This window comes from Priestia sp. BR_2, from assembly GCF_041954005.1.
Lineage (GTDB): Bacteria > Bacillota > Bacilli > Paenibacillales > Paenibacillaceae > Paenibacillus_AQ > Paenibacillus_AQ lautus_A.
This window is the reverse complement of record NZ_JAVFHM010000351.1, coordinates 1-57,671: the sequence shown is the minus strand read 5'-3', so window position 1 is coordinate 57,671 and position 57,671 is coordinate 1. Positions and strand designations below refer to the sequence as shown.

The following is a 57,671-nucleotide window of genomic DNA, read 5'->3' as shown; positions in this document are numbered from 1 at the left end:
CTTTAACCGCATGCTCCTGCAGATCCGCAAGCTGATGAAGCTGAGCGAGCTGCGGGAGAGGCAGAAGCGCGAAGCGGAGCTGCGCAGCCTGCAGGCGCATATTAAGCCGCATTTTCTGTACAACACGCTGGATACGATCCATTGGATGGCCCGCAAGAAAGGGGCGGATGACGTATCGGATCTGGTAGAATCCTTGTCGCGGCTGTTTCGGATCGGGCTCAGCAAAGGCGATGATATCATTCCCATGTCCGACGAATGGACGCATATCAGCAGTTACCTGCAGATCCAGAAGACGCGTTACCGCGACCGGCTGCAGGTTGAGATGGAGCTATCCCCTGAAGCCGAGAGATTGCACGTCCTGAAACTTATCCTCCAGCCGATGGTGGAGAACGCGATATACCACGGCATTAAGGCCCGGAGAGGCCCGGGGCGAATCTGGATCCAAGCACAAGTTGAGGATAATGCGCTGGTGCTTGCCGTACGTGATGACGGGGCAGGTATGCCTGCGGAGCGGCTGGAGGCGCTTCGCAGGCAGCTTGCCGATCCGGTAACGGCCATGGAGGCGCCTCCCGAAGAAGGGCCGGGTGCAAGCCGAAGCTACGGTATGCTGAATGTGCAGGCCCGTATCAAGTTAACGTTCGGGGAGACGTACGGAATTATGATTGACAGTATAGAGAACGAGGGAACCACGGTACGGATTACGCATCCGCTGCTGCATGCCGTTCCTTCGTCCTCCGATCATGATGGGAGAGACTCACGATGAAGAAAGCGTATCAAGTCTTGATTGCCGACGATGAGCCGATTATCCGCGAAGGGATTCGGGATGCGGTCGACTGGGGGGCACTCGGCATGGAAGTGGCTGCCGAAGCGGAGGATGGCGAGGAAGCGCTGGAGCTTGCGCTCAGCCAGCCGATTGACATTATGCTGGTCGATATGAATATGCCGTTCCTGGACGGCATCGGGCTCATGAAGCGAATGAAGGAAGAACGCCCCGCATGCCGGTTCGTCATTATTACCGGCCATGACGAATTTGCTTATGCGCAGGAAGCGATCCGGCTCGGGGTAAAGGATTATATTTTGAAGCCGGTGAATGCTGAGCATCTGATCCAGGTGCTCAGCAGCGTTCGGGATGAGCTGAACGACCATCAAATCCAGGAAAGCTACCTGAAGAAGGCGTCGGAGCAAATCGAGAAGAACATTCCGCTGCTTCGGGAACGGTTCTGCCTCGAATGGATGCATGGCCTGCTGGATGAGGAGGAGGCGATCGAGCAGCTGGAGTTCCTGGGACTGCCGCCTTGCCGTCCCACCCGGATCGGCATCGCCAGATGGCCGGAGATGACGGCTCCGCAGCCGTTGATGAAGGAAAGCGACCGCCAGCTGTATCTGTTCGCGATGGAAAATATAATCGCCGAGCTGTTTCATCCCGCACCCTGCGTTTTGTTCCGGGACCATACCGGCTGGATCGGCATTTGCTGCTGGGGAGAAGCGGATACGGAGATTGCGGCCGATGCCGAGCAGTTGATCCAGAAGTACTTGAAGCTGGCCGTGAACATACATCTGGAGCCGGTTTCTGAAGGGGCGGACGGCGCGGTTGCGGCCGCCTACGAGGCTTGCCGGGAAGGGGTATTCAAGGAGGCGCAGCTGTCTCCGCTGGTACGGCGTGCCCGTCAGCTCATCCAGGAACAGTATGCCGTTCGGGAGCTGACGCTGGAATCTTTCGCCCAGGCCCTGCAGGTATCGCCGGTCTATCTGAGCCGGACGCTAAAGAAAGAGCTGGGCACGTCCTTTATCACGCTCATGACCCAGACGAGGATTCAGAAAGCGATCCAGCTGCTCAACGCCACCGAGCTGAGCATCCTGGACATCGCGGAGCGGGTGGGGTATGACAGCCAGCATTATTTCAGCACGGCCTTTAAGAAGGTGATGGGGGTGTCGCCGAACCGGTACCGCAAAGGGGCGGCGGTTCTGGAAGAATAGACGAAACGAAGAGCGGAGCCCACGGTAGGTAGCGATAAGAAGCGTTAGAAGCGGTGATTGCGTTCCATGGCAATCCCCGCTTTTTTTCTTGCAATCCGAGGGGGACTCATTCGAGATAAATTTTTTGTCGAATCGTTAACGTTTGTTAATTATTATTGACATCCTTTTTTGCTAGAATGGCGGTCAGGACCGTGGAATCATGGACAACATGCACCAGAGTCTCTATTCCTTGCTATTTACTTACTATTTATTTCAAGAAGGGGGGATTCCATTGCGCAGATTGAAAAAAATCGCGATGCTTCTGCTCGCATTCCTGATGATCATGCCGAATCTGCCGCAGCCGGCGCATGCCGCATCCGCGGCCCCCGCCGGCATCAAAGGAATCGGAGCGGGATACCTTCATTCCTTGCTGATTGCCGGAGACGGCACGGTTTGGACGATGGGGGACAACAGTGCGGGAGCACTGGGCAACGGCACAACGGATAATGCATTCCGACCCGTACCGGTGACCAAATTCGACGGTACGCCGCTGGGAAACGCGAAGTTCGTGACGGGCGGAGGCTATTTCTCGGTCGCGCTGCTGAATGACGGCACCGTATGGGCCTGGGGCAGGGGAGTCTATGGGACGCTCGGCAACGGTGCATCGGATAATCAGCATCGTGCCGTGCAGGTAACGGAGTCCGGCGGCGGGCCGCTAACGAATGTACGCAGCATCGCCGCGGCTTACAACCATGTTCTGGCCATCAAGGAAGACGGATCGGCTTGGGGGTGGGGATCCAATTCGAGCGGCACGCTTACCGATTATTATGACGTCATCAATCCCCGGGCCGTACGCATCAAGGCGTCAAGCGGATCTTATCTCAACGACGTGAAGGCCATAGGGGCGGGCGAATATCATTCCGTTGCGCTGCTGAACGACGGAACGGTATGGGCCTGGGGCTACGGAGGCTTCGGAGCGCTGGGCAACGGATCAACGGCCGACTCCGACTATCCGGTACAGGTGATCGATTCTGCCGGACAGCCTTTAACCGGCATTGACGATATCCAAGGCAATCGATTGGGCGGCATGGCTCTGAAGGGAGACGGAACCGTCTGGGCTTGGGGATACAATGAGAATTTTAACCTGGGCAACCCGGGACTGACCTCTTCCAACACGGCGATTCAGGTTCAGCAGGCAGGTTCCTTGCCGCTTACGAATGTAGTCCGGATATCCGGCGGCGGCCGCATGAGCATGGCTCTGAAAAGCGACGGAACCCTGTGGTGGTGGGGCATGCAGAACCGGAACCTCCAAGTCGCGACAAAGCTGCTCGGCGACGCAGATCTATTCGCTGCCGGCGACAATCATGCCCTTGCGATTAAAGCGGACGGTACCGTATGGGGCGCAGGCTGGACCAGCAGGGGAGAACTGGGCATATCGGATGCCAGCCCTTTGGTATATTACACGTCTGCGCTGCAAGTATATCCGGCCCGGACGCAAATCAGCGCCAGTCCCGCTTCCATCGACGCGGACGGGACCAGCAAGACGACGGTCACCGTAACGCTCAAGGAAGGAAGCAACTATAACATCGGCAGGAGCGAAGGGACCGTTCAGCTTAACACGACAGCGGGCACGCTCGGTCCGGTCACCGGTCACGGGGACGGGACGTATACGGCTGAACTGACGTCGTCCAAGACGACCGGAACCGCAACGATTACGGGCATCATTAACGGTTATCCCATGAGCGCCAGCGGCACGGTGAAGTTCAATCCGCTTGGCGCTTCGACCGTCACTTCAACGGTCACCGCGAGCCCGGCATCGATTCCGGCGGACGGCAGCAGTATCTCCACCGTGACGGTGCAGCTGAAGGATAGCAAAGGAAATCCGTTGACGACGAGCGGCGGTGCCGTGCAAATGAAGACGACCGCCGGTACGCTGTCCGGCGTGACGGACCGGAAGAACGGGACGTACACGGCACAGCTGAAAGCGCCCGTTTCCGTCGGTACGGCAACCGTAACGGCGGAGCTGGGCGGAACGCCGATCGCGCAGAAGGCAGCGGTCACGTTCGTCCCGGGAGCCGCATCGGCTTCGGCATCCACGATCAGCCTGGGGCAGAACACGCTCACGGCCGGAAGCGGAAGCACGGCGGTGACCGTCCGCTTAAAGGATGCGCACGGCAATCCGCTGGTGTCCGGAGGCGACGCGGTAACGATCCAGTCCTCGCACGGCACGGCCGGGAGGGTAACCGACCATGGGGACGGGACCTATACGGCTGTGCTGACGGCAGGCACGGCCGCCGGCAGCGGGACCGTCAGTGCCGCGGTGAACGGGGCGACGATGCAGCAGAAGGCCGCGATTCAGATTCTTCCCGCGGGAGCGTCCACGCAAACCTCGGAACTGTCAGCGGCTCCCGTCTCGATCGTTGCGGACGGCAGCAGTAAAACGATGCTGACGGTACGGCTCCGGGATGCCTACGGCAACGCGTTGACGGCTTCAGCAGGTACCGTGTCCATGAGCACAAGCGGCGGCACCATCGGGGCCGTGTCCGACAAAGGCAACGGCACCTATACCGCGACGCTGACCTCGGCCTCTATGACCGGAACCGCTGAAGTATCGGCCAGTTTGAACGGTTCTTTGATCAAACAAACGGCCGTGGTCTCGTTCGTCCCGGGGGCCGCCTCCGCAGACAAGTCCAGCCTTGACTCTGCTTCAGGCAGTCTCCAGGCCGGATCGGGGACCACGACGTTAACCGTAAAATTGAAGGATGCGCGAGGCAATGATCTCGTGACAGGCGGCGATGCCGTGACGATGCAGGCCAGCCTCGGCTCCATCGGTTCCGTCGCGGATCAAGGCAACGGAACGTATACCGCGACGCTGACGGCGCCGACGGCAACGGGCATGTCGGTCGTATCGGCATCGGTTAATGGCGTGAGGCTTGCACAAACGACGAACGTAAGCATCGTGCCCGGCCCCGTGTCTCTGTCGGCATCCACGATCAGCGCCGCGAACGCAAGCGTACCGGCTAACGGAACCGGCACGACCAGGGTTACCGTGGAGCTGAAGGATACGCATGGCAATCGTTTGACTGCTTCGGGCGGTACCGTAACCTTGTCGGCTACGGCAGGCAGCCTGAGTGCGGTAACGGATCACGGCGACGGGACGTACAGCGCGACCTGGACGGCGCCCACGACCGCCGGAACCGCAACGGTGTCGGGTTTTGTCAACGGCTCGGCACTTGCCGGCAAGGCCGTCGTCCGGGCCGAGCTGAACGGCAAGACCGTCACGCAGACGGCGGACATCGCGTATGTTCCGGGCGCCGCTTCCCCGGCAACATCGCTCCTCACAGCGGGGGCGTCCGCGCTCCCGGCTGACGGGTCAAGCGCAACGGCGCTGACCGTGCAGCTGAAGGACGTCCACGGCAACAACCTGACGTCCGGCGGCGACAGGGTGAGCCTGAGCGCGACCGCCGGCTCGATCGGAGCGGTAACGGATCATGGGGACGGCACATACTCGGCCGTGCTTACGGCACCGACGGTTGCCGGTCCGGCAACGATCACCGCGACGGTGAACGGTGCGAAGCTATTGCAGACCGCGTCCGCTGATTTTGAGCCCGGAGCGGCTTCGGCGCGCGAATCGCTGCTGACGGCAGCATCCCCGGCGATGCCGGCTGACGGCGCCAGCACAACAACCGTGACGCTGCAGCTGAAGGATGCCTTCGGCAACGAATTGAAGACGGGCGGTGATACGGTCGTGTTAACCACGACGGCCGGAACGTTGGGCAGCGTTCAAGACCATGGCGACGGCACGTATTCAGCCATGCTGACGGCCGGTACGGTTTCCGGTTCAGCCGTCGTATCGGGTGCCGTAAACGGCGTGCCGTTGGAGCACCCCGTATCGGTGGATCTTCTCGCCGGGGCGGCATCCGCGGCCGAATCGATCATCGAGACGGACAGCAAAGCAATCACCGTGGGCGGCAGCACGTCAACGGTTGTCACGATTCGGCTGAAGGATGCCTTCGGCAATGCGTTGACCGCAGGAGGCGACAAGGTCCTGCTGGAGACGACGGCCGGAACGCTGGGATTGATGACGGATCATCATGACGGTACGTACACGTCCATATTGACGGCCGGCACGGCGGCAGGCGAGGCCGTCATCACGGGAAGTATCAACGATTTGCCGCTGGCGCACACGGCGTCGGTGCAGTTCATGCCTGGCCCGGCTTCGGCGGACCAAACGATATTGTCAGCCGACCGGGCAGTCGTCACCGCTGACGGGCTAAGCCGTTCAATCGTGACGGTACAGCTGAAGGACGCTTACGGAAACGAGCTCCGCTCCGATGCCGGATCGCTCCAGCTTAAGCTGGCGTCGACGCTTGGCCTGCTGACGGAGCCGAAGTACGAAGCGGATGGCCGTTACACGGCCGGCGTTTCATCGAATAGGGCCGGAACAGCCGTCATTGCCGGAACCTTGGACGGCATTCGGATCGCCTCGGCAGTGACGGTATCCTTCGAGCCGGGCGAGCCTTCGGCGCTTCGCTCGACGGTGGATGCGGACCGGACCGGGCTGACGGCCGACGGCAAGCAATCCGCGCGGATTACGGTGCAGCTGAAGGACGCCGCGGGCAATACGGTTCCGGATGACGGCGGGCCCGCGGACATTCGGATTCATTCCTCGATCGGCACCGTTTCCGCGGCCGTATACGAGGCCGAGGGGCGGTACACGGCATCGCTGATCTCAACCGAGGCCGGCATTGCCGTCATTACGGCATCCGTGGACGATAGCGAGCTCGCAGACACGGCGGAGGTCGAATTTCTGCCGGGTCCCGCTTCGGCCGCTGCATCGGAGCTGTCCGCCGACAGCGGGGCAATCCCGGCTAACGGCTCTGCTGCCTCGACGATTACCATCTCGGTGAGGGATGCCTTTGGCAACAACACGGGGAGCGGGGCCGATATCCGGCTTGAAACAACGCTTGGCACCGTGACGGAAGCCACGTACCGCGAGAACGGCGTGTATACGGCGGAAGTCCGTTCAACCGAGCCGGGAGTGGCCGACATTCGCGCCTGGATCGGCGGCGAGCCGATTCGGGATGGCGTGCAGGTGACCTTTGCCGACGGCATATGGTTTACGCCGCCCTCGTACCGACTTCAAATCGGCGAATCGGTGCGCACGGTCGTCGAGGTGACTTACGGGGATGCTACCTCGGACGTAACCGCAGATGCCCGCTTTCAATATGATGATGGGCTGATTCGGGTGGCGCGGGCCGAGGACGGTTCCTGGTATGTCACAGGTCTTCGTACCGGGCGTACCGTCATGCAGGCCGTTTATGAGGCTGATGCCGGAAGGCTGACAGCCGCCGCCCCCGTCACGGTTTATGCCGTGCCGACCGGATTGACCCTGGATGCTTCCCGGTATGAAGTGAGGGAGGGCGAATATCGCCAGCTCCGGGTAACTGCACATTACTCGGACGGCACGTCCTCCGATGTGACCGCGGAAGCTGCATACCGTCTTGCAGACAGAGGCTATGCATCCCTGAATGCAGCGGGCCGGCTGCACGGCATCCGGTCAGGGAAATCGTCCATGACCGTGACCTACGAAGGTTTAAGCACCACGGCCGAGGTTGCCGTTTTGCCGCCGGCTCACTCAGGCGGTGATCCTGGTTCCGGCGGAAGCCCGGGCAACGCCGTCGGCCTGCCGGGCAATGCCGGCGGGGTGAAACCGCCCGCAGGGGAAGATCGCGGTCTCACCGTCGATCTGGTGCTCGACGGGGAATCCGGCCGGACGATCACGCTCGAGCACGAACAACTGAGTTCAGGCCGCATCGTGATTGAAACGAGGGGCGGAACGAAGGAATGGTCGCTGCTCATGAAGCCTGCCGTCGTGGAGCGGCTGCAGGAGCTTGTCAGCGGCGCGGTGTTGGAGTGGCGCACGCCGCAGGGCGTATTAGTCTTCTCACTGGCTGAACTTGGCGAGCTGCCATCGGATTTATCTGCGGCTTTCATCGGGCTCACGATCAGAACGGCCGATGACGAGACGGAGACGAGACTCGTGGAGCTCTCGCGAAAAACGGGAGCGAGTATGCGGCTTAAGCCGTTCTCCGTGTCGCTGAACGCGTGGAAGCCGGACGGAACGGCGCAGCCGCTGGCAGATGGCCGATTATCCGCAACCTTCGCGCCTTCAGAGCGAATTTTGGCCGACGGCCGGTATTTGACGGCAGCTTACCTCGATGAAGCCGCCGGACAATGGAAACACGTTCCGGCCCGTTTCGCTTCGGCCGAGAATGCCCTTCTCACTTTGAAGGCATCGGGAACCTATACCGTTCTGGAGAGGCGCCGCGCATTCACCGACATGAGCGGGCATTGGGCTAAAGCCGACGCCGAACTGCTCGCGAACAAACTCATCGTGCAGGGGACGGAGGGCGGCCGTTTTGAGCCCGGCCGCTCCATCACGCGGGCGGAGCTTGCCGCCATGCTGGTCAGGATGCTGGGGATCCATCCGAGCGGAGCGGCCGCGGTTCCTGCTTCGTTCAACGACGTGGCGGGCCGATGGTTTGCAGCCGACGTTAAAGCCGCCTATAAGGCGGAATTGATCCAAGGGTATGCGGACGGCAGCTTCCGTCCGGATGCGGCCGTGACCCGTCAGGAAATGATCGTCATGATCGCAAGGGCGATGGAAGCGACCGGACTTGGCAAGGAGGCCGAGGGAGCGCCGCTGCAATATGCCGACGATGTCAAGCTTGCAGCATGGGCTCGCGGGGCAGTCAACCGGCTTTCGCAGGCAGGACTGTTGACGGGCGACCAAGCGAACATGCTGGCGCCGGAGCGGGCGGCTACGCGCGCGGAAACGGCGGCCATCCTGGCAAGAATGCTGCAATCGGGCATGTGATCGCAGTATGGTCGGCGGGCGTTAGTGCCCGCCGGCCTTTTTAATTCCATGGACGCATGGAAAGAGAACATCTGGTTGCGTGCGGATATACGCAGCATGGAGAGAGCCTCCGGTTCGTTGGCAAACAACAAACCGGGGGCTCTTTTTGACGACGATAAAGTCATTCGGGCCGGTTCCCATGGAGCATATTGTGCACATCTCGCAAGAATGCCGAACAACAAAAGTATGAAAATTATAAAAAAGGTTGTTTTCGTGGAAAGACCCCTCCACCCGAACGGAGGTATCCTTTTTAGTACAGAGAGGCTTTTCGAACCTTCGGTTGTAAGCGCTCTCGATTTCATTTTTCGGAAAGGGGAACTACCGATGAAGAGAGGATTGCCAGGATTGCTGATCGCGGTGCTGCTCTTGGCCCTGACGGCCTGCAACCTCGCCGAAAGCCAAACCGGCGATGCTGAGAAGGGTTACGTCGGCCTTGCGATGCCCACCAAATCATCCGAACGCTGGGTGGCTGACGGGAAGAACATGGAGCGGCTGTTTCAGGAAAAAGGGTATAAAACCGACCTTCAATTCGCCGAGGACGTGATTGAAAACCAGATTTCCCAAATCGAGAACATGATTACGAAAGGGGTCGACGTGATCGTCATCGCTTCGATCGACGGCAATACGCTGACCGACGTGATCAAGAAGGCCCATGATCAGGGAATCAAGGTCATCGCCTACGACCGGTTGATCCGCAACACCGAGCATTTGAGTTATTATGCCACCTTCGACAATTTCCAGGTCGGCGTTCAGCAAGCCTCCTATATTGAAGAGAAGCTTGGCCTGAAGGAAGGGAAGGGGCCGTTCAATATCGAGCTGTTCGGCGGATCGCCGGACGATAACAATGCTTACTTCTTCTATGACGGCGCGATGTCCGTGCTCAAGCCTTACATGGATTCGGGCAAGCTTGTCGTTCGGAGCAAACAGACCACGATGGCCCAGATTGCAACCCTGCGCTGGGACGGCGCCCTGGCGCAGTCGCGGATGGATAACCTGATCAGCGCCAACTATTCCAGCGAGAATCTGGACGCGGTGCTGTCGCCCTACGACGGGATCAGCATCGGCATCATCTCCTCGCTCAAGGGCGTAGGCTACGGGACGGCCGGCAAGCCGCTGCCAATCATCACGGGTCAGGATGCGGAGCTTGCTTCCATTAAGTCGATCGTGGCCGGTGAGCAAACCCAGACGGTGTTCAAGGACACGCGCCAGCTCGCCGAGCAGGCGGTGAAGATGGCGGAGAGCGTGCTGAAGGGAGAAGAGGCCGAGGTGAACGATACGGAATCGTACGACAACGGCATCAAAGTCGTGCCTGCCTATTTGCTTCCCCCTGTATCCGTTGATGCTTCCAACGTGGAGAAAGAGGTTGTGGAGACGGGCTACTATTCCAAGGAAGAAATCGGATTGAAATAGTCTTTAGGCATGCGAACACGAAAGGATAGGAAGGTGAAGCCAGATGTCAGAGTACATTCTTGAAATGCGGAACATTACGAAAGCGTTTCCCGGGGTAAAGGCGCTGGACCAGGTGAATCTGAAGGTTCGCGAAGGCGAGATCCACTCCCTGTGCGGGGAGAACGGAGCAGGCAAATCCACGCTGATGAAAGTGCTGAGCGGCGTGTATCCTTACGGCAGCTATGAGGGAGATATTCTGTTCAAAGGCAGCGTCTGTGAATTTAAAAACATCAAGCAAAGCGAAGACCTGGGCATCGTCATCATCCATCAGGAGCTTGCGCTGATTCCTTATTTGTCGATTGCCGAGAACATCTACTTGGGGAACGAGCGCGCCGAGAAGGGCATCATGAACTGGAATGAGACGATGACGGGGGCCAAAGAGCTGCTGGATAAGGTGGGGCTCAGCGAGAACCCGAATACGCAGGTGGGCAGCATCGGCGTCGGCAAGCAGCAGTTGGTCGAAATTGCGAAGGCCTTATCCAAGAAGGTGAAGCTGCTTATTCTGGACGAGCCGACGGCGGCGCTCAACGAGGACGACAGCGAGAATTTGCTTGCGCTGATGCTGGAATTCAAGAAGCAGGGAATCTCCTGCATCCTGATCTCCCATAAATTGAACGAGGTGTCGAAGGTATCGGATTCCATTACGATTCTGCGCGACGGCCAGACCATTGAAACGCTGGATATGAGAGGCGGCGAGGTGAACGAGGACCGGATCATCCGCGGCATGGTCGGGCGGGATTTGACGAACCGCTATCCGGAGCGGAGCCCGAAGATCGGGGAGGTCATCCTGGAGGTTAAGGATTGGACGGTATACCACGAGCTGCAAGCAGGCCGAAAAGTGATTGACAACGTGAGCATGAATATCCGCCGGGGGGAGGTCGTGGGCATTGCCGGGCTGATGGGATCCGGCCGGACCGAGCTTGCGATGAGTATTTTCGGCAGGGCTTACGGCCGGAACATCACGGGTACGCTTCGGAAAGACGGCAAGGAAATCCGGAATCAATCCATCAACGAGGCGATTGAAAACGGATTTGCTTACGTGACCGAGGACCGGAAGGAATACGGGCTGATCCTCATGGACGATATCAAACGCAACATCTCGCTGACCGGACTGTCCAAGCTGGCAAAGAACATGGTCATTGATGATCGGGAAGAAATTCTCGTGGCGGAAGACATGCGGAAGAAGCTCAAGATCAAAACGCCGAACATTCTCCAGAAGACGGGGAACCTCAGCGGGGGGAATCAACAGAAGGTTGTGCTGAGTAAATGGATCTATGCTGGGCCCGACATCCTGATTCTGGATGAGCCGACGCGGGGGATTGACGTCGGGGCCAAATACGAAATCTACGCGATCATCAACCAGCTGGCGGATGAGGGGAAGGCGGTGCTTGTCATTTCCTCGGAGCTGCCTGAAATTTTAGGGATCTGCGACCGGATTTATGTCATGAGCGCGGGACGGATGACCGGAGAAGTTGGCAGAGAGCAGGCTTCGCAGGAAACCTTGATGAGATACATGACCAAGAATGGAGGGGCTTAAGCATGGAGACGCTCAAAAAAATGTTTAAAAACAACATCCGCCAATACGGGATGATCATCGCCCTTGTTGTCATTATGATTTTTTTCCAAATCATTACGGGAGGGCTGCTGCTGGAGCCGATCAACATCACGAACCTGATTCTCCAGAACAGCTATATTCTCGTACTGGCCATCGGCATGGTGCTTGTCATCATTACGGGTCATATTGATTTGTCGGTCGGTTCGGTAGCCGCCTTCGTCGGCGCCGTTGCTGCGATCATGATGGTCGATATGCAGCTGCATCCGGTCATTGCCGTCATCGTATCCTTGATCGTCGGCGGTCTGATCGGAGCATGGCAGGGATTCTGGGTGGCTTACGTGAGGATACCGGCCTTTATCGTAACCCTGGCCGGCATGCTCCTGTTCCGCGGCCTGACGATGATTGTGCTGGAGGGCCAATCCATTGCGCCGTTTCCGGGCGGCTTCCAGAAGCTAAGCTCCGGCTTCATTCCGGACTTCGGCAACACCGGCACCAACCTTATCGCGATTCTGGCCGGCATCATCTTTACGGTTATTTTCCTGATCAATGAGCTGCGGGAACGAAAGGCCCACAAAAAATACAACTTCGACGTTCTGCCAAGCGGCTTGTTCCTTCTGAAGCTGGTGCTCATCGCGGCCGTGATCAATGCCTTTACGTTCATGCTGGCTAGTTACGCCGGCCTGCCGAACATTCTGATTCTGCTGCTGGTGCTCATTATCATCTATTCCTTCGTGATGAACAAAACCGTGATGGGCCGTCATATTTATGCGCTTGGCGGCAACGAAAAAGCGGCGGCGCTGTCCGGCGTGAAAACCAAGAAGGTCACGTTCTGGGTATTCGTCAATATGGGCGTCATGGCCGCCATCTCCGGTTTGATTTTTGCCGCCCGCTTGAACGCGGCGACGCCGAGAGCCGGTACGAACTTCGAGCTGGATGCCATCGCGGCGAGCTTCATCGGCGGCGCTTCGGCCACCGGCGGGATCGGGACGGTCTTCGGCGCGATCATTGGGGGGCTCGTCATGGGCGTCCTCAATAACGGGATGTCGCTCGTAGGTCTCGGCATCGACTGGCAGCAAGGCATTAAGGGCCTGGTTCTCCTCGCGGCGGTAGCCTTCGACATTTATAATAAGAAGAAGAGCAGTGCCGCTTAATCTATACGGTGGCGTTATATCATAAAATGGCTGATTCCGGGGTAGAAGGTGCTACCCTGGATCAGCCATTTATTTTGCGTATTGGTTACATTTTGATCGTAACTCTTCGGGTGATCAGCCGAATCAGAATCATTGCAATCAGGATGACGGCCAGGGAGCCTGCGAGCGAAACCGGCAGCGTGACGGAAAAGTCTGTCGTGACCGGCAACCACTGTTCCCATATGGAAGCCAGCTCGAACTGCCACAATGCATCCATGAAGCCGATCAACACGAGGGCAACGGCGATCCATCCCAAGCCGCGAATCCAGCCAAACCGGTAAAATCCGGATCCAATCATCCACCCCATCAGATAATAGATGAAGATTTGGATACCGTAGGAAACGAGCGTCAGCAGCCAGCTGTTGTCGAACTCCTGCAGCAGTCGGGTGCTTCCCGCATCTTGTGATGCAAACAGCGATACAATCCACTGGATCAGAGCCGCGGCAACCGGAAATGCCAGGGACAGATAGACGGCCGCTAAAGCGGAACCACCAAAGAAATCCCGGCGCGTAATGCCGTGTCTTACATAATAGCTCAGAAAACCGTAAGCTGAAATGATGCCGATGACAAGCATAAATCCTTTGGTGGAGCGGTAAGCGATGGAGAAGAAGTCCTCATCTGATATTCCTTCCCGAACATTGATGCCAATGCTGCTGCCGATGCCGGCTCCAATATAGATCAGCAGCACAATCGTTAGAAAACCCAAAGCCCAGCTGCCTTGTTGAATAAACATTTCCGTCGATACTTTGCTTACGGGCGATGACGTCTTTTTCATGCGGAATACTCCTCCCCCGTCAGATGGATAAACAAGTCCTGGAGCGAGATCGGCCCGATCTCAAGTCCTGCCTTCAATGCGGCTGATTGAGATGCCTCGCCCAGATCCCCGTAGACCATGACGGCCTTGGTGGAACCGAGCTGCTGCACGTTGAGCACCTTCATGCCATGGATGAATTCGTCCACCTTGGCCGCGGGACCCGTAATGGATACACCCCTGGACGTAAGGCTTTCATAATCGTCTTGAAGAATGAACCGGCCTTTGTGGATGATAATGACTTCCTCAAACAAATAATCCATCTCCGATACCAAGTGGGTGGAAAGAATGAACGTACGCGGATGTCGTTCCTGGTCCTTCAGCAGTTCCCGGTAAAAAATTTCGCGCGAAGGCGCATCCATGCCGAGATAAGCTTCATCCAGAATGGTAACCGGCGACCGGCTGGCGAGGCCGATGCATACGTTAAAAGCGGACTGCATGCCTTTGGAGAGCTGCTTGAGCTGTTTATCCAGGGGCAAATTGAATTTGCGGGCAAGCTCCAGGGCATAAGCCGTATCAAAATGGGGCCGGTACCTGGCAACGGATTCAATCGCGGCCTTGACCTTGTCCGTCTCCTCTTTATAGTCGACATCGTAGATGTAGGAAACTTCCCTCATGATTTTGGCATTTTCGAAGGGCTGCTCGCCGCCAATCGTAACCGATCCCGACGATGGTTCGCGAAATGAAGCCAGGATCGACAGGAGCGAGGTTTTGCCTGCGCCGTTGCGACCGAGGAGACCGTAAATTTTGCCGGCCGGGAGGCGGAGGGAAATATCGCGGACGGCTTCGACGCTGCCGTATGTCACCGATACCCGATCTAACTGTACATCAAGATTCATGGGGGTCACTTCCTTTTAACTGGGTTATGATTTGAACAAGCTCATCCGTGGACAAACCGAGTTTGTCCGCTTCCTGTACCATAGGCACCACATAATGTTCCGCAAATGCACTCTTTCGGGTCCGGAGCAGCATTTCCTTGGCCCCCTCAGCAACAAACATGCCGACACCTCGCTTTTTATAGATGAGTCCGGAATCAACCAGCAGGTTGATGCCCTTCAACACCGTAATGTGATTGATTTTGTAAAATTGGGACAGCTGCGTCGTGGAAGGAACCTGTTCACCTTCAAGCAATTGGTCATTGACGATCTGGTCCTCGATCTTTTCCTTGATCTGGATGAACAGGGGCCTATTATCTGGATGCACGGTACCGCTCAATAAGAATCACCACCTTGCCTTCATTGTCCTGTAAAGGTTATATGCTTATATATATAACTATATAACCAAAACGTGAACGGCATGTCAAGCATTTGGTTGAATATCACACATCCATTGAGTCGCTTTAACAGCGAACAACGTCAAAAAAGGCCGGCCAGAAGGATCTGGTCGGCCTTGATTTATTCACTGATGCGTCAGTCGTATTGGAGTATAACTAGAGTATGCTATGCGAACCTCGATGCTCAATAAAAACAAATAGAAATATCATTTCATTTGGCTTCCGAATACTGGGAAGCGTCCATGGGAGGGAGCTTTCCCCGTTTCAAATCACGGATCGATAATCCAAAATCGATTTGCAGATGCGGATAATCCGGAAAGTTGGCCCAATCTCCGCCCCACTGGAAGCCTAAATCCTTTGCAATCTCCACGACTTCCATCCAGTCGGCCTTGCCGTTTCCGTTCCCGTCGTATTCCATATCCCAGATGACGCTGCCATCCTTCAGCCTCAGCGCAAAATCAATGGCGAGCCCGTAATTGTGGAGGGATTCCCCGGCCTTGGCATTCGTCACGATGCTGCCCTCGGTGCTGCGGCCCTGATTGTAGATGCGGGTCTGCTCTTCGTGGCTCCGGTAACCGTCCGTTATGACAATCGTGATCCCTTTTTTCTTGGTGAGACGGACAAGCTCATTCTTTTGCTGCAGTACATAAGGGTGGAGCTGGGTGATTTCAGGGGATTCTTTGCTATTAAAATCAAAATCGAGATCGTTGATAAATCCCGGTATGGCGCTTTGCAGCTGCATGTAGAATATGGCGAGCAATAAGGCAACAACAAGGAAAAGCGTCGTTTTTTTGCGTTTGATCATGCGGACTCTTTAATCTACCTACTTTCATATGATGGCTTACTCTATTATATCGGCATCCCGCCCCGCATTCCAGCAGACCGGATATCACGCCCAGATACCGGAATGAATAGCAATCCATGGTTTATCGCATCCTATTCATAAAAAGGACTTGGTCCGGAAATGGGGAATAACGAATGAGCAATATTCAAAACATGTCGATGAGACTCAATCAGCTATCCAGCCAATTGGCTGCTGCAGGGCAGAACGGCCGCATGGACGAAGTCGGGATGATCGTGAACGAGCTCGGCGGGATCCACGCCGAGCTTCAGAATGCGCAGGCTGCGGTCACGCCTGAAACTTCTTCCGCCGTGCGACAGGAGCTGGTAAACTGCAGGATGGTGCTGCATGGGATGATGGGGGCGGCGCAGGATATCCGAACCGCTGCGGCGGAGCAGTACCGACAGGTGCTGGGCGAGAATAAAACGATGTTCGAGCAGCTGGACGAGGCCGCGCAGCAGAGCGACTATGCGCAAGCCTATCAGTATCGCCAGCTGTTCAAACAGATGGATCAAGTCAGCCAGCAGCTGCATCAGCTGGATGGCTCGATGCTGGATGCAGGGTACCAAATGGAACGGGCGCAAACGGCCGGCGGCGGCCTGAACGGGGCAGTGGCTATCGAGGAACTGACTTCAAGCACGGACGACAGCGGAACGATGATGTAAGCATGCCTGGAAGGATGCGCGGGTCAGAATTTTTCTTAATGCAACGAAATCATGATGGAAGCTGCAGTATCCGTTCCATAAGGATGCTGACAGCTTCTTTTTTGCTATTGAAAGAAAACTCTTTTTTAATATATAATTAAGGAGAAAATATTCTTTTTTGTCCAGATAGAGAGAAATGAGGGATGTGGAATGGCAAGAGTAGGCCCAAGACTGAATCAATCCAATACGCTGCTGATGATATCAAGCATTTATTCTTCCCTGACCAAGACGGAGAAAAAAGTGGCTGATTACGTAAAAGGTTTCCCCGAGGAAACGGTCCTTGCCACCGTTACGGATCTGTCCGAGAAAGCAGGGGTCGGAGAGACCTCCGTCATTCGATTCTGCCGCAAGCTGGGGTTCCGGGGATTTCATGAGTTCAAGCTGTCCGTTGCACAGGACTTGGTGGATCGTCCCCCATCCGTAGTCGATACCTCTATCGATGAGCAGGACGATTTGATGACGGTGGCTCGCAAGCTGACGATGCAGCATGAAATTTTACTGAAGAATACGCTGGATCTGGTGAATGCCGACAATCTGAGGATGGCGGTTGATAAACTGCTGGCCGCAAACAAAGTGTATGTCTATGGCGTAGGCTCTTCAGGCATAACCGCCCTGGATTTGCATTATCAGCTGATGAGGCTGGGACTCAATGTGGAAGCGCACCGGGATTCTCATATTATTGCCATGTCCGCTTCATTGGTCAAGAAGGGCGATCTCGTATTCGCCATATCCACTTCCGGAAGCACGCGCGACCTGGTGGATCCGGTGAAGGAAGCGAAGAAGAATGGAGCGGACGTCATCTGCTTGACCGGGCACCTGCGCTCCCCGATTGCCACATACGCAGATACGGTGCTGCTCGTGTCTTCCCGGGAAATGCCGACCGAGGGCGGGGCACTGGCGACAAAATTCATGCAGACGTATATGCTGAACATTCTTACAACGCTCTTAACGATGAAAAAAGAGGATGCCTCGGAATCGTTGAAAAAAACCGCAAGTTCCGTTGCGGATAAGCTGTACTAGTGAATCGATTCCTTGAATCGATTCACATATTCATCATCGGCTCGGCGAAAGCGGGGTGATCTTTCGTTCGTTTTTTAAGGATCACAGAAGGGAGTGTTACCTTGTTATGGGTTACGCCATCGGCGTTGATATTGGGGGGACGAAAGTCCAATTTGCGGTCATCGATCGAGGGGGGGAGATCATAAACCGGCATCGGGTGCCAACCGAGGCCCATAAAGGTCCAGAGCAGCTTATGCACAAAGTGCTGCTTGGCATCGACATGATGATGAAATCGGCCGGCGCTGAGGGAGAGGTGCAAGGGATCGGCATCGGCAGCGCAGGCCAGATCGATTTTCGGGAAGGGACCGTTCTATACGCGGGAGATACGCTTCCCGACTGGACAGGGACGGCAATTAAACGGCTGGTAACACAGCGTTATAACACTCGCGTGTATGTGGACAATGATGTCAATGTCATTGCGATGGCGGAGAAGATGTACGGGGTTGGCAAACACTGCGATAATTTTGTGTGCTTGGCTCTTGGCACCGGCATCGGCGGTGCCGTCATGGAATCAGGACGCCTTCTGCGAGGCGTCTTTGGCGGGGCGGCGGAGCTCGGCCATGTTAGTGTTGACATTAACGGCCCTCGCTGCAGCTGCGGAAATAACGGATGCATCGAGCTGTATGCCTCCGGAAGCGGGATTGCCAGAATAGGCCTTGAAATGCAAAGAAATGAAAGCGTTTCATATGCATGGAGGCCTAATTCCCGGGATATTATTCGGGCTTGGCATCAGAATGATCCATCCGCCACGGCGGTCATGCGGGTGGTCATCCGGGCGCTGGGAGCTGCTGTTGCCGGGTATATTCATGCCTTTAATCCGGAGGTCGTTGTGATCGGAGGCGGGGTTGCGGAATCCGGTCCCCGTTTTTTGCAGGAGCTCGATCAGGAAATCGATGCCCGAACGTCTTCGTATATGAGAAGCTGCTGCCGGATTATGGCTGCGAGTTTTGGCAATGACGCCGGCGTCATAGGAGCGGCGGCCCAAGTATGGTTTTACGGTGAGATGGAATGTATGCAATACGTCATATAGGTGGATCATTTCTCCAAAACGATTCAAATAACTAAAAAATATTTTTAATGTTGATCTAGGCGTAATTATCATGAAATATCCTAGATGCAGCAAGGATTATGATTATAATCCTTGCTTTTTTTATGCCCGGATAAAAACAAAAACAAGAAAATTAAGGATTGACGAAAGAGTAATTATCCATTAATTTCTGTTTAGAAGGAATTTTTCTTCAGTTATGAAATTATAAAACCATGAAATGTTGGAGGGTGAGTCATTTTGAAGAAGCACTATAGAAAGAAGTCGTTTCACGTTTTGCTTATGCTGCTCTTAGCCTTCTCCACCGTATTAAGCGCATGCTCCGGAGCGGGCGGCACTGGCGGCAAGGCCGGCCAGGACGGCAAGGTTGAAATTCAATTATGGAGTTCTGCCACAGCAGAAAACGCGAAGCCGATTGAGGATGCTGTAGCGAAATTCAATGAAAGCCAGGACGACATCGTAGTCAAGACACTCAGCAATCAGGATCATCAGAAACAACTAACCGCGATTTCGGGGGGCAGCGCTCCGGATCTCATCGTAACGCAGTGGAATAACATCGGACCTTGGTCTGCTGCCGGTGCGGTGCAGTCGCTGGAGGAATTCATCAAACGGGACGGATTCGACACAAGCCAGATCATTCCTGCGGCGCTGGATCGCATGAAGGTCAACAATGATATCTTCGGGTTCCCGATTTCCATGAGCATGGCCAATAAATTGTTTTACAACAAAAAGGCGTTCGAGGAAGCAGGACTCACGGCTCCGCCGGAGACGCTCGAAGATCTGCTCGAATATTCGAAGAAGCTGACCAAGAAGGACGATAAAGGAAATATAACGCAGATGGGCTTTATACCGGATTACCCTTGGATCGATAACGTGTTTTGGCCGATCATCTTCAACGGCTCATGGGACGACGGCAACGGGAAGCTGACCGCGAACCAGGAAGCGAATGTAAAGGCCATTGATTATCAAGTGAATTATTATAAGGAATTCGGGCAGGAGAGCATCGATAAATTCAAATCGGGCATGGGCGGTCTCGAAACTCCGCAGGATCCGATCCTGACCGGCAAGCTGGCCATGATTATCGGCTGGGAGAACTGGTATGTCAAGCATCGCGGCGAAGGCAAGGAAGTCGGCGTAGCGCCATTCCCTTACCCAGCAGCCAACCCTGATCTTAAAGGCTCCGGCATGGTTAGTCCGATCGCCATGTTCATTCCATCCAAGGCGAAGCATCAGGAAGAGGCGTGGAAGGTGATGCAGTACCTGCTCGGTGAGGACGTTCAGATTGAATACAGCATCCAGAGCGGCTCTATCCCCGTTCTAATGAAAGCGCTTGATAATCCGAAGCTGACGGAGAACCAAGAGGTGAAGGAACTTTGGGACTATTATGAAAGTGCGAAAAATCCGAATTTGAAGGGCTTCCCGAACAGCATTTACATTAACGAATACTTGCAGACCTTGAATGAAGAAACGGAGAAGGCGCTCAAAGGACAGATAAGCGCTCAGGAAGCGATGGATAATGTCGTGAGCAAGATGCAGCCGATCGCGGACAAAAAATAATCTTGATGATGCAGGAGCGGCGAGTACGATAGGCAGGCTGGCCGCTCCCTGCAGGTGTTGTTTTTTACTTGGAGGTGAAAAGATCACATGGAACGTTTGGAACCCCGGAGCGGAATGAAGAGCAGGGAAAGAAAACGGCTGATCATCGGACTTTTGTTTTTAAGTCCATGGATATTCGGCTTCCTGGTCTTCCAGCTCTATCCGATTATCACGTCATTGTATTACAGCTTCACGGAGTATAACCTGTTTACCTCGCCCCAATGGGTCGGCCTGGACAATTATGTGGAGATGACCCAAGACGGCAAAATGTTCTCATCCCTGTACAACACCGCATTCATGGCTTTGTTCGGATTTTTCCCCCAACTTGCGTACGCCCTGGGCATTGCCCTGCTGCTAAACCAGAGCGTCAAGGGACTGTCCCTGTACCGGACGATTTATTTCCTGCCAACGCTGGTCCCGGCCGTAGCGGGATCCTTGCTGTGGATTTGGCTGTTGAACGCGCAATATGGTTTGGTGAACCAGATGCTGGGCGCGATCGGCCTGCCCGAACCGAATTGGCTGATGGACGAGAACTGGACCAAACCGTCGCTGATTATGATGGGTTTCTGGGGGACCGGGACGATCACCATCATGTATTTGGCGGCGCTGCAGGAAGTGCCCAAAATGTATTATGAGGCCGCTTCCATTGACGGTGCGAACAAGTGGCATAAGTTCTGGCATATCACGTTGCCGGCCATCTCGCCCATGACCTTCTTCCAGCTCATTATGGGGCTGATCGGCTCCTTTCAATATTTTTCCCAAGGCTACGTGTTTGCGGAATCAAGCAATCAGGCCATTGGCGGGCCGGGGAACTCGATTTTGTTCTATGCGATTTATTTGTTCCAGAACGCCTTCATGTTCCTGAAGATGGGTTACGCCTCGGCGATGGCTTGGATTTTGTTTATCATCGTGCTGCTGCTGACCCTGTTAATCTTCAAAACATCCAGCAAGTGGGTCTTCTATGGAGGTGAAAAATAATGAACGAAGCATTTATCGGCCGAAAGATCATTCCTCATATGCTGTTAATCCTCGTGGGCCTGCTGTTTCTGGCGCCCTTCGCCTGGCTGCTGCTGACCACCTTTAAGACCGAGGAGGAAATCTTCGTCATTCCCATCCAATGGATTCCGACGGAATGGATATGGGATAACTACGTAAACGCGGTCAACATGATTCCGTTCATCAAATACACTTGGAACACCGTCGTGATTGCCTTGATGAGCGTTGCAGGCGTCGTGATTTTATCGCCGCTGGTCGCGTACGGCTTTTCGAGAATTCAATTTAAAGGCCGAAACATGCTGTTTATCCTGATGCTCAGCACGCTGATGCTCCCCATGCAGGTAACGATGATTCCGCTGTATGTCGTATTCAACAAGGTCAACCTGCTGAATTCCAACTGGCCGCTGGTGCTGTCGGCGTGGTTCGGGACGGGGATGGCGTACAATGTGTTCCTGATCCGGCAGTTTTTTAACGGAATTCCGATGGAGCTCACCGAATCAGCCAAAATTGACGGCGCGTCGGAGTTTCGCATCTACGCCCAAATCGTGCTGCCGCTTGCCAAACCGGCCCTTCTGACGATCGGCCTGTTTACGTTTCTGGGCGCATGGGGCGATTTCCAGGGAGCGTTGATTTACTTGAACGATCAGGAAACATGGACCCTGTCCATCGGCCTGAAGCAATTTATTCGGGAGAATGGGGTGGCGTGGGGGCCTTTAATGGCAGCCGCTACGCTGTTTACGATTCCCATCATCGTTCTATACTTCTTCGTCCAGAAGAAGTTTATCGAAGGCATCACGATTACGGGCTTGAAGTAAACGAAGGATGACGCAAGTTTATACTAAACCAGATGTAGGAGCTAAATATGAGGCGGATGATTACAGATAGAGGATTAGTGGTGTCTTGTCAGGCGTATGAGGGAGAGCCGCTGTTTGGACCGCAGCATATGGTTGAAATGGCGAAAGCGGCCGTGCTGGGAGGAGCCATCGGGATCCGGGCCAATGGAACGGCTGATATTGCGGCGATTAAAGCGGCGGTGAGCGTGCCGGTCATCGGGCTGCTGAAACGGCAGATCGAAGGTTATCCCGTTTACATTACGCCGACCCTTGAGGATGCCTTAGCCGTCCATGAGGCCGGCGCCGATATTGTAGCAATGGACGGGACGCTGAGGCCGAGACCGGATGGGAACAAACTGAAAGAGATAGTCGATGAGCTGATTCGTCGGGGAATCCATGTGATGGCGGATGTTTCCACCTTGGAGGAAGGACTGTATGCAGCCGATTTGGGCGTTCATTATATTTCCACAACGCTGTCCGGGTATACAGCCTATAGTCCGGAAACGACAAAGCCCGATATCGGGCTGGTCGCAAGGCTGGTTCAGGAAACGCGGCTGCCGGTTATAGCCGAAGGCAGGTTTGCCAGCGCGGACGACATGATTCAGGCTCTGAATGCCGGCGCCCGGTTTGTCGTGGTAGGCAGCGCAATTACGCGTCCCCAGGATATAACCGAACGATATCGGAAATCGATTGAAGCGCAGGTGGATCTGAACGAAGGAAAGGGCAGGGGGGTTCGAATATAGGATTGGAGGCATGAAGGCAGATCATGACTGGAAGGGGGTGAGATGACGAAACCATGGCAATGGCGCGAGTTACGGCGCCGGCCCACGATTGCTGGAGCTCGTAAGGCTGAAGTCCGGTGAAAACCGGCGAAGATCAGGAAGCATGATAAGAGGAGGTTAATTTATATGCGTTCTATGAAACAACGGGTATCGTTAGCCATGATTGTGGCCATGATGTTCTCGATCATTCCTTTCGCTTATGCTGATGAGGCTCAATCGGAGGTGCGAAACCTGGCAAGAAATGCAACCTACTCGTGGTCGGAGGCCCCGGAAGCCAATTATCCCGACCCTGGCCATAAACTGAACGACGGAATACATGGAACGCGGAATGTACTGGATTCCGCATGGGTCGGTCATATACGCAAGAAGACGCGTGAGGTCGTATTTGATCTTGGCGAGGCCAAATCCATCTCGGGCATCAACGCGCGTTTTCTGCAGGATTGGCCTGGCTCGGCGATTCTGTTTCCGCTAACGGTTTCGATGTATGTCTCGGACGACAATGTTCATTGGGCGAACTTGACGAATAAAGCGACCCAGACGTTATGGGTGGACGGTCCGCCTGTAGACGAAACGTACGCTTGGGATAGCCAGACCGATGGCGTGCCGGGCTTCGAAGATGGGAAGTTCGCTTACGCGCGTTATGTGAAGGTAAGCTTCACCATGCATACAAGGGCCTGGACCTTCATCGACGAAATCGAGATCATGGGGACTGATGGCAAAGCCGCTGGGGCGGTGCAGCTTCCGCCGCAAGAATTTAAATATTTGCAGCCGGGAGAGGCTACGGCCGGCATTCATGATTTGTCCCTTCTATACAATGGTCATTATGCCAATGGGGATGGAGACTGGAGCAAAGAGGAGATCATTCCTCAGATCAGCTACGTGGACCAGAACGGGGAGCCGGTGGATTGGTTTTTTGACGGCGTGCTTACGCTTGGGTTGATATCGCCGGATGGACGCGACTTTGGCGGCGGCGCGAACCTGAAGGACTGGAAGTGGTACCTCGACAAGACTTTTGATGCGGACGGCGAGATGCACCAGCTCAATGAAGCCACCAAGGAGGTGGGAGCCAAGCTGGGGCAGCCTGACCATAAAACCAAGGTGGTCGTGATGATCCCGGATACGGGCGAGTATCTAACCGACTTCGGCGACGTGGACGGAGATGGAATCTCCGAAAATTTTAACGCCGGGGCCATTGGCGAGGAGTCGGCCATGGCGAACAGGCAAAAGGCGATCCGCTGGTGGATGGACGAAGTGCTGCAGCGGTGGGAGGCTAACCATTATTCCAATCTGGAGCTTGCCGGTTTATACTGGCTGTCCGAACAGGTAAGCACAAGCGCTTCCGGTCCGGATATGCTGAAATACGTGAACGGCCAAATTCACGGCGAAGGCTTAAAGTCCTTCTGGATTCCTCATTTCTTGGCCTATAAGAGTTATATGTGGGAAGAGGTCGGATTCGACGCGGTCGCGTTCCAGCCGAACTATTTCTTTGAAGACATGAGCAGCGAGCGCCTGGACGATGCCGCATATACGGCCAAACGATTCGGGATGGGCGTCGAGATCGAGTTTGACGGACGGATGCTGACCGACGAAGTATTCCGCAACCGGTATAAGGAATACCTGGATGGCGGCGTGAAGTATGGCTATATGAACGATACCTTCAAAGCGTATTACAAAGGCTCGGGGCCTGTGTTAAGAGATGCAGCGGCAAGCCAGGATCCGGATATCCGGATAATGTATGACTGGTTGTATCAGTTTGTTAGAGGAACGTACCAGCTGGAGAATACAAGCTCCCTGCACCTGAAAGGTCTGGTCGATCAACTGGAGCAAGCAGGCGGGTTTGCGAACCATGGGGCTGCCCGCTCGCTTACGGCGCACCTGGATTCGGTCATCCGCTTCGAAGAGAAGGGGAACAAGCAGCAGGCGGCCCACCATTTGGACGGCTTCATGGAGTTGCTGGAAAGCCATAAGCAGAGCGGGACGGTATCCGGCAAAGCCTATCCCTTGCTGAAGGCAAACGGCGAGTATTTGGCGAAGCATATGCAGTAGCATTCAGACGGATAAGAGTTCGCTCAACAGCTATTTTCGTTTGGCGAAGCGACTAACGGCTGTGGAAGAGGAAGAGTTGCATAAGAAGGGTGAGCCAAAGGAGAGACCTTGGCTCACCCTTCTTTTTCCTTATGCGGAGAGGATAAATCCCATACCGGGCATGCAAGGACGACTGCTCATTCCTGCTGCAATAAGCTGGATCGCAGCTGTTCCAGGTAAGTCTCGACAGCCGTCCGATTCATTCGGTAGTAGATTCGGTTTGCCCGCTTTTCCATCATGACGAATCCCTGGTGTATGAGTGCGTTCATATGATGCGAGATGGTAGCCGTGGTTAGATTCAGCCGGTCTGCCAGTTCCGAACCGTATGCCGGCTCACGGTAAATTGACTTCAGAATTGCAAATTTGCTGGCATCGCTCAGCATTTTCAACGTTTTGCATATCTTCTCGTCCGAGATGACCCGGCTGACCGCTTCTTGAAGAGCTTCAAAGAGAATGCCGATATACAGCGTCTCTATTGAAATCTCGCTTTTTTGAGGATGGAGCGTGACCATATTGAAACCCATGATTTGCGGAACGATTCGGATTTCCTTATCGTCCAAGAGATTGATTTGGAATCGGTTATTGATGTACTCCAGCGGTTCGGTTTGAACCACCTGATGGTATCTTGCCGCAAAGCGGTCCAGCAGAGGCTCAAGCAAGGGCAATTGTTCCTCATACAGGGTCATGGCCTGTTCAAGGATGCTCCGCAATTCCTGCATGTACAAATCAAAGTTCTGATATAAGAGATGTAGTGTCCATTTCTCCTGAACGTCCAGTTCGAGTCCGTCAATCATGTTGGTCAGATCGGCATCGTTATGAGTCGCTAGGCATTCGTGGCTTTCGGCATCCCCCATAAATAATCGGAAGAGAGACTCCGCGTACTTGCGCCGCCGTTCATCCTGCATGACAGGGGACAGCCGAAGAATATTCGCATTCGTACCCGCTGAGCGGAGATATTCATCCAATAGCAGCTTGGCGCAGCACCACCCCGCTTGTCCCCGGCTTTCGAAGAAAAAAGCCATGCGATCAGGCGCTGCTTCCAGTTGGCCGTAAACCAGCTCTCCTATCTCGATGATGGGGTCGAAGGTTTGCAATAGGTCCGGCGAGTCCAGATTATATTTCATCGTGAGTTCATTCTTCACGGACCGGGTGTCTTCATGATTCGTATACCGATAGAGCAATTCGATGCATTCACGGAGAATATCCGGCCTTGCCAATACCGTTATGTTCATGGGATTACTCCTTTACAGCTGGCGTAATGTGTTTATGAAGAGCATACCAACAAACAATATAATTGTAAAAATACCAGTAGCGACAAATAGCTGTTCAAGGGTTATAAACGTCATCGCGGTGGCGATGATCAGCGAACCGAGCGGAATAGTTGAGCTTGCGATCGCGTTAAAAATGGCACCGGCGCGAGACAAGTAGGATTCCTCAATGTGTTCCATGAAGGCTACCCCGATCACCGTTTCCACGAAGGAAGCAAAAAAACCGAATATCAGCATGGTAGAAGCCAACATGACATAGGTCAGCATGACTTGTCCGGAATAGTGCGATATCCAGAACCATACCAGATAACAGATTCCAATGAACGTCCCGCCAGTGATGAACAGAATGCGTGCAGAGAAATGTTTTCTTAAGTAAGGGAACAAGAAGGCACCGATGCCAAGACCGATCGTTGAGGAAATGCCGGCAACGGACAACCCCTTGGCGGACAGTCCTAACACTCCCGTCGTGTATGGAGCCATCATGGAGTTAATGGGAATCAGGAAGATGCCCATGATGCCGCCTAATATGCAGACGGCGAATACGACTTTTGCCTTTCTTAGATAGATGAATCCCTCGGCCAGCGCATGGAGATAGCCTTTCAAATCCAGCCGAATCGGGCTCCGCTGCCATGTTTCCTTGTTGTTGATGCCCAGAATGAAGAGGGCGGACAGTAAAAAGGTGACGGCGTCGATCAAAATAGCCACCCCAAGGCCGAATAATCCGATGATGGCTGCGGCAGCGCCAAGACCGGCTAACTCCACGATTTTCTTGATGGTTGAATTTAAGGATATGCCATGGGTATATAAGGCTTTATCAAGCACTTGGGGAATGATGGCTAACCCGGCGGGAATGCGAAGGGATTCCAGCGTGGAATTCATGAACGTAAGCACAAGCAGAATCCAGGGTTGAAGCAGATCAAGCAGAAGCAGGACGGCAGTGACGCCTACAATCACTCCTCGTCCGATATCCGCAAGGATCATGATGGTTTTCTTGTGAAGTCTTTCAACGATGGCGCCTGCAAAGGGCTGAAACAGGATGGAAGGGAGTGCATTGATGCCGAAAATAACGGCTACCCATGAGGCGGAACCGGTAAGCTGGTATACCATCAAGGAAAAAGCAATCATGTCGATGGAATCGCCGAACCGGTTCACGGCATTGGCCATCATTAACTTCAGATACTCCTTTTGGGATGACAGATCCCGATAACGAATCTCTCGAGCGTTTTCTTGTATCACCATCATCTAACCACCTTTCTAGATAGAAGTAAAACATAACTGTTAGATGATGGTCAATAATAATTTTAGATCATTATCTAATAAAAGATCCGTTATCGTAAAATAAAAAAATAAACGGAGTCAGCCATGGGCTTGACTCCGTTTGTCATTTCATTCCGGGATCTTGTATGTTTTTAAGCCTTCCGCCATTCCCCGACAGCTTTGTTCAGGCGGGACAACGCCTCCTGAACGGTGGCGCGCGTGCAGGCCAGGTTCATGCGCATGAAGCCTTCGCCTTCCTTGCCGAAGGCCGCGCCGCTGTTCAATCCGAGCTTCGCCTCTTGAACGAGGAAGCGGTTTAGCTCTTCGTGGGACATGCCCATGCCGCGGAAATCAATCCACAACAGGTAGGTGGCTTCCGGCATAACCACCTTCAGCTCGGGCAGATGTTCCTGTGCATATTGGGCTACCAGCTCCATGTTCCCGCGGATGTAAACCAGAAGCTCATCCAGCCACGGTTCGCCCTCACGGTAAGCAGCCTCGGTGGCGGCCGCACCCATCGGCGTGATGGAGCCGATGGCGTAACGGTTCAATATTTTGCGGAACTTGCTGCGCAGCTGCGCATTCGGGATGATGATGTTCGCCGTGTTCAGGCCGGCGATATTAAACGTCTTGCTAGGAGCGGTACAGATGATGGAACGCTCGGCGGCATCCTCGGACAGCGCGGCGAACGGCGTATGCGCGCCGGGTTCAAACACCAGATCCGCATGGATTTCATCCGATACGACAAGCACGTCGTATTGCTGGCAGAGGGAAGCCAGACGATCCAGCTCCGCTCGGCTCCACACCCGGCCCACCGGGTTGTGCGGACTGCACAGAATGATCATTTTGACATGGCCGGTAGAAAAGCTCTTCTCCAGGTCCTCGAAATCCATCGTGTAATCCCCCTCTTCGCTAAGAAGAAGCGGATTATGCACCAGCTCACGGCCATGGTCCTGAACGACGCTGTAGAACGGCGGATAGACCGGCGTCTGGATGACGACTTGATCGCCCGGCTCGGTGAACGCATCCACGATAAGGCTGAGAGCCGGGACGACGCCCGGACAGAACTGAATCCACTCCTGCTGAATGCTCCAGCTGTGGCGTTTCTTCATCCAATCGCTAATCGCTTCGCGGTAAGAGTCGGACGGGAACGTATAGCCGAACACGCCATGCTCCACCCGTTTATGAAGCGCCTCTACAACGGCGGATGGTGCGGCAAAATCCATGTCGGCCACCCACATCGGAAGCGCGTCCGGCACGCCGAAAACGGTGGGGACATTGTCCCATTTCTGACAGTTGGTGCAGGTGCGGTCAATCGCAAGATCAAAATTCATATGTAATTCCTCCTAGCTGAGTAGAGTTAGTCTTTAGGCTATGAATTTGGCCAGCGTGATCAGGCCGGTAATCGTAATTACGTTTAGTATGGTCGATATAAGGACAGTTTGTGCAGCAAAATCAGGCTCATTCTGATATTCTTCCGCCAGGATGGACGAATTGACGCCGACGGGCATGCCGGAAGCGATGATGAGCGCTTGCGCCGGAACGCCTTTTAGCCCGAGCAGCAGCACGATCAGAATGCCGATAGCCGGCGCGACCAAGAGACGCAGCAGGACGCTGAGGTAAACATCGAGCCGGCGCAGGCGCAGCGGATATTTAATGATCTGTGCTCCGAGCGTCAGCAGGGCGATCGCCACCATGGACTGGTCCGCATAGGTCAGCGGCTGCGAGATAAAGACCGGAAGCGGCAAGGCCAGGGCATGCAGCACAATGCCGATGACGAGGGCATAGGGGACGGGCATTTTCAGAAATCCGATAATGGCCTGTTTGTATAATCCCTCCGTCTTGGCTCCCTGAATGGAAATAACTCCGTACGTAAACGTAAGGAGGCTTTGAAATGACATGATCAGCGCTTGCACCGAGCCGGCCATCGGATCTCCCTTGAAGGCCAGATCATTGATCGGAAGGCCGTAGTTTCCCGAATTATCCAGCAGGAGGCTGTTGGTAAATGCGGCTCTCATCCCCCGGTTGAACTTGCGCTGTCTGGCAACCAGCATGCTGATCAAGTAGAGGACGCCGATATAAAGCGCATAAAATAACGCCACCATGCCCAGAAGCTGCGGTGACATCTTGGATTCGTACATACTCATAAATACGGCTGCAGGCGTAATGTAGTAAAAGTTGATTTTGGCGAGTGTGTACAAATCGAGCTTAAAGGCATATTGCATAATAATGCCAAAGCCTATCAGGACAAAGATGGGAAGTACCACTTCAAGTAAAATGTCGGCGATCATGCTGTTGTCATCTTCTTTCCATGAGTATAGCTTGGTAATGGTCTGGCTGTGCGTATGACGCCATGTCATTATATCATGACAACGGATGGTTGACACTTGATTCCGCATGGAAAAAAGAACAAAGCATGCGCATCTTGCCGGGTCTTTAAGCGAAACGTTCTTGACCTTATCGGAACCTTGCCTTGGGGGAAGGGTTGCGCAGGATTCGCTGGCGCAGACCATCGCGATACACGCCGGCTGCACGCAAAAAGGGTGTTCCTTGGCCCCTGACCAAAGAACACCCTTGAATTGGTTATTGCAATGGGAGCGTCTGTCGGCGCGTCCTTATTGCGGGTTGGTTGTCCAAATCCCGGCGGATTTGACGAATACGCGCTGCGGCAGCTTGAGCGCAGCCAGTACAAGCTCGGCTACGTCTTCCGGCTGCATCATCCGGTCCTCGTCCCCGATCTTCAAGCCGGCATTGACGGCGAGATCCGTGTTCACGGTGCTCGGGGTCAGCGCCGTCACGCGGATGTTGTGCTTGCGGACCTCCTGCAGCACGGCTTCGGTCAGTCCCATAACCGCAAATTTCGAAGCGTTATAGGCTGAGCCCGTGGCGAAGCCGCGTTCTCCGGCCGTAGAAGAGATATTGACGATGTCTCCTTGGTTGTGCTCGATCATGCCGGGCAGCGCTGCGCGGGTCATATAGTAAGTCCCCATCAGATTCACGTCAACGATACGCTTCCAGGCTTCGGGTTCCATCTCCAGCAGGTTGCCGAACTGGGCGATGCCCGCGTTGTTGATCAGAATGTCCACCGAGCCCAGCTCCATGTTTACCGCAGCGAAAGCAGCCTCTGCCTCGCTCTGCACGGAAACGTCGGCCACCGCCGCGACGGCTCTGACACCATATTGCTCGGCAACCAGGGCGCTCAGCGGCTCCAGGTCTGCTGCCGTACGGGCGACGAGTCCAACGTGCACGCCTTCCTTGGCAAGTGCGATGGCCAGGGCGCGTCCAATCCCTTTGCCTGCACCCGTGATGAGGGCTGTTTTATTTTTCAGGCTCATGTACATTCACTCCTTCACATTGATAAAAAATATGGTTTCGTTGACCAGTATACCCTGTACCATCCGCAACTACCAAATGCCCGCGATCCACCCTAAACAATTTGTTATAATCGTAGCAGCGAAACCAAGATAACCTTTGTTCATTTTTAACAGGAAGTGGAGGAACAACCTATGCTGCAAGCGCTGAATATCATAACCGCGTTTCGTCAGGGGGATGAATCGGCTGCGGGAACGCATCCATGGCTATTGAAGCTGATATCGGCCGAGGAACGAATCGTCAATCTGGAACGGATCACGTCCATCGGGCAATTGACCCATGCCAACCCCGTGCTGGATTATGTAGAACGCACATTGAAGATACTGGATTCGCTGCCTGTTTCCTATTGGATCAAAGAGCTGCTGGAAGAAGTCCTGGTGTGGGCTGAAACGGCCAAGGGCGGAACGATGAGGGATCGCCTTCGCTGGCAGCAGTCGGGCATCCAATTGTTCCTGCATAATATCGGGTCCGCGCAGCTGTATGAAAGACATATCCGGCAAGGCAGGGGAACCCTGTCACCGCACGAAGAGATGGTACATACTCTCATACTTACCCATGGACTGCTCGGGCAACACATCCGGGGGGAAGTCGCCTTCGAGGAAAACCTGCCGCTGATGAAGCTTACGGTGGAAGGACGGCTCACCGAAGATGAGCTGATCCGGCTGCTGATCCCTTTGAATCACTGCATCATTGCTGCCGTATCGGAGGAGCTATGGCATTCCGTTGAGGAGGAAATCAAACAACTGATTCGCAAGCTTGCCCAAGGGAGCGTCCCGGATCGGTGGACTTATGAGGAAAGGCTGCGCCGCCTTCGGACCGCTTCGATTGCCCGGGGAGAAGATTTCGACAGGCAGTTTCAGGAGATTCGGAGGCAGACGGATCTGCCTGCTGCCCTGCATGGGTTTCAGGACATGACGCTTTGGTATGTGGAAGCGGCCCTGCAGGATTTCTCGTTGGAAGAGTTCGTGAAGGTATTGCTGCTGGCTCTCCATCCGGAGAAACAGAGCCCGGAGGATCAATGGTCTTCGGATTCGATGAGCCACCTGAGCTTTGAGCCGCTGATGAACGATATGTATTACGATTACAAGGGCGTCAAGAAGCTGAACGTGTACAAGAAAAGAATGATCGAGCAATATTTGCGCCAGACGGATTGGGAGGCCTGCCTTCAAGGTCAGGCGAGTGCCAACCCGCATCTGCGCCACCGCATCGAACGAAAGCCGGAGCTGCCGGATACGGTATTCTTTACCTTCGAATTCTCGCAGGCCGCGGAGAAATTAATCGATTTTTGCATCGAGGCGGAGAAATCCCCGCTTTACGAGAAGGCAGTGCTGCTGTTGTTTGATCTGTTTGGCCTGAGGCGGGATGCTTATGACCGGTTTCATAACGAAGAGAGTTATTTAAACGATATGAACAGCACGGGAGATTACAAGAAAGTGATTCTGGATTATATCACGGGAACGGCGGTACTGGATATCGGTCCCGGTGGAGGCGTGCTGCTTGACCTGATCGAGGAACGGCTGCCGCACGCGCGCCCCGTCGGGATCGATATCTCCTCGAACGTGATTGAAGCGCTGGAGAAACGCAAACGTCTGGAGCACAAAACATGGGAGGTCCTGAAGGGGGACGCGCTGAATCTCAGGGACTATGTGAAACCCGGAAGCGTCGATACGGTCATCTTCTCCTCGATATTGCATGAGTTGTATTCGTACATTGAAACAGACGGTTCGCGCTTCAATACGGCGACCGTGGAGGCAGCCTTGCTCAGTGCCTATGAGGTACTTGCGCCCGGGGGCCGCATCATTATCCGTGATGGAATCATGACCGAGCCCGAGGATACCTGGAGAAGGATCCGTTTCCTTGAGGCAGACGGCATGGAATGGCTGATCCGGTATGCCTCGGATTTCAAAGGCCGGGTCATATCCTACGAGCAGCTGGCAGACGCGGAGGTGCGTATGCCTGTCAACGATGCGATGGAGTTTCTGTATACCTATACTTGGGGCCCCGAAGCGTATGTTCATGAAGTGCAGGAGCAGTTCGGATATTTCACGCCTACGCAGTATGCGGAGTGCATCCGCCGAACGCTGGGCCCCGAAGCGCTGATCCGCGTGCAGCAGCATTATCTTCAGGAAGGATATGCCGAGGCATTGGCTGACCGCATCGAATTCATGGATGAGGATGGGAAGGAGGTAACTTTGCCGGACAGCACCTGCCTTTACGTGATCGAGAAGCCGACTCGTCCGTAAAGGCCATACCCTGCTGTAATCTATAAAAAAGAGGACCGGAACGCAGCTATATTTCAAGCGTGCTTCGGTCCTCTTTCGCATGTTGTTTGGTAAGCCGTCCGGATTCTGTGCTCATTCACAAGCGAGGAAGGAAAATGGTTCGCTGACAGCGCTTGAGCCGCAGCGCTTATCCCAAAAAAGCTATTCCTGCTGTTCGGGATCCGGATAATCCTTCCCGAGCGTATCGACCGTCACTTTCTTCATGACGGGCACTTCAAGCGGCTTGTCCATCTGATCCCGCTCCAAGCCCACGATTTCCTCAGCCGTTTCCATGCCTTCGATGACCTTACCGAAGGAGGCGTACTGGGCATCCAGCGAAGGCGCATCCGCGACCATAATGAAGAATTGCGACCCGGCGGAGTTTGGATCCTGCGCGCGCGCCATGGATAATACGCCTGTCGTATGCTTCAGGTCATTCTGAAACCCGTTGGACGTAAATTCTCCGGCGATCGCGTAGCCGGGTCCCCCCGTGCCGTTTCCGTCAGGATCGCCTCCTTGAATCATGAAGCCGGGGATGACGCGGTGAAAGCCTGTGCCATCGTAAAACCCTTGTTCCACCAGAGAGATGAAATTGTTCACCGTATTCGGCGCAACCTCCGGGTAAAGCTCAAGCTTTATCGTTTTGCCGTTCTCCATTTCAATCGTGACGATAGGGTGGCTGGCGTTCGGGTCGGGCACGTTCTCCTTGACCTCGGTTTCCTTCGGCGGTTCCGCTCCGGGCGCCGCGGCGCCGTTCGTCGAACCTGTTCCGCCGCCTGCGCCGCTTTCGGTTTCCTTGTCATTCTGGCCGCATGCCGTCATCACGAACAATAGCCCAAGAATGACGAGCAGAGCCGGCATCCAGCGTGTTCTGCGTTTCAACATCATTGACTCCTCCTGTGCTTTGCCTTATCAGGTCTTAAGCATGTAATCTGTATCATATTTTATCACAGGTTGGACAAGTACTGAAAATCGAAATAGCGGAGTATACATTAAGGAAACCGTTATCAACGTTATGTCACAGAAGACCGACCGCGTATAGAGGATGTTTTCCTTGCGATTAACGAATCAAGGCCAGCGGCTCAGAATGCAAAAAATAAGCTCCCGAACCTGTACAAGTCCGGAAGCTTCAGGAAATGGGGAGCATTGTACGTCTTTACTTGGCAGGAAATATGCCCTCCACTTTGTTTAAAGGGAGCAGAATCCGCGAACGGTTCTTGTCCTTGGCAAGCAATTCGATGAAATCGGCTCCGATTCTGACAAGCCGGATCCGGTCGAAGGCGCCGCGGGTCGGGAAGGTGGTCCGTACCCCAACCCGCACCGTTTTGCCCGGCGGCTTGACATCGAATACCCGAACCGAGTTGAGACTGGACGGCACAAAAAGCTCGCCCTGCACCTTGATGAAATTTTTCGGGAATACCCGCTGCAGCCGTCCGGGTTCCAACCCGGTGTTCGGCGCGTTGATTTCTACCAGATGTCCGGTCAACGAGGCCAGTCGCTGCTGCAGGGTGATCTTATGTCTGCAGGGATGGATCGGCAATCCTTTCATATGAGGCATCATCCTTCCAGGGTCGTATGGTGTAGTGTATGTTGGAAGGTATGGCATGGGTGAAAGAAGAGGATCACGATTCCTGCCCGGTGTTGTTTAGGATGACGGAGGATTTCCGCGGTTACTCGTACCGCTGCCATCCGGCTTCTCGTGTTTGATGCTGTCGGGTATCGGAATGCTGTCCGGATAGGAATCCTCGACAAACAGGCCGAATTCCTCATCGATGTCGCGTTCGGTCACTAAACGGTGCTTCTCGTCAGGTTGTTTCTTCATCGGCTGTTCCTCCTATGAAATCGAATCTTTGAAATGAACGGCTGGTATAAGAACTGATAGCTTGACCCATACTGTTTTACTATAAAGACGGTTGTATGGGAGGCGTAGGCATGGAAAGAAAGGGCAACATATTAACGGCACTCATATGGGGTACCCTGATCGGCATCCTGTTGTGGATGTCATTTCTCGGCTGGCTGGATATCATATTCGGAAAATAGAGGGATCATACAGTGCTAGTATAAGACCCGCCTTCCTATAAGGAGAGGCGGGTCTTGCAGGTTTTAGTCGTCCTCGCCATTGCTGCCGTTCAGCAAATCGGTTCCGTGCATCTGTTCCGTCGGAGGCGCGGCGGGATCCACTGGGCTGTTGGCCGCAATCGCGTCCGCGTCGGGCACGTCCTCCAGCGGCGTATACTCCTCTTCACCCGAAGGGTAATTCATAAAAATGTCCTGATTCAGAAAGGCGGTACCGCTGCCTGAAAACGCGGCGTCGGCTGCGACTCTCTGCTCCGCATCGCCGGTGTACTCGGCGATGACCTCGTCACCCGGACGAGTTGGGGGCTCACCCTCGATGGCCCGCCATTCCCGGTCCGTCTCGTCGTCCGCGACATCGCGAATAACCGTTTCGTCGGCGGTGCGGTCCAGCCGCACCTCGTCGGCTTCTCCGGCATCGGATGACAAGGATAACCGCTCATCGGCAATGGTCCGTTGATCCGGATCGGCACCTGTAGCTTCCCATGCATCAATGGCGCTGTGATCGGGGTTCATCCGCTCCTCCGGTTTTGCATCCGCAGGAGCCGCTTCATTCTGATCGTACGCGATATGATCCGCGTCTTCGCTGCTTAGGCTTTGCTCCGTATAGGTGTTGACGTCTCTCAGATCGTCTTGCGGAATCAAATCCGTATCCTCGACTTTCCGTTTGGCCTCGAATTCCAAATATGTCAAATCTGCCAGCGTATTCCGATTGTTTTCGTCTCGCATCGTGTCCATCTCCTTCCTTGTTTTCAATTACAATAGGTTTCTATACTTCGACTTTACCCGCTGAATCAAGAATGAATCCCGAAACATTCAGGTTATGGCAAACCAAGCAAGCTCTATCTTTCCCTGTCGGTTGACGTATTATGAAAATTTTCAAATAAGGAAAATGGACCAAACACAAGATAAATGAGAGAAAATGAATGATTTCGTGGATTATTTCCCTTAAATTGAACAATGAAATTTTAAAATGATCCCGTTATAATCGAAAAAGCGACTAACGGACCGGGACAATTCTGAGAGTGGATTGTCAACAACCAACAACAGAACAGGAAGTGATCAGGACTTTGTTTCAATGGATTAGACAAGGCTTCTTTGGCAACTCGCGCAAAGATATTTTATCGGGTCTGACGGTAGCATTCGCTCTCATCCCGGAAGCGATCGCCTTCTCCATCATGGCAGGCGTTGATCCGATGGTGGGACTCTATGCGTCCTTCGTGATTGCCGTCAGCATTTCGTTTTTCGGCGGCCGTCCCGGCATGATCTCAGCGGCGACAGGGGCCATGGCGTCATTGATGGGACCGCTTGTGGCTATGCACGGGATCGAGTATTTGTATGCGGCAACGATTCTGACGGGAATCTTGCAATGGTTGATGGGAGCGCTCAAGTTCGGACGTTTTATCACGTTTGTTCCCCAGCCGGTTATCACCGGCTTCGTGAATTCCCTGGCCATCATCATTTTTCTGGCCCAGCTTCCGAATTTCAAGGGCGAATCGTGGCCGATGTACTTGATGGTGATCGGCACGCTGCTGATCATTTATTTATTGCCGCTGATAACCAGAGCGGTTCCATCGGCACTCGTTGCGATCATCGTGATGACGATCGTTGCGGTTTGGTTCAAAGCCCCGGTGCAAACGGTCGGGGACATGGGCAACATTACCCAGGCACTGCCGTTCTTCCACATTCCGAATGTAACCGTGAGCCTGGACATGATCATGACGATATTGCCTATTTCCCTGGCTCTTGCTGTCGTCGGGATGACGGAATCGCTGCTTACCGCGTCGCTCGTGGATGAGATGACCGAGACGGGCAGCGACAAGAACCGGGAAATCCGCGGTCAGGGCGTTTCCAACGTGATCACCGGATTCTTTGGCGGCATGGCGGGCTGCGCCATGATCGGACAGACGGTGATTAATGTGAAATCGGGAGGGCGCACCCGGTTATCCACCTTGGTTTCCGGCGTGTTTCTGCTGTTCCTCATCATTGTGCTCGGGGATGTCGTGAAACAGATTCCGATGGCGGCGCTTGTCGGGGTCATGTTCATGGTTTCGATCGGCACGTTTGAATGGGGATCGCTTCGCACGCTTCACCGCGTGCCGTTAGGGGATGCCATCGTCATGCTGGCAACGGTCATCATTGTGGTAGCGACTCATAATCTGGCCATCGGGGTCATGATCGGGATTATCTTAAGCGCCCTGAATTTCGGGTGGAAGATGGCCAAAATTCACGCCGTGCCCCATATGCAGCCGAACGGCACCAAGGTATACGAAATCCGGGGACAGCTGTTTTTCGGAACGATGATGTATTTTGTAAATCTGTTTGACGTGAACGATGATCCGGAACATGTCGTGATTGATTTTTCCAAATCCCATGTATGGGATCAGTCAGCCACGAATGCCATTTCGAAGGTATGGCATAAGTACAAGGAAGCGGGGAAAGACCTCACGCTCATAGGGTTGAACGACGAAAGCCAGCGGATGGTCGATAAAATCGGCCTTGCTTCAAACTCTACGCATTAGAAGCATTAGTCATTCTGTAAGCAGGTGTGCTCAATAGAGGTAAGGTTTGTCAGATGAAAAACATGCCAAATGAAGAAATGGCGGTGCTCAAGGATATGATCCTTGCACCGCCATTCTTGCTTTTCAGCCGGTTGTCGGTATGAACGTAAATAAAATTTTACAAACGATACCTGGCATTTCATGTTATATTGATTGTAAATGAACACGAAGTTTGTCGAATCGATGCAAAGGATGGAGAAGAAGACGGATTTATATTGACAATAACGGTTAGAGGTGCTGACTAGATGAAGGATATGCCCAAATCCATATTCCTGCTTCTGCTGGTCGTGCCGCTGCTGCTGATTATATCGATTTTATCACCGGGACAATCGGATGCTGAGCGTGCTCATACCGTGATACCTGATTGGCAGTTTATGTGGGATAACGAACAACAGGAGGTTGTTTCGCCGGCCGGCATTCGGAATTCAAGCGGTTGGCTGACAGGGACACCAGAGAACAAAGAACCCCCAAAGTCAGATGGGGTATCTTCAGCATGGAATCGTTTTACCCTGCCCGACCTTCCTTGGAAACAATCGGCCATTATGATTGACCGGATCAAGGGGCAGGATGTTCTGGCTTTCTTGAACGACGAACCGGTGTATGAAGCCAAGCGGGACTATATGTATACGAATCATTCGCTGCTGCTTCCTTTTCATCCGGATGATGCCGGCAAAACCGTTTATATTTGGACAAACGGTTCTAGCGATATGACGTTAGGCATCGATAGCGAGATCATGCTCGGCGAGTATGATGATCTGCGTAGAGGTTTTATCAAGAAGGATTTGGAGGATTTTATATTAGGCAGCTCCTTTTTGTTTATTGCGGTGGTCATGTTCTTCTGCTGCTTGTTCCTTCCGAAGCATACGGTATCCAGCTGGCTGTCCCTGAGCGTGATCATTCTGGCAAGCGGAGCCTTGCTAATTACGTACTCGCCGTTCCTGTACACCTTTTATGGCGAACTCGGCAGCGTATGGGTCTCGGTATTTGATATTTCGCTTTTCACCGTTTTGCCGGCGCTGTATTTCTATTTCGAGAAAATCTACGGACCCGGTCCCTACCGGATCATTCGCTACGGCCGAAGAATTCAGATGGCCTACTCCGGGATCTGCCTGGTTTTCCTTGCGGTACATGTTCTGAGCCATCATTCGTTTTATGATATGTACTATTTCTTCTCCGTGAAGATTCTCGGCATCCTGATTATCCTGCAGATGGTGCTGCTGATCGGTACCACGATTCTGTACGCTGCCAAGCGCAACAAGGACGCTTATATTTTTACCGCAGGCTTCGGCATGATGGCGATAGCGACGCTCGGAGATATGCTGGCCTTCTATTACCATGACGGGCATTATGAGCTCTTTCTGTGGAAATGGGGCGTTATCGGCCTGATCGTCTCCCTGATCATATTGCTGGGGCGTAAATTCGCCCGAAGCCATGAGCAAGTGCTGCAATATTCCCGGGAGCTGGAGATGTTTAATCACGAACTTCAGCGATCGGAGAAAATGGAGATCATCAGCGAGCTCGCCGCTTCGGTTGCGCACGAGGTTCGAAATCCGCTGCAAGTGACGCGCGGCTTCATGCAGCTTCTGGCCGAGAACTCCAAGCAGACGGAAAAGGAGTATTTTGGCTTGGCGCTGAAAGAACTGGACCGGGCTTCCGGGATCATCACGGATTTCCTCACGTTTGCCAAGCCTGAATTGGAGCATGAGACCAGGCTGAACGTGTATGAGGAGCTGAAGCATGTGAAAGGCATTCTGCTGCCGCTTGCGAATCTGAGCGGGGGCACGATCGAACTGGATGACGCCAAGGAATTATACATCACCGGTAATTCATCCAAACTGAAGCAAGCGATGATTAATATCGTCAAGAACAGCATCGAGGCACTGGATGGAGAAGGCGTTATTCGCATCTGGGCCTATGCCGAATCAGGTGAAGTCGTGATTCACATCCAAGATGACGGCATTGGAATAGAGGCTGGGGATCTGGAGAGGCTGGGCGAGGCGTATTTCTCGAATAAGTCGAAAGGGACGGGGCTTGGCCTGATGGTCACCTTCCGGATCATCGAAGCGATGCGAGGAACCATTCATTTTATCAGTGAAAAAGGAAGCGGCACCGAGGCGATCATTCGCTTTCCGTCCGTTCCTGATTCAGTGGAAGATTAGATTTCCAATCGAGAGAGATGCCGCGCTGCATCTCTCTTTGTTATATCATTAATAGAAAATTTTATCATTTTTCCGAAAATTAGAAGGTGGAAGGTTTTGTCGCAGCGAATAACACAGTAAGAGAATCACCCATTATAATGTTTGAGGTGCGTCCATGAGGTCTGGATGGAGAATCGCTGTGTTCCTGATCATCGTTATAGCTTTTAGCCAGGGGTTACCTGGGCTTGTCTTTGCCACCGAAGAAACGGCAGCTCGGGCAGCGATTAAGGAGTGGAAAATCCTTTGGTCCGAAACCCGAGGGGTACCGGACAGCGTACCGGCCCACAGGGATGACTGGCTGGTAACTTCGACCGGAGCTTCGACGCCTTCCAAGCCGCATGCCAAGGCATCCGCATGGATTCAAATGAAGATTCCCGAAATATCATCGGCATCCCCCGGCATTTTGATTGACAAGCTGCACGGACAGCAGGTTGCGGTATATGCGGACCATGAGAAGATTTACGAATCAACTCGTACGTACAATTATGAGCTGAACTACATTTTGCTTCCCCTTCACCAGGACTTACTCGGGAAGGATCTGTACATCTGGCTGGAAACCGCGCGAGATCATGTGACGATGGAAGGGAAAATACTGGTCGGCAACTATCATGATCTGTTGAACCAGTTCGTGAAGTCGAATCTGGTGGATATCATCCTCGGGAGCGCCTTTGTTTTTATTGCATTGGTGATGCTGATCTGCGCCGTGTTTCTGAACAGAAAATATTTGATTACCGTCCTGTCCTTATCGTTTATTATTTTATCCGTTGGCATACTGGTATTTACATACTCCCCGTTTCTTTATACGATTTTTGATGAATATGGAAATTTATATACTCAGTTATATGACATCTCATTATTTATTTTACTTCCTTCGTTCAGTCTCTTTTTTGAAAAAATCTTCGGCCCCGGCTGGAGGGGCGTGCTGCGCAAACTTCGGAAGTTCCAGGTGTTCTATTCGCTGTTCTGCGGCCTGTTCCTGATCTTCAATCAATGGGCCTTTAATCAATGGTTCGACCTGTATTATTTTTTCTCCGTTCAGGTCCTGGGTTTTGTCATGATTGTTCAATTCGTACTGCTGGTCGGAAGCTCGATGTACTATGCCGTTAAGGGAAATAAGGACGCCATTATTTTCAACGCCGGCTTTGCGGTGTTTGCCATTGTGGGTTTGGGCGAGCTGCTGCAGTTTTTCCTGACCCGGGGCAGCTACAATCTGTTCCTCTGGAAATGGGGCATCGTCAGCTTCATCATTGCGCTCATCGTTATTCTCGGACGGCATTTTGCCAAAAATCACGAACAGATGCTTCAATACTCCAAAGAGCTTGAGATGTTCAACAATGAGCTGCAGCGTTCGGAGAAGATGGAGATCATCAGTGAGCTTGCGGCATCGGTCGCGCATGAGGTTCGCAACCCGCTGCAAGTGACGCGGGGATTCCTGCAGCTCCTCACCGGAAAAGCCCAGTCCACCGAACGGGAGTATCTGGATCTGGCCTTGGTCGAGCTGGACCGTGCCTCGAGCATCATTACGGATTTCTTAACCTTTGCCAAGCCGGAATTCGGGAAAGACACGGTGCTGCGGATATCCGAGGAGTTCAAGCATATCGAAGGCATACTCGGCCCGCTGGCTCATCTGCAAGGAGGCAGAATTACCGTCGATATTCCGGAGAATATTACGATTCGGGGCAATTCCTCGAAATTCAAGCAGGCCTTCATTAACATCGTGAAGAACAGCATTGAGGCGCTGGGCGACGAAGGGCTGGTTCATATCCGCTGCTATCGCCAGCAAGGCCAGGTGTTTATTCATGTGGTGGATAATGGAGAGGGGATGGGTCCGGATGTGCTGGCACGTCTGGGAGAGCCCTATTTCTCTAACAAAACGAAGGGTACGGGCCTTGGCCTGATGGTGACCTTCCGAATTATCGAGGCCATGGATGGGGACATTTATTTTACGAGTAAACAAGGAGTGGGGACCGATGCCGTCATTACGCTTCCCGCAGCTTGCGAATGATTCGCTAAGCTGCGGCAGCGATGGCGGTTACCGTCCCCACTCTTTTTACCTATTCATCTATTTATGAAATGTCCAGGCTGTTATGTAGTCTTTACCAGATGGCTCTTTCCTTGGCTTCCGATTTGATCACGCTAGTCGGATTCGGAGGGATGACCAGATACAGCTCGCCCGGATTCTCTTCAAGCGTTCGAATCTCGATGTGGTCGGGAATCCGTACACCAAGAACTTCCTTGATCGCGGACTTTGGATCGCTCAGCAGTCTTGCCTTAAAGCTAGGATCCTCCCAGGCTTTTTGAATCAATTGTGTTTGAAAGATGGCTTCTGTCGTCATAAGAATCACCCTTTCAAATAAATTGGTTATTTTTTACTCTTAAAGAATACCATGGAATAAATATAAAATCTATTATTTTTTGTTTAGAATAGACAAATGGTAATTTAACCCGCCAAAAGACAAGGTTTTTTTACTGTTTTCGATATGATTCGCTTCGTTCTGAAGTTCATCCACCATGGTTTGATGGAAGGAAATCAGGTGCGGAGCCTCGATATCAACCGATAAGAGATGGGCATGGGTGGCAGCGGCAATCTCTGCATAAGGCTTCAGCATGTTGTTGATAAAGATGGCTTCCTGTACTTCGGATATCGTTAGAACAGCGTCCTGCGGTTGACCCCGTTCCGATTTAATGAGGGAGAGCAGGCAGTTGTAGCTGCCATCTGCAAGATCCTGCTTCCAATCGGTCCAATCGTCCATCATCTGCAAGGTAAGCAGCACATGATTCATCACATCGTTCGTTCGTGGAATAAGGTCTGCTTGATCCGATAGAAGCAGTGCGGCGGTGCTTCCCAGTTTTACGGGAGCCGCCTTTTTGGCAACCATGGCCCTGTCGTGCTTGAAGTAATCCTCCCGGGTTTCATGGATGACGCCTTCCGACCATTCGTGCGTATAGTATTTGAGATAAGACCAGAATTCTGAATTTGCCGGAAAGTAGGGTTGATAGGATGTGAGAAATTCGTAATACAGCAGGTTGGCAAGCGCGAGATGGTGTTTCGGATCGATAGAGGACTGGCCGTCATGAGGCGAGTCCATGATGTCGTCTTGAATGAAGTAGTATAACATGCCGATAATGTTGGCCGTGGAGAGATCACGGTATATCTCGGCAGGGAGTGCGGTCCGTTCTTTCATCCAGAAGGGAAGCAGATAGCAGATGTAATTTTTGGAACTGTCCTGCTCAAAGACGTCAAACTTTCTGAGGTATGAAAGACCGATTTGGTTCAGGGGAGCAGGGAATTCGGACAGCCTTGCTTCGCAGGCCGAGAAAGCGGCGGCAAGATCGTCCTCGAAAGGCTTGAACCAGTTCATGGAATCACCAACCTATTCAATTTTTAAGGTACAAGTGCTTACTTGCTATATTAACATGAATGCTTATGGAGTTAAATATTACCAGTCCCATTCCATGGCGATATGTGGAAGTTTCGGCTCTGCGACGGGGTTCTTTACAAGCGGTTATTCGGTTTCCTTGTTTGATTATGGCGGCTGGCGTTTAATTTAGGGATGTACAGCGATAACCGAAAATGACCAAATAGGAGGAATTCATATGACTCAGAAAATTGTAGGAGCTTTTCGGACGGAGCAGGAAGCAACCCGAGCCATTGAGGAACTAAAGCAGCAAGGATTCAGAGCCGATGAAATCTCTGTCATTGCCAAGGATCGCGGCGAATCTTCCCATATTCAGGACGAGACCGGGACCAAAGCGCCCGAGGGATTGGCCTCCGGAGCGGCTACCGGCGGCGTGCTGGGCGGCGTCACCGGATTGCTCGCAGGTCTTGGCGCATTGGCCATTCCGGGCATCGGTCCGATCATTGCCGCTGGACCGATCGCGGCAACGCTGACGGGCGCCGCCGTGGGTGCCGGTGCAGGCGGGTTGGTAGGAGGCCTGATCGGCCTTGGCATTCCGGAAGATCAAGCGGAGGAATATGGGGGCTACGTCGATGAAGGGCATATTCTGGTCATGGTGGATGCCGATGAGTCGAACGGTGGCCAGGTATATGATATATTCCGCAGCAACAGCGCGCTCAATGAACATCATTACCGTGAAGAAGGTACCTACAGCGGTACAGGAGCACCGGTAGATTCGCGTTCTGAAGCGGCTGCTGCCACCGAGGATGCCGTGCCGGACCCTAACCTGTATCAAGGCTATGGCGATGGCAATGGCGGCGCCGTGAGTCCTAACATTGTAAGCCCGGATCGTGAAGAAACCACGAAGAGACGATAAGGGTTATTCTCATATGCATCATGAACGATGAACAAACCGCCCGGATTCTTCCGGGCGGTTTGTTTGCGGCGACAATCCGGCTTCACGGGGCTTGCTTGAAGTCGTGGTTAACGCTTGCTGCGCTGCATTCTCGCACCCCTCGGCCCGTACCCGGGACCGCCGGGGCCGTGCCCATGTCCAGGACCGCCAGGTCCACCGGGGCCATGTCCAGGTCCACCCGGATGCCACGGTCCTGGGCCATGTCCCGGATGCCAAGGACCGTGCCCATGCCCATGTCCAGGAAATCCGGGATACCCCGGGTAATACGGAGGAAACGGATAGACCGGCGGATAAAACGGTGGATAGTATGGATAAGGATAGTAAGGGTATCCAGGGATGAGACCCGGGATACCGAGGCTTGTTTGGGATTGAAGCCCTCTTTTCGGTTGATGACTCAAGGCCTTGCACCTCTTTCTATCAGATCGGTTATCACATCCTATGTGGAAGCGGAGAGGAAGGGCACTTATCCTGGGAAAAATAGGCGGACGGCTACTCCTCGGGATGCAGTATCGACGCTGGTTCTGTTTGGGATGAACAGGTTCCAGGTACTCAATCTCAAGCGAAAGTAAAAAAGGCGCATATGACCTCCCCTGCGTAGGGAAAAGGATCAGATGCACCTTTCGTTCTTCCATTATATATATTGAAGTCCGGTTGTGTAAGGGAGAGGGACAGGATCGAAGGTTACGCTCCCGTTAGCCCGATACGGGGATTCCGGATCGAACAGGATGGAAAGCAAACCTTCGTCATCCAGCTCCAACGTTTCATGGCTCAGGGTAAGACGGTACGGACCATGTTCGCCTTCCGCCTGGATCAACCCCTCCGGAAGCAGAGGAGCCAGCTGACGAAGCAGCTGCGGGCCGCTTACCAAATAAATGGTTCCCTCGTTGCGAATATACTCAGGCAGGGTACCGGCAGATTGGATTAAAGCGGCAAGCTCCTTATCCTGCCAAGGCAGCGGAACCGTAAGCTCCGAAAGGCTGAAGGACGCGACGGCATCGGCTATAATCAGTGCGGCTGCTTCAGGGCTTCCTCCCCACTCGACGAGGGTAGACTCCCTGGAAGGCGTCATCGTGTCTCCGGGTACGGCGATGATGGCAAAAGCGGTCAGCGCCCCGTCTTCTTCGGCGACAAGCACCTGCTGCTTAAGGCGGATCACGTTGGAGTATGCGCTTGCATCCAGCAGCTTGTTAAGCTCCGAAGCCGTCGTAACATATCCAGCCTCCCGCTGTTCCATCAGTCTTTGGATCTGGAACAAATCGTGCGGCTGCATGGCCCGGATGTTCACTTTTTTTTCCGTTGCAGCACGCAGCGGCTCCACGACGGCCGGAGATAGACGGAACCGGAGCGCCCGGCCGAATAAACGGCTGCCTGCCCGGGTATACAGGGATCTGCCGCCGGAAATAAGGATGAGGGATGCACCGGACGCCTCGCCATGCCGCATGCACTGTTCCAGGAGATTGCCTGCAAGTCGCTGTCCCCGGTAACCCGGGTCCGTGCAGACGGAGCCGATGGAGAAAATATTTAATCGGGCACCGCGAGTCTGGATGGTGAACGGCACGAATCCCATGAAAGACACCAGTTTGTCCTGATCCCAGGCACCGTAGGAATGGCTGATACCCGGCGAGAATATCGGAGGGAAGGATACCCCCATTGAAGGCTGCTCCGGCTGCTTAAGAAAAATACGGTCGGACAGCTCGACGGCTTGTTGCAATTGATCGCTTTTCATCATAGAAATCTTCACTCGATTGACGCCTCCCCTATGTATGTCGCTTGTTATTACCAGTATAAAGTCATTGGGCAGGGAATTTCCAGTAAACGTTTTCTAAGGTTATTCGGAATTGTCCGGTTGGCGGAGTTAGCCAGCCCTGCAGCGAAGCGTTTTACGGTTTAGGCGTATGCGAAAAGGCGGCGTTTTTCGGGTAATAATAAATGAACGAATCTGACGCCGGAGGGATGAGCTTGCCAAGTTTTGTTGATTCCATGATTTTGCTGTGCGGCGCCTTGCTTCTGACAGGCGTATTGACCACCAAGTTCTCTTCCCGTTTCGGCATGCCCGCTCTGGTGCTGTTTATCGCGATCGGGATGATTCTCAGCCGGTTCATTTATTACGATAATGCGGAGCTCACGCAGCTGGTCGGCATATTCGCACTGATCGTCATTTTATTTCAGGGCGGGATGCAGACCGATTTCAAAGAAATCAAGCCGGTTCTGGGTCCGGCCATTTCGCTTGCCACGATAGGCGTCCTGCTGACAACCGTTGTAATCGGACTATGCGCCTCTTTCGTGCTTGATATTTCTTTGAAAGAAGGGCTGTTAATCGGCGCTATCGTCGGCTCGACGGATGCGGCAGCCGTATTCTCGGTTCTTGGCGGAACGAATCTGAAGAAAAGGCTTCGAATGACGCTCGAGGCAGAATCCGGAAGCAATGACCCGATGGCGGTGTTTCTAACCGTGTCCTTAATCGAATGGATAGAACATCCGGGCTTAAATTTGTTCGGGCTTATTTTTTCCTTTGTCATGGAAATGGGATTGGGACTGGTTGTCGGCATTCTTGTCGGCATGCTGGCCGTGTATGTGATCAATCGCATCAACTTCGATTCTTCGGGGCTATACCCCGTGACCGCTTTAGGATTTGCCGTGCTTACGTATGCAGCCGCCGCATGGCTTGGAGCCAGCGGTTTGCTTGCCGTATACGTTATGGCCTTGCTGCTCGGCAATACCGAGCTGACGTACCGTAAGACGATTCAAGCATTCAACCAAGGTTTTGCGTGGATGATGCAGATCGTGATGTTTGTGCTGCTCGGGCTTCTTGTCTTCCCGAACGAGCTGTCGAAGGTCATATGGCAAGGACTCCTGTTGTCCTTGATTCTCATCTTCATCGCCAGGCCGATCGGCGTGTTCAGCAGTCTGCTGTTCGCCAAATTTGCCGTCCGCGAGAAAATATTGATTTCATGGGCCGGCCTCCGCGGGGCCGTACCGATCGTATTGGCTACATATCCCGTATTGGCGGGAATCAGGCAGGGGGAATTGTTTTTTAATGTCGTGTTCTTTGTTGTTTTGACTTCAGCGGTGATCCAGGGCACCACCATCTCTCCGCTCACGCAAAGGCTTGCGCTGGTGGAGAAAGATAAAGCAAAGGCCCCGTCCTTATTGGAGCTGATGGCACTAGGAAAAACGGATTCCGAGATCAACCACGTGCTGGTGGATGGGGATATGCCCATCGTCGGCAAGGAGATTCAGCAGCTGAATCTGCCGGACGATATTCTCTTTACGGCCATCATTCGGGAGAAGCGCATCATCACGCCGAGAGGAAACACCGTCATTGAGGCAGGGGACACGTTGTACGTGATGAATCCGAAGCAAAAACGGAAGGAAATGAAATCGATTCTGGGGTTATCCTAGGGATTTCGCAGCTGAAGCTATATGATCCCCATCACAGCAGACGGTCTTAAAAATAATTTAGGATAGGTATAAATCGGAGGTAATTTCTTCATCCTATCTTCATCCGAGAAGTTTCGATTTCCTTTGCAAAAGAGACAAGAATCTGTTATGATTAATTCAAGGATTTAGAATAAGTCTAAATACAATATCAAAGGAGACGATATAGATGAGTAACCTAACCCAACAAGCACAAGGAAATACGACCGATGAACTTCAACAAATTCTGAATACGCAGGTAGCCAACTGGAGTGTGCTTGGCGTGAAGCTGCACCATTATCATTGGTATGTGAAAGGTCCTCAGTTCTACGTGCTGCACGAGAAATTCGAGGAGCTGTACAACGCGGCCGCTGGTTATGTGGATGAGCTGGCAGAGCGAATGCTGGCCATCGGCGGCAAACCGGCCGCCAGTATGGCTCAATATTTGAAGCTGACGACGCTGCAGGAGGTCTCGAATGAAAACACGGCCGAGCAGATGGTCGGACAGCTGGTTGCGGATTTCGAGAAAGTGGCCGGAGAGCTCAAGTCCGGTATCGAGGCAGCAAACCAAGAGGGCGACGATGCGACAGCCGATCTGTTGACCGGCATGGCGAGCGCTGTGCAGAAGCATTCGTGGATGCTGAACGCATTTTTGGGCAAATAAAGTTCATATCCGTTGCTGCCGTTTCATGACGGCTAACATAAGCAAAGGGAGATCGACCTGATAAGGCCGATCTCTTTTTTTGTTCGCCTTGCGAATGCTGTTGCAAGATTCAATTTGAAATTTATTGCGCCTTTCTTCAATTTTGTGCGTATAACCTTCATAGATCGTTTTAATTCGGATAGAGGAGTAGTGAGGATGGCAGAGATGGAATCACGACAACAGCTGGAGTCGCAGCTTCAAGAGATTTTGAAATGGGAGAAGGAGCAGAAGGACGTCATGTTCTGGGAGAAGCTCGGAAGAATTCCCTTTATGCTGCTGGATCGCCTCACGCCCAAGGCTGTTCAAGAGAAAATCGGAAGCGCCTTGAACGAGGTAGGCGGATTTATTCAAAGCGGCGGGAAGCATCTGGTTCGCGAGAAGTCGGTCATGAACGTACTGGCTCAGACCGCTGGATTGGAAGGTTCAGCCGCGGTGAACGACCCTTCCGCGAAATCCGGCGAGGCGGAGTCGGGTGGCGCTGGGAACGGAGAGGAGCAGGCGGTGGCTTCCGGACTTACGCTGGCAGCAGCCGCGAAATTGCCGCTCCAGGTCATGGATGCGGCAGCGGATACGCTGACGGTAAAGCGGGTCAAATTCGCGGCGGCCCAAGGGGCGGCAACGGGAATCGGAGGCGTATTTACGATAGCGGCCGATCTGCCCATGGTGCTCGGTCAATCGCTCAAGGTGCTTCAGGAGATGGCCCTTTGTTACGGGTATGATCCGAACGATCCCCGGGAGCGGGTGTTTATCGTGAAATGCCTGCAGTTTGCATCCGCCGACATCGTCGGAAAGAAAGCGGTGCTTGAGGAGCTTGCCAGTTTTGACGACGTCCAGGCGACGGAGCAGGTCTTCTCGCAGCTGCAGGGCTGGCGTGAAGTCGTTCAGTCGTATACCGATAACTTCGGGATGAAAAAGCTGTTTCAGCTGATTCCGATCGCCGGAATCGTATTCGGTTCGATCAGCAACAAAGGCACCATAAGCGATGTGGCCGAAGCCGGGAAAATGCTGTACAAGAAGCGGCGTGTTCATTACCGTCTTCGGAATATGGAGTATCCGCTGTAATCAAGGCTGATATACGGATCGACACGACAAAAAGGGATGCCCGCCATGCGCGGGCATCCCTTTACTTAATCAACATCGGAAAATATCATGACGCAACCCATAAAGGTGGTTTCTTACCGATTATCCACCTTTTCGGGGTACAGGTCATGGTTCATCAGACGATTCGCGGCGATCTCCTCGTATTTGGTGCCCGGGCGACCGTAATTGCAGTACGGATCGATGGAAATGCCGCCGCGCGGGGTGAATTTGCCCCATACCTCGATATATCTCGGATCCATCAGCTTGATCAGGTCATTCATGATGATATTGACGCAGTCCTCATGAAAGTCCCCGTGATTGCGGAAGCTGAACAGGTACAGCTTCAAGGACTTGCTCTCCACCATCTTGATATCCGGAATGTAACTGATGTAGATGGTCGCAAAGTCCGGCTGGCCTGTGATCGGGCATAAGCTTGTAAATTCGGGACAGTTGAACTTGACGAAATAGTCGCGGTAGGGATGCTTGTTGTCAAAGCTCTCCAGAATGCCGGGATCATACTCGAAGGTGTATTTCGTGCCTTGGTTGCCGAGCAGGGTAACGTCTTCCATTTCTTCTTTTTGTCTTCCAGCCATATATGATAACTCCTTCATTTATATGAATTCAAACTCAATCCAATCATCGGTAAATTCTTGATGCCGTGCTATACGCCGCGTTTATTCCCCCAGACGAGCGTATGCAATTGCGGCAAGACGCGCACATCGTTTAACCGGTCGGATTGCATGACCGCATCAACAAGCGACTCGTACCGGTCCAGCAGATGGGAGACAAGCGAAGTCGTATCGCCTGTGCCTACATCGGGATTGCCGGTCTGCAAGTAAAATGGCACGTTCGGGTATCGTTCATGGACCGTTTCCGCGTAGGTCAAGTCCTTATCGTCAAAGACCACAACCTTCAAGCTGAAGGTTCTGCCGGGCGGACGGGCGGATAAACGCGAGACGATATCGTCGAGCTTGCCCCAGTCCGTATCCATGCCCGAGCTTGGCGGCTTAGGGGAGATGGTGACTTCATCGATATGATTCAGCCAGTCCTGCCAGCGTGAGCCCTGGGTCTCCACGGCAACGGTAATTCCGTGCCGATGCAGCTCATCCACAAGCGCTCCAAGCTGGGAAAGAAGAGCGGGATTGCCGCCGGACAGGGTGACGTGATCGAAGCGTTCTCCGCCCAGACGGTACAGCTCTTGCCAGATCTCATCAGCGCTCAACAGCGAGATGGAGTCCTTAGCGGAACCGTCCCATGTGAATGCGGAGTCGCACCAGGAACAGCGATAGTCGCAGCCCGCCGTCCGAACGAACATCGTCTTGCGGCCAACGACCATGCCTTCGCCTTGAACGGTAGGACCGAAAATTTCCATCACGGGAATCGGACGGTCCACCGTCATGGCAGGGGAGGAGCCCCTGTTTGAATCCGTAACAGGCGTTTCATGCACATTATTCATGGATCATCCACTCCCGTCTGACCTCGGCATAGCTGGTCGGCGTCTCGAACAGGCGAACGAATTCCGTTCGCATGCCTTGTTCCTCGTAGGATTCTCTGCTGCGGAGGGCCTCCTCCATTTTCTCAAACAACCAGACCACCATGTTCTCTGCTGTCGTATTCATCGGCGGCAAGGTCTCGTTCAGGTAACGGTGATCCAGGTAAGGTTCGATACTCGTTTTCCAGCAATCCTTGATGTCTCCAAAATCCACGGTAATGCCGACCTCGTTTGGAGTTCCGCTGATACCAAAAACCACTTTATACGTGTGGCCATGCAGGTTTTTGCATTTTCCCTCATAGCAATGCAGGTGGTGCGCAGCATCGAAGGTAAACTCTTTGGAAACAAGCACCCGCTTCCGATGGTAACGCAGGCTTCCGGCATCGATGTCTTCGCCAAGCTTCTGCAGATGCTCTACAATGCGGAAAGCCCCGGGCTCGCGGCTCATACTAGGCGCCCCCTCTCGGAGATGCTGCTGCGGCGCTGCATATACTTGTCGAGCCCCGCTTTTCTCAGCTTGCAAGCAGGACATTCCCCGCAGCCGTCTCCCTTGATGCCGTTATAACAGGTTAACGTATGGTCGCGAACATATTCGAGCGCATTCATCTGGTCGGCAAGCTCCCAGGTTTCGGATTTGTCGAGCCACATGAGCGGGGTATGAATGACGAACGGGTAATCCATGGCCAGGTTCAGCGTAACGTTGAGCGATTTGATGAAGCTGTCCCGACAATCGGGATAACCGCTGAAATCCGTCTCGCATACGCCCGTGATCAGATGCTTCGCTCCGACGCCCTTGGCCAGCACGGCGGCAAAGCTGAGGAACAGCAGGTTTCGGCCATCCACAAACGTCGTAGGCAAGCCGTCGCCTTCGGCGATCTCGATATCGCTGCGCGTTAATGCATTCGGTGCCAGCTGATTAAGCAGGCTCATATCAAGCACTGTCTGCTTCACGCCTTGCTCCTTGGCAATCTGTGCCGCGCATTCTATTTCAAGCTTATGGCGTTGGCCATAATCGAATGTTACGGTTTCCACCTCGGCGAAGCGTTCCTTCGCCCAGAACAGGCAGGTGGTGCTGTCTTGCCCCCCGCTGAAAACAACGACTGCTTTTTCATTTTTAAGCATAAAAAAACCTCTCATCCTTCATAATTTAAGAGCAGCCCCAGAGGGCCGATCCCGTAGAAGAAAGAGAAGTTCATTGAACTGAATCCGTAAAAAAACAAGCCTTATTCTTAGGGTGTAACACCGAATAAGACACGATAGTTTTTTATAGAGGGAGTTCACGAACCTCTCCCACGCACCGATGCAGGCGCATGGATTGTCTTCTGTTGTCCTTGTGACCGCATGGAGAGCCGTGACCGGCATGCAGTCCGATTACGCCCTCCATTATAACACGGCCGGATTATTTGATAAACACTCCGCCGAAGGGAATTGCTTCCCGCAGGAATCGCTTGATGATGCCTTCGTCGTTTAAATCGTTCACGAGCCGCTGATTCTGGCGTCCCGCTTGAAACAGCACATAACCGTCGCCGGTGAGCTTCCAGTGATAGTTCATGTGCTGGCTGGCCAGATGATTGCCGTATACGGTCAGATCCAGCTTAGCGGCTTCGGGGTAGGCGATGATGCTTCCGGCGTCCACATACAGCGGCTCGGTAGGATGCAGCTTGACTTTGCATACCGGGCCTTGGGTCAGAATGCCGATGCTGCCATTCCCGGAAAACTTCATCTTAATGGCATCTCGCGTGACCAGCATGTTTTTGATTTTCAGTATTCTTGTCTGCATCGTAACAAACCGGGTGTAAAAGAAAACATGACGAAAATCATAGAGCATGTCCTGTTCGCCTTCCAGCTGAATTTCATGCATGTTGAAGCCCGGGGGAAGCGCAGCCGTAAACTGGCTGGGTCCCGTAATGTCGGCACGGATCAGCTTTTTTTTGCGGTAGATGCCCTTCACGTTCATAAGTCGATCGCTGCGCCCGGAGGAGGGCCCCCGATAGGCAACGATCTGCTCGGGATGAAGGACATGCGCCGTGTCCCCCTCCGTCAAGGAGAACGTAACCGCTTGACCTGCTCCGCTGCCGGCCGCATCTTCCATTCGGATAATCATCGCCGCGCCTCCTTTTGCCTGGTTGAATGGGATGGATCTGGATAAGAGCTTGTCCTATCTCGAACGGTTCGTTCGGCGCATGCCGAATCGCAGGACGCGAATGATGACAAAGTATCCGGCAGCCAACGCCACGGCGGTGATCGCTACCGTTTTTAAACGTTCCGCCCCGCGCTTTCGTGCGGCTTCAGCCTCCTGTAACTGGCTTACCATTTGGGTTAATTGCTGGTTCTGCTCTGCAAGATTGGAGTTCTGCTCCGCCAGGGTCAGATTTTGCTGCTGCAGCCGTTCGGAAGCGATCTTGGCTTTATCAAGCTCTTGCAGGGCTTGGTTATAGTTGCTCTTAAGCTGGTTTATTTCATCGGGGAGTCCCGTGAACTGCTGGATATTATCGTACATATTATTGAAATAATTGGCGCTGGCGGTCCGTCCTCCGGCCGGCAGCGCGATTCCTGCCACCAGCAGAATAAAAGAAAGTTGGATGAGCCTGGATTTTGACGGCTTAAACATGCGGGGTCACCACCATTCGATTATTTATAGTAAATACGAATCAGATTTCGACAGGTTTCTATTAATATACATTACCCACATTCGCATGGGAAGTGAATCCATTCGCAGCTAAGTTGTTTAACTTGCCGATGCGGCGGGTAATGTATTCAAGCAAGCGCATAGAGGCCATCCCATACGAAATGAACATAAAATGAACTAGCAGATAAAAGGAGATTGCGATTATGATGAAAGATAACAACGTGAAGAAAATTATGATAACGGTGAATGGAAAGCCCGTAGGCAACGGCTTATTAATCGATAAAGTCACTTACGCGCCCATTCAACGCACCGAAAGATTTATGGGAGATACGAAGTCCGCTTCGGCAGCGGTAATAGGTTAGTAGATCCCGTATATTCAATTAAGCAGCCTTTAAAACCCGGAGAACGCTCCGGGCTTTTTTGCGTTGGCTGGCGTTAATCTATCGAAGTCGTTTTCATTCTGCTACGGGAGGGGAGTATCCTAAACAAACAGAAAATATCGTCTGAATATGACGTTTTATGGCAGAAGCAGTTACAAAATAATACAGTTATCCTTTATACTAGGTTGTATCTTGAATCAGTATACATAATCCATAACAGGAGAAAAGGAGTTTTGAAGAAAATGGGCTTTTGCATTCATTGCGGTAAAGAATTAACGGATGGCGTCGCACATCAATGCGCTAACGACATCTCGGCGAAATACACCGCGGCAGCGGCGGAGCCGGAACATGGGCGTCAAGATTCCGCATCGGCCGGAGGCTCGCATGCCAAAACTTCCTCGGCCGTTCAAGTCGATGGTCAGGTACTGCTGAATCTATTGAAAAATCCGATGAGCGCCCTGAATATGCGGGGGGATCAAACAGGCATGATCTATGGCCTGATCGGGATGGCCTCCAGCATCCTCGGCTTTTGGTTGTTCGGCCTTGGAGTCAAGCGGATGTTCTATTCCGGACTGGGCATGATGTCCGCCTTGTTAAGCGATTTCGGCATGGGGAGCCGTTTTCTTTTGCTGGGATTGTTCTCAACCGTCATCCTGCTGGGTTCGTTCTGGCTTGCCGGGAACATGATGACCAAACAAAAGCTCGACATGAAGGATTACATCGCCAAAATGGGCTCGTTCCAGCTGCCGTTCGGTGCGGTGCTTATCGTTAGTGGACTGCTCAGCTTCTTGTTGGTAAAGCCGGCTTTCTTCCTTCTTGTCTTTGCTCTAATGACCGGATTGGCAGCAAACAGCGCCGCCGCAATCGAGTTGTACCGGATCGGCTCAACCCAGCTGGTCAAATTCATTGGGATCGCTTTAGGGATATATGTTGTGCTGCTTGCCGTCGTCAACACCATTTTATTGTAAAGGAAGGGCATTCTGAGGTTAGCCGCAGATTTCCTTGTACGCGAACTGCCGTAAAGCATATCCACGAAAGACCGCAGCTCAAAGGGCTGTGGTCTTTTTTTGTCGAAATTGGAATGGAAACATATGTTCCGTGACAGTAAGATGTCCCTCTCTATTGGTACATTATTAGAAGAAGAGGAAAGAGGTGGATGTATTGCAGTCAGGCTTGTATTCGGATTATACATGGAGCCACAGCCATGTGTTCGCTGGCGGCACTAGTCAAGTCTTTCTGCTGATCGAGTGGAGGGCTGGTGTCCAGAAGCAGAAAACGCAGTCCAATGGCCTTCGTCGGCGCATAGCCGAAGAAGTCCAGCTGCACCTTCAATTAGGAGAAGGCGTTCAAGTGGAACAGATGTATGGCTGCCAAGGAGAGATTCTGAATGATCGCAACATCTCGTTGTCTTTAGGCTCTTTGTCGGAAGGGAGAACCAAGCAATTGGTTCTGGAGCTGAGTGTCGGTGCTCGTCAATCGGGGGTGTATCCGATCGTTACTGCTTTATGGACCTATATGGATGTTCTAAAGCAGAAGGTGGTTTTGCAGCCGTCCCGAACGATACCGCTTCAATTCAGCAATCATACGACATTGAGATACCGAAAAGCAGATTACCGGGTAGAGAAAGTACTGAAATTATACCAGAATGCTTTCATCCTGGAGCAGGCAAGAGAAGAGCTGGAACAGGGGAATTTGACTCAAGGTGAAGATCTGATTCGTAGACAGGCAGATGAGATGCTTTTATACGCAACCCGATTTCGAGATCCGGAATATTTAAAGGAGGCCGAAGTCCTTTATAAACTTAGTGTTCTATATAAGAATACATATCAGCAGTTTTATTCTGAAAATGCGAACTGGAAAAGGGACTTTAGACTTAAGTCATAACCAGGAAACAAGAATCCCTATATAAAAAAGGAAAAATGATATCAGGGTCGAATGTACTATTTAGCAGTCAACAAAAATATGTCTAATTTACTAGAAAGATAGGGAGAATGCCATATGACAGACCGACTGATCCGACTAATGAGAATCATTACCCTTGTACAAGCAAGACCAGGAATACTTGCTCGGGAGCTTGCCGAACGCTGTGGAACCAGTGAAAGAACCATTTATCGGGATATGGATGCCCTCAGTGCCATGCATATCCCCATCACTCACCAAGGCCGCGGCCGCGGCTATACCTTCATTGGACATTTTGCAATGTACCCCCTTGGTTTAACGGAAGAGGAGGTACAGGCACTATTTAAACTGCTGAATGTAATGGACAAAATCAAGCCGATCCTGCCGGATGAATTTGAAAGCGCTTATGAAAAGGTGTTGGCTGCTGTATATAAGCAAAGCGCGGAGAAGGCTGAGATTCAAGCCGGGGACCGGGAAGAATCCACTACCGGTTTATAACACTTTCACTACATGTAACAATTAAACCTCGAACGAATGGACACAAATTCATGTGACTATCGTCGAGGTTTTGTCATGTTTAGGGTGCAACTGCGGTCGTGAATAGAGATGATGAATCAACTAGTCAACTAGAATCAGGTTAGGAATATTATACCAAAATAGAGGATTATATGATAAAATGACTACAATTTCTCTCATCCATACAAAACTGTAAGCGTTGTGTAATTGTGAGAGTTGGCGGTAGATGTCCCTAAGCAAGGGCGTAGGAAGGAGATATGAAGCAATGACATAGGGTTTATCTATAACGATTTTCAGGAGGATATGCATGAAGAAGAAGATTAGTAGCAAATTGGAAAAATGGTCTGTAAAGCTATTGGTAATGGCATTATTAAGTATAGTATGGATTGGATTTTATGATTTTATTCCTGTTGAAGCAGATAGTGCTGTTGGAAGTCCTAAATTAGCTGTCTTGGTGGACGGAAGAAAGGTAAGGTTTCAAGGCGGAGAGCCTGTCTCTGAAAATGGCCGGGTGCAAGTACCACTCAGAGGTATTGGTGAAGCTTTAAAGGCTGAAATCGGTTTTAGTGGTAAAACAGTTACTTATAGGAAAGATGGAAAATTGATTGCCCTTACCTTAGGGAGTAAAGAGGCGGTTGTAAACGGTAAAAATGTCACTATGGATACGGCTGCTAAAGCTGTTAAAGGGCGCACTTATGTACCATTAAGATTTGTAAGCGAGAATCTTGGAGTTCCTGTAAATTGGGATGGAGTCGGTAATTGGGTTTGGATCGGTTCAAAGTACGTTCCAGATATAACAGAAGTAGAAAGTGTGAAAAAATTAAGTCTTAATAATAACTTTATCAATATGTTTGGAACAAAATTACACTTGTTAGATGGGAAAAAGGATGTTCGAATTTTCACCATTGATGATCTGCCATTAAGAATAGATCATTTTATTGTTTACGATATATGGCCTGTCATGTTCGGTGACTATCAATCAATAAGAATTCGATTTAGTGCAGGACTTGGACCAATCTACTATTTACAACAAGGAGAACTTCCTCGTTATCGGAATTCTGCGGATCCGATTAAACAATCAGATAAAACGATTATCCGAACTTACAAGACTACAAGCGAATATGATCAAATTGTTAATAATGATGTGCAATATATGC

General features: G+C 52.8%; 50 protein-coding genes (1 of these 50 running past the window's edge). 28 read left to right on the top strand and 22 right to left on the bottom strand.

Translation table 11 applies throughout. The features are described 5' to 3' along the window. From RB298_RS32040 to mmsB, 6 genes are all read left to right on the top strand, one after another. A protein-coding gene (locus tag RB298_RS32040) for a cache domain-containing sensor histidine kinase (protein WP_441007209.1) crosses the window boundary here: on the top strand, positions 1-763 show its 3' end. The gene continues 1,181 nt to the left of window position 1, outside the view; 763 of the gene's 1,944 nt are visible here — the last part of the coding sequence; the start codon falls outside the window, past its left edge; it ends in the stop codon at positions 761-763. Then, positions 760-1,977, top strand: a complete 1,218-nt coding sequence (locus RB298_RS32035) for a response regulator transcription factor (protein WP_486050351.1) — start codon at positions 760-762, stop codon at positions 1,975-1,977. Before RB298_RS32040 ends, RB298_RS32035 begins: the two co-directional genes overlap by 4 nt. A 271-nt stretch (positions 1,978-2,248) precedes the next feature. Further along, entirely contained in the window at positions 2,249-8,836 is a 6,588-nt protein-coding gene (locus RB298_RS32030; protein ID WP_486050349.1) for an invasin domain 3-containing protein, read from the top strand. Positions 8,837-9,199: 363 nt separating this feature from the next. Next, complete coding sequence (gene chvE / locus RB298_RS32025) at positions 9,200-10,285, top strand: multiple monosaccharide ABC transporter substrate-binding protein (protein ID WP_036662480.1); 1,086 nt, start codon at positions 9,200-9,202, stop codon at positions 10,283-10,285. A 43-nt stretch (positions 10,286-10,328) separates the two neighbouring features. Then, positions 10,329-11,861 carry a multiple monosaccharide ABC transporter ATP-binding protein gene (gene mmsA, locus RB298_RS32020; RefSeq protein ID WP_486050347.1) on the top strand — a complete coding sequence of 511 codons (1,533 nt, stop codon included), beginning with the start codon at positions 10,329-10,331 and terminating at the stop codon, positions 11,859-11,861. A gap of 2 nt (positions 11,862-11,863) precedes the next feature. Then, entirely contained in the window at positions 11,864-13,030 is a 1,167-nt protein-coding gene (gene mmsB / locus RB298_RS32015; RefSeq protein ID WP_009591707.1) for a multiple monosaccharide ABC transporter permease, read from the top strand. Between the two features lie 85 nt (positions 13,031-13,115). Here the strand turns inward: mmsB and RB298_RS32010 are convergent, their stop codons facing one another. The 4 genes from RB298_RS32010 to RB298_RS31995 all read right to left on the bottom strand — a co-directional run bounded on the left by RB298_RS32010 (position 13,116) and on the right by RB298_RS31995 (position 15,958). Beyond that, a complete protein-coding gene (locus tag RB298_RS32010; protein ID WP_213580498.1) occupies positions 13,116-13,844 on the bottom strand; it encodes a Tat pathway signal protein in 729 nt (242 codons plus the stop codon). Beyond that, positions 13,841-14,719: an ATP-binding cassette domain-containing protein gene (locus RB298_RS32005; RefSeq protein ID WP_486050344.1), complete on the bottom strand. Its 879-nt coding sequence runs from the start codon at positions 14,717-14,719 to the stop codon at positions 13,841-13,843. Before RB298_RS32005 ends, RB298_RS32010 begins: the two co-directional genes overlap by 4 nt. Further along, on the bottom strand, positions 14,709-15,095 hold the full coding sequence (locus tag RB298_RS32000) for a GntR family transcriptional regulator (RefSeq protein WP_009591591.1): 387 nt from the start codon (positions 15,093-15,095) through the stop codon (positions 14,709-14,711). Before RB298_RS32000 ends, RB298_RS32005 begins: the two co-directional genes overlap by 11 nt. Before the next feature lie 269 nt (positions 15,096-15,364). Further along, positions 15,365-15,958 (bottom strand): M15 family metallopeptidase, encoded by a 594-nt coding sequence (locus tag RB298_RS31995; protein ID WP_486050342.1) that lies wholly within the window; start codon positions 15,956-15,958, stop codon positions 15,365-15,367. A 173-nt stretch (positions 15,959-16,131) separates the two neighbouring features. Here RB298_RS31995 and RB298_RS31990 point away from each other — a divergent pair, with 173 nt between their 5' ends. From RB298_RS31990 to RB298_RS31955, 8 genes are all read left to right on the top strand, one after another. Further along, complete coding sequence (locus RB298_RS31990; protein WP_213580500.1) at positions 16,132-16,659, top strand: hypothetical protein; 528 nt, start codon at positions 16,132-16,134, stop codon at positions 16,657-16,659. 189 nt (positions 16,660-16,848) lie between these two features. Next, positions 16,849-17,718 (top strand): MurR/RpiR family transcriptional regulator, encoded by an 870-nt coding sequence (locus tag RB298_RS31985; protein ID WP_036662487.1) that lies wholly within the window; start codon positions 16,849-16,851, stop codon positions 17,716-17,718. 106 nt (positions 17,719-17,824) lie between these two features. After that, on the top strand, positions 17,825-18,787 hold the full coding sequence (locus tag RB298_RS31980) for an ROK family protein (RefSeq protein ID WP_452517286.1): 963 nt from the start codon (positions 17,825-17,827) through the stop codon (positions 18,785-18,787). Between the two features lie 255 nt (positions 18,788-19,042). Beyond that, entirely contained in the window at positions 19,043-20,359 is a 1,317-nt protein-coding gene (locus RB298_RS31975) for an ABC transporter substrate-binding protein (protein WP_096775298.1), read from the top strand. A gap of 87 nt (positions 20,360-20,446) precedes the next feature. Further along, entirely contained in the window at positions 20,447-21,376 is a 930-nt protein-coding gene (locus RB298_RS31970; RefSeq protein WP_036662491.1) for a carbohydrate ABC transporter permease, read from the top strand. After that, positions 21,376-22,209, top strand: a complete 834-nt coding sequence (locus RB298_RS31965; RefSeq protein ID WP_096775299.1) for a carbohydrate ABC transporter permease — start codon at positions 21,376-21,378, stop codon at positions 22,207-22,209. Before RB298_RS31970 ends, RB298_RS31965 begins: the two co-directional genes overlap by 1 nt. A 47-nt stretch (positions 22,210-22,256) precedes the next feature. Next, on the top strand, positions 22,257-22,970 hold the full coding sequence (locus tag RB298_RS31960) for an N-acetylmannosamine-6-phosphate 2-epimerase (protein WP_452517283.1): 714 nt from the start codon (positions 22,257-22,259) through the stop codon (positions 22,968-22,970). A gap of 165 nt (positions 22,971-23,135) precedes the next feature. After that, positions 23,136-25,055, top strand: coding sequence for a DUF4855 domain-containing protein (locus RB298_RS31955; protein WP_192569398.1), 1,920 nt, complete (start codon positions 23,136-23,138; stop codon positions 25,053-25,055). 176 nt (positions 25,056-25,231) lie between these two features. Here RB298_RS31955 and RB298_RS31950 read toward each other — a convergent pair whose 3' ends face one another. The 5 genes from RB298_RS31950 to RB298_RS31930 all read right to left on the bottom strand — a co-directional run bounded on the left by RB298_RS31950 (position 25,232) and on the right by RB298_RS31930 (position 30,954). Continuing rightward, a complete protein-coding gene (locus RB298_RS31950; RefSeq protein WP_375120662.1) occupies positions 25,232-26,326 on the bottom strand; it encodes an ArsR/SmtB family transcription factor in 1,095 nt (364 codons plus the stop codon). A gap of 12 nt (positions 26,327-26,338) precedes the next feature. Further along, positions 26,339-27,601, bottom strand: coding sequence for an MFS transporter (locus RB298_RS31945; RefSeq protein ID WP_096775303.1), 1,263 nt, complete (start codon positions 27,599-27,601; stop codon positions 26,339-26,341). A 170-nt stretch (positions 27,602-27,771) separates the two neighbouring features. Beyond that, on the bottom strand, positions 27,772-28,953 hold the full coding sequence (locus RB298_RS31940; RefSeq protein WP_277748241.1) for a MalY/PatB family protein: 1,182 nt from the start codon (positions 28,951-28,953) through the stop codon (positions 27,772-27,774). 33 nt (positions 28,954-28,986) lie between these two features. After that, a complete protein-coding gene (locus tag RB298_RS31935; RefSeq protein ID WP_015733908.1) occupies positions 28,987-29,910 on the bottom strand; it encodes an AEC family transporter in 924 nt (307 codons plus the stop codon). Positions 29,911-30,234: 324 nt separating this feature from the next. Continuing rightward, positions 30,235-30,954, bottom strand: a complete 720-nt coding sequence (locus RB298_RS31930) for a 3-ketoacyl-ACP reductase (protein ID WP_015733909.1) — start codon at positions 30,952-30,954, stop codon at positions 30,235-30,237. Between the two features lie 171 nt (positions 30,955-31,125). Here RB298_RS31930 and RB298_RS31925 point away from each other — a divergent pair, with 171 nt between their 5' ends. Then, a complete protein-coding gene (locus RB298_RS31925) occupies positions 31,126-33,234 on the top strand; it encodes a class I SAM-dependent methyltransferase (RefSeq protein WP_486050335.1) in 2,109 nt (702 codons plus the stop codon). A gap of 180 nt (positions 33,235-33,414) precedes the next feature. Here RB298_RS31925 and RB298_RS31920 read toward each other — a convergent pair whose 3' ends face one another. The 4 genes from RB298_RS31920 to RB298_RS31905 all read right to left on the bottom strand — a co-directional run bounded on the left by RB298_RS31920 (position 33,415) and on the right by RB298_RS31905 (position 36,054). Further along, complete coding sequence (locus RB298_RS31920) at positions 33,415-34,137, bottom strand: peptidylprolyl isomerase (RefSeq protein WP_486050333.1); 723 nt, start codon at positions 34,135-34,137, stop codon at positions 33,415-33,417. A gap of 271 nt (positions 34,138-34,408) precedes the next feature. Further along, positions 34,409-34,801, bottom strand: a complete 393-nt coding sequence (locus RB298_RS31915; RefSeq protein ID WP_015733912.1) for a hypothetical protein — start codon at positions 34,799-34,801, stop codon at positions 34,409-34,411. A 96-nt stretch (positions 34,802-34,897) separates the two neighbouring features. Next, positions 34,898-35,074, bottom strand: coding sequence for a hypothetical protein (locus RB298_RS31910; protein WP_015733913.1), 177 nt, complete (start codon positions 35,072-35,074; stop codon positions 34,898-34,900). Positions 35,075-35,355: 281 nt separating this feature from the next. After that, entirely contained in the window at positions 35,356-36,054 is a 699-nt protein-coding gene (locus RB298_RS31905; RefSeq protein ID WP_486050331.1) for a hypothetical protein, read from the bottom strand. A 341-nt stretch (positions 36,055-36,395) separates the two neighbouring features. Here RB298_RS31905 and RB298_RS31900 point away from each other — a divergent pair, with 341 nt between their 5' ends. The 3 genes from RB298_RS31900 to RB298_RS31890 all read left to right on the top strand — a co-directional run bounded on the left by RB298_RS31900 (position 36,396) and on the right by RB298_RS31890 (position 42,089). After that, a complete protein-coding gene (locus tag RB298_RS31900; protein WP_277748244.1) occupies positions 36,396-37,847 on the top strand; it encodes a SulP family inorganic anion transporter in 1,452 nt (483 codons plus the stop codon). A gap of 284 nt (positions 37,848-38,131) precedes the next feature. Continuing rightward, positions 38,132-40,045, top strand: coding sequence for a sensor histidine kinase (locus RB298_RS31895; protein ID WP_192569389.1), 1,914 nt, complete (start codon positions 38,132-38,134; stop codon positions 40,043-40,045). A 154-nt stretch (positions 40,046-40,199) separates the two neighbouring features. Continuing rightward, on the top strand, positions 40,200-42,089 hold the full coding sequence (locus tag RB298_RS31890) for an ATP-binding protein (protein WP_486050328.1): 1,890 nt from the start codon (positions 40,200-40,202) through the stop codon (positions 42,087-42,089). Between the two features lie 91 nt (positions 42,090-42,180). Here the strand turns inward: RB298_RS31890 and RB298_RS31885 are convergent, their stop codons facing one another. Beyond that, on the bottom strand, positions 42,181-42,420 hold the full coding sequence (locus RB298_RS31885; RefSeq protein WP_015733918.1) for an NHLP leader peptide family RiPP precursor: 240 nt from the start codon (positions 42,418-42,420) through the stop codon (positions 42,181-42,183). 72 nt (positions 42,421-42,492) lie between these two features. Further along, the gene (locus RB298_RS31880; protein WP_486050326.1) at positions 42,493-43,446 is read right to left on the bottom strand and encodes a hypothetical protein; all 954 of its coding nucleotides are present in this window, start codon (positions 43,444-43,446) and stop codon (positions 42,493-42,495) included. Between the two features lie 235 nt (positions 43,447-43,681). On the opposite strand from RB298_RS31880, the gene RB298_RS31875 reads away from it, so the two are divergent. Both RB298_RS31875 and RB298_RS31870 read left to right on the top strand, forming a co-directional pair. After that, positions 43,682-44,359 (top strand): general stress protein, encoded by a 678-nt coding sequence (locus RB298_RS31875; protein WP_009591703.1) that lies wholly within the window; start codon positions 43,682-43,684, stop codon positions 44,357-44,359. Positions 44,360-44,450: 91 nt separating this feature from the next. Then, positions 44,451-44,738: a hypothetical protein gene (locus RB298_RS31870; protein WP_486050323.1), complete on the top strand. Its 288-nt coding sequence runs from the start codon at positions 44,451-44,453 to the stop codon at positions 44,736-44,738. A 291-nt stretch (positions 44,739-45,029) separates the two neighbouring features. Here RB298_RS31870 and RB298_RS31865 read toward each other — a convergent pair whose 3' ends face one another. Then, positions 45,030-46,139: a GNAT family N-acetyltransferase gene (locus RB298_RS31865; protein WP_486050321.1), complete on the bottom strand. Its 1,110-nt coding sequence runs from the start codon at positions 46,137-46,139 to the stop codon at positions 45,030-45,032. 212 nt (positions 46,140-46,351) lie between these two features. Here RB298_RS31865 and RB298_RS31860 point away from each other — a divergent pair, with 212 nt between their 5' ends. The 3 genes from RB298_RS31860 (at position 46,352) to RB298_RS31850 (ending at position 49,580) form a co-directional block, all read left to right on the top strand. After that, positions 46,352-47,800: a potassium/proton antiporter gene (locus RB298_RS31860; RefSeq protein WP_486050581.1), complete on the top strand. Its 1,449-nt coding sequence runs from the start codon at positions 46,352-46,354 to the stop codon at positions 47,798-47,800. A 205-nt stretch (positions 47,801-48,005) separates the two neighbouring features. Further along, entirely contained in the window at positions 48,006-48,479 is a 474-nt protein-coding gene (locus RB298_RS31855) for a Dps family protein (RefSeq protein ID WP_096775316.1), read from the top strand. Positions 48,480-48,674: 195 nt separating this feature from the next. Beyond that, the gene (locus RB298_RS31850; RefSeq protein WP_036662523.1) at positions 48,675-49,580 is read left to right on the top strand and encodes an EcsC family protein; all 906 of its coding nucleotides are present in this window, start codon (positions 48,675-48,677) and stop codon (positions 49,578-49,580) included. Positions 49,581-49,693: 113 nt separating this feature from the next. Here the strand turns inward: RB298_RS31850 and queF are convergent, their stop codons facing one another. From queF to RB298_RS31820, 6 genes are all read right to left on the bottom strand, one after another. Beyond that, positions 49,694-50,191 carry a preQ(1) synthase gene (queF, locus tag RB298_RS31845; protein ID WP_009591586.1) on the bottom strand — a complete coding sequence of 166 codons (498 nt, stop codon included), beginning with the start codon at positions 50,189-50,191 and terminating at the stop codon, positions 49,694-49,696. Between the two features lie 68 nt (positions 50,192-50,259). Then, on the bottom strand, positions 50,260-51,054 hold the full coding sequence (queE, locus tag RB298_RS31840) for a 7-carboxy-7-deazaguanine synthase QueE (RefSeq protein ID WP_486050319.1): 795 nt from the start codon (positions 51,052-51,054) through the stop codon (positions 50,260-50,262). Beyond that, the gene (gene queD, locus RB298_RS31835) at positions 51,047-51,538 is read right to left on the bottom strand and encodes a 6-carboxytetrahydropterin synthase QueD (protein WP_036662528.1); all 492 of its coding nucleotides are present in this window, start codon (positions 51,536-51,538) and stop codon (positions 51,047-51,049) included. Before queD ends, queE begins: the two co-directional genes overlap by 8 nt. Further along, positions 51,535-52,212 carry a 7-cyano-7-deazaguanine synthase QueC gene (gene queC, locus RB298_RS31830; protein WP_096775319.1) on the bottom strand — a complete coding sequence of 226 codons (678 nt, stop codon included), beginning with the start codon at positions 52,210-52,212 and terminating at the stop codon, positions 51,535-51,537. Before queC ends, queD begins: the two co-directional genes overlap by 4 nt. Before the next feature lie 277 nt (positions 52,213-52,489). Continuing rightward, positions 52,490-53,194: an AIM24 family protein gene (locus RB298_RS31825; RefSeq protein WP_009591651.1), complete on the bottom strand. Its 705-nt coding sequence runs from the start codon at positions 53,192-53,194 to the stop codon at positions 52,490-52,492. Positions 53,195-53,248: 54 nt separating this feature from the next. Beyond that, positions 53,249-53,701, bottom strand: coding sequence for a cell division protein ZapB (locus RB298_RS31820; protein WP_015733928.1), 453 nt, complete (start codon positions 53,699-53,701; stop codon positions 53,249-53,251). Between the two features lie 221 nt (positions 53,702-53,922). Between RB298_RS31820 and RB298_RS31815 the strand changes: the two genes are divergently transcribed. The 5 genes from RB298_RS31815 to RB298_RS31795 form a co-directional block, all read left to right on the top strand. Further along, positions 53,923-54,081, top strand: a complete 159-nt coding sequence (locus RB298_RS31815; RefSeq protein WP_009591751.1) for a hypothetical protein — start codon at positions 53,923-53,925, stop codon at positions 54,079-54,081. Positions 54,082-54,341: 260 nt separating this feature from the next. Next, positions 54,342-55,067, top strand: a complete 726-nt coding sequence (locus RB298_RS31810; protein ID WP_375120914.1) for a hypothetical protein — start codon at positions 54,342-54,344, stop codon at positions 55,065-55,067. Between the two features lie 184 nt (positions 55,068-55,251). Continuing rightward, positions 55,252-55,983, top strand: a complete 732-nt coding sequence (locus tag RB298_RS31805; RefSeq protein ID WP_213580516.1) for a hypothetical protein — start codon at positions 55,252-55,254, stop codon at positions 55,981-55,983. Between the two features lie 114 nt (positions 55,984-56,097). Beyond that, positions 56,098-56,496, top strand: a complete 399-nt coding sequence (locus RB298_RS31800) for a helix-turn-helix transcriptional regulator (protein ID WP_015733931.1) — start codon at positions 56,098-56,100, stop codon at positions 56,494-56,496. A 325-nt stretch (positions 56,497-56,821) separates the two neighbouring features. Further along, positions 56,822-57,671, top strand: an 850-nt coding sequence (locus RB298_RS31795; RefSeq protein WP_486050316.1) for a copper amine oxidase N-terminal domain-containing protein, incomplete at its 3' end; no start/stop codon positions are given.

Coding starts and splice junctions, on each gene's coding strand:
- RB298_RS32035 (WP_486050351.1), top strand. CDS start 760: ATGAAGAAAGCGTATCAAGTCTTGATTGCCGACGATGAGCCGATTATC.
- chvE (WP_036662480.1), top strand. CDS start 9,200: ATGAAGAGAGGATTGCCAGGATTGCTGATCGCGGTGCTGCTCTTGGCC.
- mmsA (WP_486050347.1), top strand. CDS start 10,329: ATGTCAGAGTACATTCTTGAAATGCGGAACATTACGAAAGCGTTTCCC.
- mmsB (WP_009591707.1), top strand. CDS start 11,864: ATGGAGACGCTCAAAAAAATGTTTAAAAACAACATCCGCCAATACGGG.
- RB298_RS32010 (WP_213580498.1), bottom strand. CDS start 13,844: ATGAAAAAGACGTCATCGCCCGTAAGCAAAGTATCGACGGAAATGTTT.
- RB298_RS32005 (WP_486050344.1), bottom strand. CDS start 14,719: ATGAATCTTGATGTACAGTTAGATCGGGTATCGGTGACATACGGCAGC.
- RB298_RS31995 (WP_486050342.1), bottom strand. CDS start 15,958: ATGATCAAACGCAAAAAAACGACGCTTTTCCTTGTTGTTGCCTTATTG.
- RB298_RS31990 (WP_213580500.1), top strand. CDS start 16,132: ATGAGCAATATTCAAAACATGTCGATGAGACTCAATCAGCTATCCAGC.
- RB298_RS31985 (WP_036662487.1), top strand. CDS start 16,849: ATGGCAAGAGTAGGCCCAAGACTGAATCAATCCAATACGCTGCTGATG.
- RB298_RS31980 (WP_452517286.1), top strand. CDS start 17,825: ATGGGTTACGCCATCGGCGTTGATATTGGGGGGACGAAAGTCCAATTT.
- RB298_RS31970 (WP_036662491.1), top strand. CDS start 20,447: ATGGAACGTTTGGAACCCCGGAGCGGAATGAAGAGCAGGGAAAGAAAA.
- RB298_RS31965 (WP_096775299.1), top strand. CDS start 21,376: ATGAACGAAGCATTTATCGGCCGAAAGATCATTCCTCATATGCTGTTA.
- RB298_RS31960 (WP_452517283.1), top strand. CDS start 22,257: ATGAGGCGGATGATTACAGATAGAGGATTAGTGGTGTCTTGTCAGGCG.
- RB298_RS31955 (WP_192569398.1), top strand. CDS start 23,136: ATGCGTTCTATGAAACAACGGGTATCGTTAGCCATGATTGTGGCCATG.
- RB298_RS31950 (WP_375120662.1), bottom strand. CDS start 26,326: ATGAACATAACGGTATTGGCAAGGCCGGATATTCTCCGTGAATGCATC.
- RB298_RS31945 (WP_096775303.1), bottom strand. CDS start 27,601: ATGGTGATACAAGAAAACGCTCGAGAGATTCGTTATCGGGATCTGTCA.
- RB298_RS31940 (WP_277748241.1), bottom strand. CDS start 28,953: ATGAATTTTGATCTTGCGATTGACCGCACCTGCACCAACTGTCAGAAA.
- RB298_RS31935 (WP_015733908.1), bottom strand. CDS start 29,910: ATGATCGCCGACATTTTACTTGAAGTGGTACTTCCCATCTTTGTCCTG.
- RB298_RS31930 (WP_015733909.1), bottom strand. CDS start 30,954: ATGAGCCTGAAAAATAAAACAGCCCTCATCACGGGTGCAGGCAAAGGG.
- RB298_RS31925 (WP_486050335.1), top strand. CDS start 31,126: ATGCTGCAAGCGCTGAATATCATAACCGCGTTTCGTCAGGGGGATGAA.
- RB298_RS31920 (WP_486050333.1), bottom strand. CDS start 34,137: ATGTTGAAACGCAGAACACGCTGGATGCCGGCTCTGCTCGTCATTCTT.
- RB298_RS31915 (WP_015733912.1), bottom strand. CDS start 34,801: ATGAAAGGATTGCCGATCCATCCCTGCAGACATAAGATCACCCTGCAG.
- RB298_RS31910 (WP_015733913.1), bottom strand. CDS start 35,074: ATGAAGAAACAACCTGACGAGAAGCACCGTTTAGTGACCGAACGCGAC.
- RB298_RS31905 (WP_486050331.1), bottom strand. CDS start 36,054: ATGCGAGACGAAAACAATCGGAATACGCTGGCAGATTTGACATATTTG.
- RB298_RS31895 (WP_192569389.1), top strand. CDS start 38,132: ATGAAGGATATGCCCAAATCCATATTCCTGCTTCTGCTGGTCGTGCCG.
- RB298_RS31890 (WP_486050328.1), top strand. CDS start 40,200: ATGAGGTCTGGATGGAGAATCGCTGTGTTCCTGATCATCGTTATAGCT.
- RB298_RS31885 (WP_015733918.1), bottom strand. CDS start 42,420: ATGACGACAGAAGCCATCTTTCAAACACAATTGATTCAAAAAGCCTGG.
- RB298_RS31880 (WP_486050326.1), bottom strand. CDS start 43,446: ATGAACTGGTTCAAGCCTTTCGAGGACGATCTTGCCGCCGCTTTCTCG.
- RB298_RS31875 (WP_009591703.1), top strand. CDS start 43,682: ATGACTCAGAAAATTGTAGGAGCTTTTCGGACGGAGCAGGAAGCAACC.
- RB298_RS31860 (WP_486050581.1), top strand. CDS start 46,352: ATGAGCTTGCCAAGTTTTGTTGATTCCATGATTTTGCTGTGCGGCGCC.
- RB298_RS31855 (WP_096775316.1), top strand. CDS start 48,006: ATGAGTAACCTAACCCAACAAGCACAAGGAAATACGACCGATGAACTT.
- RB298_RS31850 (WP_036662523.1), top strand. CDS start 48,675: ATGGCAGAGATGGAATCACGACAACAGCTGGAGTCGCAGCTTCAAGAG.
- queF (WP_009591586.1), bottom strand. CDS start 50,191: ATGGCTGGAAGACAAAAAGAAGAAATGGAAGACGTTACCCTGCTCGGC.
- queE (WP_486050319.1), bottom strand. CDS start 51,054: ATGAATAATGTGCATGAAACGCCTGTTACGGATTCAAACAGGGGCTCC.
- queD (WP_036662528.1), bottom strand. CDS start 51,538: ATGAGCCGCGAGCCCGGGGCTTTCCGCATTGTAGAGCATCTGCAGAAG.
- queC (WP_096775319.1), bottom strand. CDS start 52,212: ATGCTTAAAAATGAAAAAGCAGTCGTTGTTTTCAGCGGGGGGCAAGAC.
- RB298_RS31825 (WP_009591651.1), bottom strand. CDS start 53,194: ATGATTATCCGAATGGAAGATGCGGCCGGCAGCGGAGCAGGTCAAGCG.
- RB298_RS31820 (WP_015733928.1), bottom strand. CDS start 53,701: ATGTTTAAGCCGTCAAAATCCAGGCTCATCCAACTTTCTTTTATTCTG.
- RB298_RS31815 (WP_009591751.1), top strand. CDS start 53,923: ATGATGAAAGATAACAACGTGAAGAAAATTATGATAACGGTGAATGGA.
- RB298_RS31810 (WP_375120914.1), top strand. CDS start 54,342: ATGGGCTTTTGCATTCATTGCGGTAAAGAATTAACGGATGGCGTCGCA.
- RB298_RS31800 (WP_015733931.1), top strand. CDS start 56,098: ATGACAGACCGACTGATCCGACTAATGAGAATCATTACCCTTGTACAA.